Here is a 55598-nt window from a genome sequence, read left to right as displayed (position 1 = left end):
TAATCCACTGCTCGTCGTCGTCCTGGAACGAGAACACGCCCTCGTTCGGACGATCCTGGTCGGGCAGGAACTTGCCGAGCGCGTCGGTGTATTCCATCGCCGGCGTTTCCACCGGCTCGAACCCGTAGAGCTCGTAGACGGCGCGGATCTTCTCCACCATCTCGCGCGTCGCCCGGATCGCGGCGGGATCGCGATCCTCGAGCCCGCGCGGCAGGCGTGCCTTCAGTTTCTGCGGTTTTTTGGGTTTTTCGGCCTTGTCTTTCATGATCGGCGTTTACCAGCCGACGCGGGAAGCGGCAACCGTTCTTGCTCTCCCTACGGCTGCTCCATCCGGGCCCGGAGCGCGTCGGCGTCCGCCTTCGGCATGGATTTGAGCAGCGGCTTGATGGTTTCGCCGCCGACGATCTTGCCGTTGCGCATGAACATCCAGTCCGAGATGTCGGCGTCCTTGAACGCGGCGAGGTCTCCCAACCGCTTTCCTGGCAGATTGCGCGGCGTATCCCCAAACCGCGCTGCATATTCCCCGCCCGGAAGCTTCTTCACTTCACTCATCCAGATGTGCTCGTCGTTCCCGGTGCTCGGAAATCGAACCTTGAGAGTGTGCTCCGTCTCCGTTCGCTTTGGTGCTTCATAGGAAGCCCAGAAGACAGGCAGGGTAGCGCGTGCGCGAGCGATCGCGGCATTCATCTCGGCGTCCGTGTCGGCCACGCTGATGACCCGGTCCGCCACCTCGACCGCCGGCCCGGGACCCAATGTTAGAATGCCGAATAGAGCGACTGCCGTTACGACAGCGGATACGGCCCATTTGATTGGCTGGGAGAGAGGGGCAGGCATGTCGCGAGGTCTGAGAGGCTTGATGTCTCGTCATCCTCGCACAGTTGCAGTGATGGATTCAACAACTAAAGGTTAGCGCCGTTCGTGCAAACGCGGCGCACTTCCTTCGCAGGAAGGTGCGCTGCGGATCCGTTTCGCGAGCTTGGCCCCGCGCTCGGCCCAGGAGACGAGGTCTCAAATCACCTTTTTGATCCAGTTGTGCGGATCGTTGGTGCGGCCGTACTGAATGTCGACGAGCTGCTTGCGCAGGCCCATCGCAACAGGGCCGGCGGCGCCGCCGCTGATCTCGAAATCGCCGCTCACCGAGCGCACCGTGCCGATGGGCGAGATCACGGCGGCGGTGCCGCAGGCAAACGCCTCCTTCAGCTTGCCGCTTGCCGCATCCTTGCGCCATTGATCGAGTGAGTACGGCTCCTCGCGCACCGTCTTGCCGGCATCTTTGGCCAGCGCGATGATGGAATCGCGGGTGATGCCGGGCAGAATCGTGCCGAGTGGCGGCGTCGAGAGCGAGCCGTCGTCGAACACGAAGAACACGTTCATGCCGCCGAGCTCCTCGATATAGCGGCGCTCGATCGCATCGAGGAAGACGACCTGGTCGCAGCCGTGCTGGATCGCTTCGGCCTGCGCGCGCAGGCTCGCGGCATAGTTGCCGCCGCATTTGACGGCGCCGGTGCCGCCGACGGCCGCGCGCGTGTAATTCTCGGACACCCAGATCGAGACCGGCGCGGGGCCGCCCTTGAAGTAGGAGCCGACCGGCGAGGCGATCACCGCGAAGATGTATTCGGACGACGGCTTGACGCCGAGGAAGGTCTCGCTCGCGATCATGAAGGGGCGCAGGTAGAGGCTGCCCTCGCCGCCCGGCATCCAGGCGCTGTCGATGCGCACGATTTGCTCGACTGCCTCGATGAAGACGTCCTCGGGGAGTTGCGCCATCGCCATGCGGTCGGCCGAGTCCTTGAAGCGCCGCGCATTGGCGTCAGGGCGAAACAGGTTCACGCCGCCGTCGTCGCGCTTGTAGGCCTTGAGGCCTTCAAAAATTTCCTGGGCGTAGTGCAGGACGGCGCCGGCCGGATCGAGCTGGAAATTGGCGCGCGCCTCGACACGCGCCTCGTACCAGCCGCCCTTGGCCTGGTTGTAACGGACCATCGCCATGTGGTCGGTGAAGACCCGCCCGAAACCGGGGTCCACCAGCTTGGCGACCCGGTCCTTCTCGGGGGTCGGATTGGATGCGGGCTGGATGTCGAATTTCATGCTCATGTCCTTGCCTCCCGCTGCCGGTGGCGGCGCCGTTCTGGCACCCGCCTGCCCCGATTTGGGCCCGGCTGGCTCGATTGGTTTCTGGCCGGACCGCCGCCAGCCTTGTTACGGCCGGTTTCCGTGGCCAGCATGTCACCGAGGACATGCTTTTGCGGAAGACGGAAGTCCAGTATGTTTTGCCGAAATGCCGTTCGACAATCGCACGGTTGATCTGCTCCGGCCGTCGCCGCCTGTCCGGCCCTCTCTGGCCGCCTTGCTTCGATGCCCACCCGACGCGAAACGATCTAAAATTTCGTGCGGGTTGATCGTTTTGTAACATTGAAACCAAGATACGTCAATATGCCTGACATAAATTTCGCGACTCCTTCTCAAGACGCTGCCGGGCCGCGGCCGGCCGCAGACGACGGAGGCAATTTGCGCTGGGATATCATCGAACTGCTGTTCTTCGCCTATCGCGATTTCGTCGGCGATCCCGACCAGGAGCTGGAGGCATTCGGCTTCGGCCGGGCCCATCATCGCGTCATGCACTTCGTATATCGTTATCCCGGGCTCAAGGTCGCCGACCTCCTCGACGTCCTGCGTATCACCAAGCAGTCGCTCGGCCGGGTGCTCAAGCAGCTCCTGGACGAGGGCTATATCGTGCAGAAGACCGGCGACAATGATCGCCGCCAACGCCTGCTGTTTGCGACACCGAAGGGCGAGGCGCTGGTGCAGAAGCTCGCCGGGCTTCAGACCACGCGCATCACCAAGGCGCTTGCCGAGATGGCGCCGCAGGATGCCGAGACCGTCAAGCGCTTCCTGCGCGCGATGATCGACCGCGACGATCCGGACAAGGTGCTGGAGACGATCTTTGCCACCGTCAATCAAGACAAGGAGTGACCGTGCCGCTCGCTGCCACGCTCGCACGCCCGCCGGCACGTCCCGCCGACGATGCCCCGCATCTCCTCCTGGTCGACGACGACCGCCGTATCCGCGATCTGCTCTCGCGCTTCCTTGCCGGCGAAGGCTATCGCGTCTCGACCGCCGCCAGCGCCAGCGACGCCCGTTCCAAGCTTTTGGGCCTGAACTTCGATCTCTTGATCCTGGATGTCATGATGCCCGGCGAGACCGGCTTCGATCTCGCCCGTTTCATCCGGACCTCGTCCTCGGTGCCGATCGTGATGCTGACGGCGCGGCATGAAGCCGAAGCGCGCATCGAGGGCCTGCAGATCGGCGCCGACGATTACGTCGCAAAGCCGTTCGAGCCGCGCGAGCTTGCGCTGCGCATCAACAACATCCTCAAGCGCGCCGCGCCGCCGCCGCAGGCCGCTGCGGTGGAGAAGATCGCGTTTGGCCCGTACATTTATCACCTCGAGCGCGGTGAACTGCGCCAGGGCGAAGACGTCATTCACCTGACCGACCGCGAGCGCGAGATGCTGCGGATCCTGTCGGAGACACCGGGCGAGACCGTGCCGCGCAGCGCGCTGACCGGCAATGGCAGCGTCAACGAGCGCGCCGTCGACGTGCAGATCAACCGCCTGCGGCGCAAGATCGAGACCGATCCCGCCAATCCGCTGTTCCTCCAGGCCGTGCGCGGCATCGGCTACCGGCTGGTAGCCTCGCCATAAAGAGTGAAGCGCCACCGATGAGCACGATCGATACCGGCCTGACGCTTTTGAAGAGCGCTGCCGGCCGCGTCTCCGCCGCCAATGGCTGGATGGGCAATGCGTTCAAGGGCTGGATGCCGACCGGCCTTTATGCGCGTGCGCTGCTGATCATGATCGTGCCGATGGTGATCCTGCAATCGGTCGTCGCCTTCGTGTTCATGGAGCGGCACTGGAACACGGTGACACGGCGCCTGTCGGCCGCGGTGGTGCAGGACATCGCCGCGCTGATCGACGTCTACAAGGGCTATCCGCAGGACAAGGACCGCAACGAGATCCGCCGCATCGCGCAGCAGCGCCTCGGCCTCGTCGTCGATTTCCTCCCCGCCGGCGACATGCCGCCGCCGGGACCAAAGCCGTTCTTCTCGCTGCTCGATCAGACGCTGTCGGTGCAGCTCGGCCGCCAGATCGGGCGCTCCTTCTGGATCGACACGGTCGGCCGCTCCAACCTCGTCGAGATCCGGATCCAGCTCGACGACGCCGTGATGCGCGTGTTCGCGCAACGCAGCGCCGCCTATGCCTCGAACTCGGAGATCTTTCTGTTCTGGATGGTCGGCACGTCCTCGATCCTGCTGATCGTCGCGGTGCTATTCCTGCGCAACCAGATCAAGCCGATCCTGCGACTAGCAGACGCCGCCGAAAGTTTTGGCAAGGGCCGCGAGGCGCCGAATTTCCGCCCGCGCGGCGCGCGCGAGGTGCGGCGCGCGTCGGTCGCCTTCCTCGAAATGAAATCGCGCATCGAGCGGACGATGGAGCAGCGCACCGCGATGCTCGCCGGCGTCAGCCACGATCTGCGCACGATCCTGACGCGGTTCAAGCTCGAGCTGGCGTTGATCGGCGACAGCCCCGAAATGGAGGGTATGCGCAAGGACGTCGACGAGATGTCGATGATGCTCGAGGACTACCTCGCCTTTGCCCGCGGCGATTCCGGCGAGCAGTCCCAGCCGACCGACATGGCGCAGGCGCTCGAGGAGCTGCGCAGCGACGCCGAACGCCACGGCCACATTGCGACCGTCGCGTTCAACGGACTGCCCGTGGTCACGGTGAAGCCGGCCTCGTTCAAGCGCTGCCTCGCCAACCTCGTCACCAACGCCGCCCGCTACGGCAAGAGCATCGCCATCACCGGCCAGCGCGATCACCGTTATTTGACCGTGACGGTCGACGACGACGGGCCGGGCATCCCCGCCCATCTGCGCGAAGAGGTGTTCAAGCCGTTCCTGCGGCTCGACAACGCCCGCAACCAGGACGAAGGCGGCACGGGTCTTGGCCTCGCCATCGCCCGCGACATCGCCCGTTCGCACGGCGGCGACATCACTCTTGGCGACAGCCCGATGGGGGGATTAAGGGCGAGCGTGCGGATACCGGTGTAACTGCTCTTACCTCGCCCCGCTTGCGGGGAGAGGTCGGATCGCTCTTGCGATCCGGGTGACGGGGTGCAGGTCCGTCAGCGATCTCACTCGCGGAGAGAGGCCCCTCACCCCACCCCTCTCCCCGTAAGAACGGGGCGAGGAAGCGCACCGGCCGCGCGGCACCTATTTCGGCAACAGCGCCTTCAGCTTGTCCATGTCGCGCACGTTCATCTTGAAGCCGCCGGGCATCACGATGTCGCCGGGCTTCTGGTCCGGCTTGCACGCCCCCAGCCATTTCGCTTCGAGCTGCATGGTCGTGTCGCGGCCTGCCGTGCCGGCGGCGCCGCCTTGCGCGTGCGACGACGTCTTCACCGTATAGGCCGAATTGAAATCGCCAGTGATCTCAGCATGCGAAGTCGTGCTGATGCCGGCGACATTGCATTCGGAATCGCTGACATAGCCGTTTGCGGTCTTCTTGATGTCCTGCTTGGCGCAAATCTGCTTGGCCATCGGGGAGACGTTGTTGTTCATCTCCTTGTCGACGGTCTCGTCGGTGCAGTGCTGCATGGTCATCTCGGGCACCGGCGTGCCGGTCCTGACCATCTTCAATTCCCACAGGCCCGCCTTGCGCACCGGCAGGTCGTCAGCGCGGGCGCTGGCTGCCGACAAGACGAGACAAAGGGCGGAGCCGAGCAAAGCGAGTTTGCGCGTCATGAGGGAAGCTCCCGGCTGCGAGATAGCGGCGTTGCGAAAGCGCCTCAGTAGAGCGTGCGGATCGGCTGGTCGGCGGCGCCATAGGGCACCCAGCGGCAGGAGAACGAGATGTAGCCGCCCTCATAGGCCTGCATCGCCAGGAATTTGGCGACCTTGCCGTAGCGCGCGCAGTGATCGACCGCGACCTGCCGCGCATCGACCTGGGTTGCCATCGAATAGGCGATGATGCCGCCGGTGTCGTTGCCCTTGAACGGAGGCACCGGAAGGAGATCGGCGCGTGCCGACTGGCTCGCCATCATACCCAAGGCAAGTAGGCCCGCGGCCGCAATGATTCGCATTCCCGTCACTCCGATTGGTTGGCGGCAGTTTACGGTGCCGGCGCGACGGAGGAAAGAACCGAAGACCCCTCTAACGCAGCATTGCAGTCAACTCGTCGGCAAGTGTTGCCGCGCTGCACTTGACCTCCCCCGGCCTTCGCGGCACCGTCCGACCCTCGCAGATCATGCTGTCTGGATTGCCCATGCGCGCCTCGACCTTCCTGAAATCGCTCCGCTTTGCCGCCGTGCTCGGCCTCCTGTTCGGGGCGCTGTCGCTCGGCGAGGCCAGGGCCGCTAATCCGCTGGAGCTGAATTTCTGGCTGAGCGGGCCGCGCTATGACGGCAACGTCTCCGAATGCGACAGGGCGCTGCCGACGATCGCCACGCAGTTCTGGGAGAAGGAAAGCTCGTTCTGGAATTCCTCGTTGAAGATCACCGGCTTCGCCGCGGTTCACGAGACCGCGTTCCGGCCCTGGGCATCCGACAACATCCCTCGCCGCTATTGCACCGGCGAGGCCATGCTCACGGACGGCAAGATGCGCAAGGTGCATTTCTCGATCGTCGAGGATGGCGGCTTCGCCGGCTATGGCCAGGGCGTCGAATGGTGCGTGGTCGGGCTCGACCGCAACTGGGCCTACAACCCGGCCTGCCGCGCCGCCAAACAATAATTGAAAAAGTTCTGATCCGGACAAATCAGGCGGCCGAACGACGGTCGCCCGAATTTTGTTCTTGAAATGTTCTTATCGCCTGCTAGGCTCGTCTGCACAGTCTAGTTGAGGGGCGTCGCCATGTTTCATTCCAGATTGCATTCGTTCTCCCGCCTGATGATCTCGCTGACGCTTGCGGCCGGGCTGGCTGCGCTGGCCGGTGGCGCAAAGGCCCAGGACAAGCGGCAGAACACGCCCGGCGAATTCGATTTTTATGTGCTGTCGCTGTCGTGGTCGCCCTCCTTCTGCGAAGAGGCGGCGGAGCGCGGCGGCCGCTCGCAGATCCAGTGCAGCGGACGGCCCTACGCTTTCGTGGTGCATGGTCTGTGGCCGCAATATGAGAATGGTTTTCCGGAATATTGTCAGCGGCCGTCGCCGCGGCTGAACCGCAGCATCGTCTCCTCCATGCTCGATCTGATGCCGGCGCCGGGGCTGATCTTCAACGAATGGGACAAGCACGGCACCTGCTCGGGCCTGGCCGACCGCAACTATTTCGAAACGATCCGGAAGGCGCGCGCCGCAATCAAGATTCCGGCTGAATATCTCGATTTGTCGCAGGCCAAAACCGTGGCGCCAGCGGAGGTGGAGGAAGCCTTCATCAAGGCCAATCCGGGCCTCAGCAATGCCGCCGTCTCGATCACCTGCAACCGGACGCGGCTATCGGAAGTCCGCATCTGCCTCAGCAAGGACCTGCAATTCCGCGCCTGCGAGGAGATCGACCGCCGCGCCTGCCGCCGCGACCAGGTGGCGATGCCGCCGATCCGGGGTGGGTAGCCCAGGCGTCGTGCCTCTTTGCTCAGGCCGTCACGTGGCGTAGTGCTCTTGCATGAATTACCGCCACGCCTTCCATGCCGGCAACTTCGCCGATGTCATCAAGCACATCGTGCTGGCGCGCATCATCACCTATCTCCAGGACAAGCCGGGCGCGTTCCGCGTCATCGACACCCATGCCGGCGCCGGCCTCTACGATCTCGAAAGCGACGAGGCGCGCCGCGGCGGCGAGTGGCTGACGGGCATTGCCCGGCTGATGCAGGCGCGGCTGTCGAATGACGCCATGGCGCTGACCAAGCCCTATCTCGACATCGTCCGCGCTTTCAATCCGAAAGGTGAGCTCAAGGCCTATCCGGGCTCGCCGCTGATCGCGCGCGCCCTGCTGCGGCCGCAGGACCGCCTCGTCGCCTGCGAAATCGAGCCGAAGGCGCGGAAAGCGCTGATCGGCGTGCTGCGCCACGACGAACAGGCCCGCGTGGTCGACCTCGACGGCTGGATGGCATTGCCGGCTTTCGTGCCGCCGAAGGAACGGCGTGGGCTCGTGCTGATCGACCCGCCGTTCGAGGCAAAGGACGAGTTCGAAAAGCTCGGAGAGGCATTCTCGGCGGCTTTCGCGAAATGGCCGACCGGTATCTATGTAATCTGGTATCCTGCCAAGAGCCGACGTGCCACCGACACGCTGGTGCAATCAGTGGCGCGGCTCGCAGCCGCAGCAAAACCGCCGGGAAAATGCCTGCGCCTGGAATTCAGCGTGGCGCCGCAAGCCGACGGCGCAGCCCTCACGTCCAGCGGGCTCTTGATCGTCAATCCTCCTTACACGCTGCAGGGCGAGCTCAAGACGATCCTGCCGGAGCTGGAAATGCCGCTCGGCCAGGGTGGCGCTGCCAGATTCCGATTAGAGGTGCCGAGACCGTAACACTCCGGCATCTTGGGAAAAATATGCAGGAGCGGTGGTCAATCTGCAGAGAACCGTATTATGCTGTTGCGGTGACTGGCTTTACGTTCCGCTTCCGCGAATGGTTGCGGCGGAGTGAAGGCCTAAGAAAGATCCAGTCGGACCGAATGGTCTGCCCAAGGATGGCCAGCTCCCGGGCTTCGTAAGGCCCGGTCATGTCGTGACGTGCGTCTGCGTCACGACGGAGGAGCAATGAGGGGGAGTTTCCCGATGGCCATGACGGGAACGGTCAAGTTTTTCAACGGTGAGCGCGGCTACGGATTCATCAAACCGGACGACGGCGGCCGCGACGTCTTCGTGCATATTACTGCTGTGGAGCGGGCCGGACTGAAGGACCTCGCCGAAGGACAGCGTATTACTTTCGAAGTCGAACCGGACAAGAAGGGCAAGGGGCCGAAGGCGGTCGATTTGGTCATCCTTCCCTAGCGAGCCTGGCGCAAAAAAAATCCCGGCCGCAAGCGGCCGGGAGGTTGGTCCGGTATTTTCTTCTTTAGCTATCAGAAGTGATAGTTCACGCCTGCGCGCACAACGCTGGCGCTATAGCCGTTTGACACGCCCGTAATCGCGAACTGACTCGTCGACAGATCGATATAGAGATATTCGAGCTTGGCGCTCCAGTTCGGCGCGAACCCGACTTCCGCGCCGGCACCGATGGTCCAACCGGCGCTGGTGTGCGACTCGGTCCAGCCGAACGTCTGCGCGCGCAGCTCGCCGAAGGCGAGGCCCGCCGTGCCGTAGAGCAGCACGTTGCTGAAGGCATAGCCGGCGCGGCCGCGCAGGGTGCCGAACCACGGATTGGAGAACTTCCACGGCGCGAAGGTGTCGTCGGCACCGGCGGCCTGGATGTCGCCCTCGACACCGAACACCCATGGGCCGGTCTGGAAATTGTAGCCGGCCTGAACGCCGCCGACGAAGCCTGACGGCTTTGCGGGATTGTTGTTCACCGAACCCCATTCGTAGCCGAGATTGGCGCCGAGATACGGACCGGCCCAGCTATAGGCATTGAGCGGCTGATTGACGGTGTAGGGCGCACGCTGCCCGTAATTGAGATCGGCGGCCTCGGCCGAAGCCGTCCAGCCGACTGCAGCCAACGCGGCTGCGCCCACAACGAGCCCCTTCATCACACACTCCAACGCAACTGCCGTCACCGCTGCGATGCCTGCGCCGCCGCGCGAGGCAAAACCGCATGGTTACGGAACCACTTTTTCGCGTAAGATTTATCGAGAGTTTTAAGTTAAAGGCCTGTTAAGCCGGGTTACCGCGCTGTTAACAGGCTTAAGCAAGCGTTACCGGGAACTGCGGCGCCCTCCTGTGCGCGCCGCACGGCCGGAACTTCAAATCGGCACCCGCAGCGCCTAAATTCGCACCATGGTTCACGATTCCCCCGACAATCCGGACGACGCACGCATGCGTAAACCCGTGCGCGGCAACGCTCCCGACGTCCCGCCCCAGGAGACGCAAGTGGGGCCGCCCGACCTCGATCCCGCCACCGCGAACGGCGACGACGAGGACGATGCGCGGCTGCCGGACATCCTGGAAGAGAGCGGCACCGTCGGCGAGGAGCCGCTGGCGACCGGCCACGAGGCGATCGAACGCGCGGTGCGCCTCGCCCCCACCTCGCCCGGCGTCTATCGCATGCTCAATGCGAATGCCGACGTGCTCTACGTCGGCAAGGCCAAGAACGTCAAAAAGCGCCTGTCGAACTATGCGCGCCAGAGTGCGCCGCAGCCGGCGCGCATCCTGCGCATGATCGCCGCCACGGTGACCGTGGAAATCATCTCGACCCACACCGAGACCGAAGCGCTGCTGCTGGAGGCCAACCTTATCAAGCAGCTTCGGCCGCGCTTCAACGTGCAGCTGCGCGACGACAAGTCGTTTCCCTATATCCTGATCACGGGCGATCATTGGGCGCCGCAGATCCTGAAGCATCGCGGCGCGCAGACGCGGCCCGGTCGCTATTTCGGCCCGTTCGCCTCCGCCGGCGCCGTCAACCGCACCATCACCGCACTTCAGCGCGCGTTCCTGATCCGCTCCTGCACGGATTCCTTCTTCGAGAGCCGCTCGCGGCCCTGCTTGCTCTACCAGATCCGCCGTTGTGCCGGCCCCTGCACCCGCGAGATCGACTTCCCCGGCTACACGACCCTGGTGCGCGAGGCGAGCGACTTCCTGTCCGGCAGGAGCCATGCTGTGAAACAGGAGCTTGCCGCCGAGATGGAGAAGGCCTCCGGCGAGCTCGAATTCGAGAGCGCCGCGCTCTACCGCGACCGCCTTGCTGCGTTGTCCGCGATCCAGTCGCAGCAGGGCATCAATCCGCGCACGGTGGAAGAAGCCGACGTGTTCGCCATCCACCAGGAGGGCGGCTTCTCATGCGTCGAGGTGTTCTTCTTCCGCACCGGGCAGAACTGGGGCAACCGCGCCTATTTCCCGCGCGCGGAGAAAACGTACACGCCGGAAGAGGTGCTCGGCTCCTTCCTCGCCCAATTCTACGACGACAAGCCGCCGCCGAGGAATATCCTGCTCTCGCACGAGATCGAGGAGAGCGAGCTGCTCGGCAACGCGTTGTCGATCAAGGCCGGCCGCAAGGTCGAGGTGTCCACGCCGAAGCGCGGCGAGAAGAAGGAGCTCGTCACCCACGCGCTCACCAACGCGCGCGAGGCCCTGGGCCGCAAGCTCGCGGACACCGCGACGCAAAGCCGCCTGCTCGACGCCATGGCCACGACCCTGAGCCTGCCGCATGCGCCGAAGCGGATCGAGGTCTACGATAACAGCCACATCCAGGGCACCAACGCAGTCGGCGCCATGATCGTCGCCGGCCCGGACGGTTTTGTGAAAAACCAGTACCGCAAGTTCAACATCAAGTCGGAAGGGATCACGCCGGGCGACGACTTCGCCATGATGCGCGAAGTGCTGGAGCGCCGCTTCAAGCGCCTGATCAACCCGCCCGAAGAGGGCGCGGCCAAAACCAAGGACGACGACTTCCCGCAATGGCCCGATCTCGTCATCATCGACGGCGGCCGCGGCCAGCTCAACGCGGTCCGGGAAATCTTTGCAAAGCTCGGCCTGACCCAGGTGGCGCTGATGTCGGTGGCCAAGGGGCCGGACCGGGATGCCGGCCGCGAGACCCTGTTCATGCCGGAGCGCGAGGCGATCAAGCTGGAGCCGCGCGACCCCGTACTCTATTTCATCCAGCGGCTGCGGGACGAGGCGCACCGCTTCGTCATCGGTTCGCACCGCAAGCTGCGCAAGAAGGACATCCGCGAGGCCGGCTTGCAGGAGATTCCGGGCATCGGCCCGTCACGCAAACGTGCCTTGCTGCACCATTTCGGAACCCTGAAGGAGATCGAACGGGCCTCGATCACCGATCTCGGCAAGGTTCCGGGGGTGAGCGCCGAGAGCGCCCGCAGGATTTTCGAGTATTTCCATCCCCAGCCGGGGTGAAATAAAGGGGGGCCGCGGTCATATGGTCGTCGCATCCCGCACCCCATTTGGGGAGCGGAACGGTTGACCTTCAGGCTGCAGCGGTATTGGTAGGACGGATGAACATCGCCACGACACGAGGGACCACCAGCCGCGCGATGTCCCTCCCGAACATCCTGACCTACGGCCGGATCGCCGCGATCCCGGTCGTGGTCGGCTGCATCTACGCACAGTCGATCATGGACGGCCCGCTGTGGCTGCGCTGGGTCGCGGTCGCCATTTTCATCGCGGCTGCGGTCACCGATTACCTCGACGGCTATTACGCGCGAATCTGGAATCAGCAATCGGCGTTCGGCCGCATGCTCGATCCGATCGCCGACAAGCTTCTGGTCGCCTCGTGCCTGCTGATGCTGGCCGCCGACGGCATCATCCACGGCTGGTCGCTGTGGGCCGCCATCGTGATCCTGTGCCGCGAGATCCTGGTCTCGGGCCTGCGCGAATATCTCGCCGCCCTGCGCGTCAGCGTGCCCGTGACCAAGCTTGCGAAGTGGAAGACGACGGTTCAGCTCATCGCCATCGGCTTCCTGCTGGCTGGTCCGGCCGGCGATGAGGTCGTGCCCATGGTCTCGATGATCGGGCTGGCGCTGCTCTGGGCCTCGGCGATCCTCACCATGTACACCGGCTACGACTATTTCGGCGCCGGCATCCATCACCTCATCAAGGAGGATGAGGGATGAAGGTGAAGTACTTTGCCTGGGTGCGCGAGCGCGTCGGCAAGGCCGAGGAGACCATCGAGCCGCCGGCGACCGTGCGCACCGTGGAAGAGCTGATCGCCTGGCTGTCCGGCCAAAGCGAAGCCTACGCCTACGCGTTCGAGAAGCCGAAGGTGATCCGCACCGCAATCGATCATACCCACGTCAAGTCGGACACCGCGATCGCGGGCGCTCGCGAGATCGCGTTCTTCCCGCCGATGACCGGCGGCTAGACCATGCCCGTCGCCACCTGCCCCATCACCATCCGTATCCAGCAAGACGATTTCGACATCGCACGCGAGATCGCGGTCCTGACCGGGAACCGCACCGACATCGGTGCGGTCGTGAGCTTTTCCGGCATCTGCCGCGGCGACGAGGACAGCGCGAAGATCGCCGCGCTCTCGCTCGAACATTATCCTGGCATGGCGGAGGAAGAGATCAGGCGCCACGCCGACGAGGCCACCTCGCGCTGGCCTCTCAACGGCATCACGGTGATCCATCGCGTCGGCCGGTTCATGCCCGGCCAGAACATCGTGCTGGTGCTGACCGCCTCGCAGCACCGCCAGGCAGCGTTCCAGGCAGCCGAGTTCCTGATGGATTATCTCAAGACCAACGCGCCGTTCTGGAAGAAGGAAGAGAGCGCCACCGGCGCCGGCTGGGTCGAGGCACAGGCCCGCGACGACGAAGCCGCCGCACGCTGGACCCGATCCTGATGGCAACGACATCCAAAAAGACGGTGCGCGGCCGCGCCGCGCCAAAGCTCGCGAAAGTGGGCCGCGGCGAGCTTCTCACGCTGGTCGATTTCGTCCGGTATGCGGTGAGCCGCTTCAATGAGGCCAAGCTCACCTTTGCCCATGGCACGCCCGATCCAGTCGCGGAAGCGGCTTTCCTGGTCTGTGAAGCCCTGCATCTGCATCCCGAGCAGTTCGAGATCTTTGCCAACGCGCGCGTTACGGCAGCCGAGGGCAAGATCATCACCGATCTCATTCATCAGCGCGTCACCACACGCAAACCGGCGGCCTATCTCGTCAACAAGATCTACATGCGCGGCCTGCCGTTCTATGTCGACGAGCGCGTCATCGTTCCGCGCTCCTTCATCGGCGAGTTGCTGGAGTCGCATTTCGGCGGCGACGGCGAAGCCGGCTCGCTGATCGACGATCCCAGCGCCGTCGAGCGTGTGCTCGATCTCTGCACGGGGTCGGGATGCCTCGCGATCCTCGCCGCGCATCATTTTCCGAACGCCACGATCGATGCCGTCGATATCTCGAAGGGCGCGATCGACGTCGCCAGACGAAATGTCGGCGAATACGGGCTCGATGACCGGATCAGCCTGCATCGCGGCGACCTGTTCGCCCCGCTCGGTGACGCCAAATACGACCTGATCATCACCAACCCGCCTTATGTCGACGCCGAAGGCATGGCGGCGCTGCCGCCGGAATGCCGGGCCGAGCCGAAGCTCGCCTTCGACGGCGGCGCCGACGGTCTCGACGTGGTGCGCCGGATCCTGCGCGACGCGCCCGACCACCTGACGCCGGATGGCGGACTGATCTGCGAGATCGGACGGGGCCGCGAATTGGTCGACGAGGCCTTTCCTGAACTGCCGCTGCTCTGGCTCGACACCGAGGACTCCGAGGGCGAAGTGTTCTGGATCGCGGCAGCCGATCTCGGCTGATCCATCACGACGGGCCGACCTCGTCGGAACAAGTCAAATACCCCCACGTTCATCCCCCGACGAATTTTCTCGCACTCGGAGGATAACCGCATGCTTGCGCCATCGGGCGAATTGCTGCGCGCCGGCGTCGCGCTCAAGCTCAACCATCTCAAGCGCGCCGCCCAGTCCTATGCCCGCGACCGGAGCAATCAGGCCACGGGGCGCATGACGTCGTACGCGGCTGCGGCCGGACTGCTTGCGGGTGCGGGCTTGTTCGTCGTTGCAGCCTTCTTCGTCGGCCTGATCGCGCTGTACCGCTGGGTTGCAATCCATTACGGGCAATTTTGGGGGTTCGGCGCCGTCGGCGGCGTGCTCCTCGTCCTGGCCGCCGCCTGCGCCGGCGTGGCCATGGCTCAGATGAAGCGCAAGACCAAGCCGATCGTGCCGCTCGCCAGCCGCCTGCGGGTGGCTATCGCCACCCCGCGCATCCCGCGCGGAACGGTGAAGGAGGCGGTGAAGGAGGTCGCGACCACAATTCCCCTGGCGCCGCTCGCGCCGGGCGACCGAGGACATGAACCAAGACATGGCGGCAGCACGTGGCCGGCTCGGTCCAACCGGCCCGTGCAACTCGGGCTGATGCTCGCGGCCGTTGGGCTGGTCGGGCTCACGGCCGCGCGCCGGCGGCGTCACGGCCACCGAGCGGATGCCTAGAAATGCGTATGCGGCGCGCCGAGCAATTCGACAGCTGGCTGTTAGTGGCAGCCACGACCGTGTTCGTGCTCACCGCGGAACGGTATTTCCAGGATTCTGGCATGATCCGGCCGGGACCTCCGCAAGACCACCGCAACGGCGAGGCGAATTCGCCGGAAACCAGCCCGACGGGCGCAGCCTCGCAGCCCGGCCGCGGCCGCCGCGCGAAAAGCCCGTTCGCGATCCCGTGGGCAGGCTGGAAGGACATCCTCTGGCGCACCTATCAGCGCATCGACGAGGATCGCCTGCTCGCCACCGCCGGCGGCGTCGTCTTTTTCGGACTGCTCGCGATCTTTCCCGCCATCACGGCTCTGGTTTCATTCTATGGCCTGTTCGCCGATCCCTCGACGATCAGTTCCAACCTGCAATCGCTCGCGATGATGCTGCCCGAGGGTGCGTTCCAGATCGTCGAGGACCAGGTGGCGCGCGTCGTGTCGAACGGCGGTGCGACCCTTGGTGTCACTTTCCTGTTTGGCCTCGTGCTCGCGATCTGGAGCGCCAATGCCGGCGTCAAAGCCATCTTCGACGCCCTCAACGTCGCCTATGAGGAGCGTGAAAAGCGCAGCTTCGTCCGGCTGAACACGGTCTCGCTGGCCTTCACGGTCGGCGGCATCGTTGCCCTGCTGCTGATGGTCGGCGCCGTCGTCGCCTTCCCGCTCGCGCTCAACCACCTCGGCATGGCGCCCGAAAGCAAGCTGATCGTGGCGCTGGCGCGATGGCCGGTGCTGTTCGTCATTCTCCTTGCGGCGCTCGCCGTCCTCTACCGCTTCGCGCCCAGCCGCGATGCCCCGCGCTGGCAATGGCTGAGCCTCGGCTCGGTAACGGCCGCTATCCTCTGGATCGCCGGCTCGGCGCTGCTGTCCTGGTATCTCTCGGAATTCGCCAATTACAACGCGACCTACGGTTCGCTCGGCGCTGCGATTGGCTTGATGATGTGGATGTGGATGTCGGCCATCGTCATCATGTTCGGGGCCGAACTGAATTCGGAGATCGAACGGCAGACCCTGCGCGACACGACCACCGGGGCGCCCAAGCCGCTTGGGACCCGCCAGGCCGTCTCGGCCGACACGGTCGGCGCTGCGGCGCCATCCTGACGCGATGGTCAGGCCAAAGCCGGCCTGACCATGTCTTGACCACAATCAGCGCTTGGTGATCACCGCCTCCAGATATTCGCTGTGCACGACCACCGTGCCGTCATCGGCATGATTGAACTCACCGAGCAGGGTCATGAGATCGTGCCGCAGCGCGGCCTGGGCGGTCTCGTCGAGCGCCGCGAAGGCCTTCAGCATCGGGCCATAATAGGATTTGAAGACGTCGAGCCAGTGGTCGGGCGAGCGATAGCGGAACACGAACATGCGCGGCTCGGCTGCGATCTCCGAGGCCGCGCCGCCGAACATTTCCTCAAGTCGAGCCTGCGTGCCCCACAGCGCCGGCGACTTCACACCGGCCGGCGGAGGCAAATGCTTGCCGATGATCTTGAACAGTTGGCCGATGAAGCCCTGTGGAGTCCAGTTGGCAAGGCCGATCTTGCCGCCGGATTTGCAGACCCGCGCGAGCTCGGAGGCCGCCTGGTCCTGGTCGGGCGTGAACATCACTCCGAAGGTCGAGAGCACGACATCGTAGCTCGCATCGGCAAAGGGGAGCGCTTCGGCGTCCGCTTCGCGAAATTCGACCGTTAGATGGTCCGCCGCCGCCCGCTCCTGTCCACGCTCGAGCAGCGCTGGCACGTAATCGGTGGATGTAACGTCACACCAGCGTCGTGCGGCGGCCAGCGTCGCATTGCCATTGCCGGCGGCGACGTCCAGCACCTTGCTGCCAGCGCGTAAATCCAAGGCCTCACAAAGCTGCTCGCCGACGATCTGCAAGGTGGTGCCGACGATGGCATAGTCGCCGGACGACCACGCAACGTGCTGGCGCTGCTTCAGGGCAGCAAGGTCGGGTTGGGCGGCGGCCGGCTTGAGAGCTGTGGATGTCGACATGGCAATCTCCTGCGGTTGAAAACGCCGGGACGATAGGGCGCATGTGGCCTTCTGGCCTTGAGACCGGCGTTATTTTAGGCTGAGAGCACCTTGATTTCCGGGTGTGGACCGGGGCGCAGCGTGGCGCATCGATTTGAGGATTTCGTGCTCGATCCCGAGCGGCGCGAGCTGCGGCGGTCGGGTGCGCTCGTCTCCCTTGAGCCCCAGGTGTTCGACCTCCTGCTGTATCTGGTCCGCAACCGCGAACGCGTGGTGACGCGGGACAATCTGCTCGATGCGATTTGGAACGGCCGCGTCGTCTCGGAATCGACACTGACCAGCCGGATCAACGCTGCGCGGCGCGCGGTCAACGACACTGGCGAGCAGCAGCGGTTGATCCGCACCATTGCGCGCAAGGGCGTGCGGTTCGTCGGCGATGTGACTGAACTCACCGAGGCGACAAAGCCGGCTGCTGCGATCAAGCCGGCTGCTCCGACACCGGCGGGCTTGCCGCTGCCCGACCGTCCCGCGATCGCCGTCCTGCCCTTCACCAATATGAGCGGCGAGGCCGAGCAAGATTATTTTTCCGATGGCATCAGCGAGGACATTATCACTGCGCTGTCCAGGTTGCGTTGGTTCTTCGTCATCGCGCGCAACTCCTCCTTCATCTACAAGGGCCGTACGGTTCACCTGCGGCAGGTCGCTGAGGAGCTCGGCGTGCGTTATGTCGTGGAGGGCAGCGTTCGCAAGGAGGGCGACCGCGTCCGCATCACCGCGCAGCTCAACGACACCGCCACCGGCAGCCATCTCTGGGCCGAACGCTACGACCGCAAGCTCGCCGATGTCTTCGCCGTGCAGGACGAGATCACCGAACAGATCGTCGCCGCGATCGAGCCGCAGCTCTACGCTGCGGAAAATTTTCGCGCCCAGCGCAAGGCGCCCGAGAGCATGGATGCTTGGGATCTGCTGATGCGCGCGCTCTCCCACTATTGGCGCGTGACACGGCAGGACCACCTGGTCGCACAGGCCCTGCTCGAAAAGGCCATCGCACTCGACCCCAACTACGGCAAGGCGCTCGGACTGCTCGGCACCAGCTACATGTTCACGGCGCATATGGGCTGGATGGATATGACCGCGGCAATGCCGGCCGCCGAGCGTGCGGCGCGGGCCGCGATTCGCGCCGACGACGAGGATGCCTGGGCCCATAATGCGCTCGGCCATGTCGATCTGTTCGCGCGGCGATTCGACGATTCGCTTGCCGAATTCGAGACCGCGCTGCGGCTCAATCCAAACTTTGCGCTAGCGCAGGGCTATTATGGCCTGGCGCTGGGCTATTGCGGGCGCTGGCAGGATGCCGACGAGGCCGCGCGCCGCGCCATCCGTCTCAGTCCGCGCGACCCCTATGCCCCCGTCTATTTCGGCATCGCCGCCTATGCCCGTTTTCTTGGCGGCGACGACGAGGAGGCCATCCGGCTCGCCCAGGAGGCCTTGCGCCAGCGTAGCGACTTCGTCGGCGCGCACCGGGTACTGACTGCGGCCGCCGGCATGGCGGGTCACGGCGAGCTTGCCCGTGCGGCGCTGAAGGAACTCTGCCGCGCCCAGCCGAACGTCTCGCTCGCCTGGATCGCAGAGTTCATGCCGATCAAGCTCGCCCCCGACCGCGAGCGCTATCTGGAAGGTTTTCGCCGGGCTGGCCTGACTTGAGCCGCAAGAGAGCCGCTATCCCCTCGAATCAACAATGATGTTAAGCTTATGCCGCTTGGGGGAGCATGCGGCGTGACGGGTTCGAGACGCCGCCCGTATTTTCCCGGTCAGGCAGTCAGCTCTTGAGGCGTAACGCGCGGCATGATTCGTATCTCGACGATCTTCATCGCCATCTGCATGGTCCTGGTCGCCGCCTCGCTCGGGCTCGTGCTCTACGCGGTCGCCGGCATCAGCGGAACCGAATCCGCGATCGTGGCGCTGACGGCGCTGACCTTCCTGATCCTCTACAATGCAGTGTCGATGCGGTTGCGCGACCGCAACGACGTCGGCGGCCAGATCGCCGACCTTTCGCGCGGCACCGCAGATCTCGCCCGCCAGGTCGCCGAGTTCGGCCGCCGGCTTGCCACGATCGAAGCACGCATCGCCTCCTCCAATTCGACCAACTCAGACCGCATTCAATCGGTGATCGGCGAGATCAACGAGCTCGGCGGATTGGTGAGGCAGCTCGCCACCACCGTGTCGGCCCATGAGGATCTGATGGCCGGCAACGCGCCGGTGCCGGCCCCAGCTCCGGTCGCAAGGCAGGAGCCGGACGCGCCGCTCGACCTGATGGCCCCGTTCGAAGAGGAGCGGCCGGCTGCCCCTCCCCCGGCGCCCGCGCCGCCGCCGCGGCCGGCAACACCGGCGATCCAGACCCAGACCGCCACTCCGGTTCAGACGGCAAACGGCCGCAACCAGACCCAATTGCTGGCGACGCTCCGCAACGCGATCGACGAGAACCGCATCGACATCTTCCTCCAGCCGATGGTGACGCTGCCGCAGCGCAAGGTCCGCTTCTACGAGGCCGTGACGCGCCTGCGCGACGAGCGCGACCAACTGGTGGCGGCCGAGGAGTTCATCAGCATCGCGGAGGCCTCCGGCCTGATCGGGCGCATCGACAACATGGTGATGCTGCGCTGCGTGCAGGTGCTGCGACGCCTGATGGTACGCAACAAGGAGGTCGGCGTATTCTGCAACGTCGCAGCTTCCACGCTCGGGAATTCCACGACCTTCGCGCAATACCTCGATTTCCTCGAAGCCAATCGGGCGCTGGCGCCCTCGCTGGTGCTGGAATTCAAGCAATCGACCTTCCGCAATCTCGGTCCGGTCGAGACTGAGAATCTCGCCGCGCTCGCCCAGCGCGGCTTCCGTTTCTCGATCGACCATGTCACCGATTTGCGTATCGAACCGCGCGAGCTCGCCCATCGCGGCGTGCGCTTCATCAAGGTGCCTGCCTCGCTCCTGCTCGACCCCAGGCAGGCTTCGGCCTCGGACATCCACCCGTCCGACCTCTCCGACCTGCTCGGCCGCTTCGGCATCGACCTGATCGCCGAGCGCATCGAGGGCGAGCGCGCCGTGATCGACCTGCTCGACTATGACGTGCGGTTCGGCCAGGGGTTCCTGTTCGCGCCGCCCCGGCCATTGCGGCCAGAGGGGTCATCTGCTACCGCCGCGCCGAACCAGGCACAGGACACTCAGGGATCCAATGGCTCCGGCATACCCAGCTCAGGCGCGACGTCGGCTGCGTCTGCGCCACAGCGCGTCACCGGCAACGCCGCGCTCGCGCGCCGCATCTGATCGGCCGCACGCATCATGACCACGCTGCATTTCGCCGAAAGCCTGCGTGAACTCGTGGCGGGCGTGGACGTCGTGCTCAGCGACATCTGGGGCGTGGTCCATAACGGTCTCGAAGCCTTCCCCGAAGCCTGCGAGGCACTGCACACCTATCGCAGCCGCGGCGGTACGGTGATCCTGATCACCAACGCGCCGCGCCCGGCCGACTCCGTGCAGCGGCAGTTGCGCAAGCTAGGCGTCGCCGACGAGACCTATGACGCGATCGTGTCGTCAGGCGACCTGACGCGGCTCTATGTCGCCGACCATCCCGGCCGCAAGATGTTCTGGCTCGGCCCCGAGCGCGACAACTCGATCTATCGCGGCCTCGATGCGGTGACCGCGCCGCTGGAGGAGGCGGATTACATCGTCTGCACCGGCCTCTATGACGACGAGACCGAGACGGCGGAAGACTATCGCGGCATGATGCTGAAGGCGCGCGAGCGCAAGCTGACGCTGGTTTGTGCCAACCCCGACATCGTGGTGGAACGCGGCGACCGGCTGATCTATTGCGCCGGCGCGATCGCGGAGCTCTATCGCGAGCTCGGCGGCGAGGTGATCTTCTACGGCAAGCCGCACCGGCCGATCTATGAGCGCGCGATGGCGCTCGCCGGCGAACGCCAGGGCCACCAGATCGACCGTAAAAAGGTGCTCGCGATCGGCGATTCCGTCCGGACCGACCTCACCGGCGCGCGCGCGTTCGGCATCGATTGTCTGTTCGTGACCCGCGGCATCCATGCCGAGGAGTTCGAGGGTCTCGACCAGCTCGACCCGGCTTCGGTGCTGGAATTGTTCGGCCATCCCCCGAAGGCGCTGATGCGCGAACTGAAGTGGTAGCGAGTTGATCCTCATTCCCGGTTGATATGGGGCGTCGATTCCGGAACGTCGAACCCGACGCAGAAAGCCCGGGACAATCGCCCGGGCCTTCCGAATTCAACCGATGGCTTCGATCGCGCCTTACGCGCTCGCCATGTCCGGGAAGACCGCCTCGATCTTGGTCTTCAGCGTCGCCGCGTTGAACGGCTTGACGATGTAGTTGTTCACCCCGGCCTTCTTGGCCGCGATCACGTTCTCGGTCTTTGATTCGGCCGTGATCATGATGAAAGGCGTGGTGGCGAGGTTCGGATCCGCGCGCACTTCGCGCAGCAGGTCGTAACCCGTCATCGGCTCCATGTTCCAGTCGGAAATCACGAGCCCGTACTTCTTGCCGCGCATCTTGTTCAGCGCTGCCGAACCGTCGCTTGCATCATCGATATTCTCGAAGCCAAGCTGCTTCAGGAGGTTCCTGATGATACGGATCATGGTGCTGTAGTCGTCAACCACCAGAACCGACATCGACAAATCAACCGCCATCTCGACTCCCCCAACGCAAACCAGGAAATATTACGATCGGACCAGCCGGGCCGGAGCCCCGCGGTTCCATGCCCAAGGACTAGCACCAAGGCGTTAAACAGCGCGTTAACTGGCAACGCCCCCGGTGGACTGAAATCGCTTTCGATGCGGCCGCCCCCTCCCGCTTGACTTCATCCGGCCCGTCGCGCCACGGTCCCGGCCGGTCCCGCCGGTTCGAGATTCCCCTGATGGCTCCGCATTTTACCATTATCCGCGACACCACGCCGGACTCCGCCATTGCAAGGGGGGCCGTGGTCGCCATGGGCAATTTCGACGGCGTTCATCTCGGCCATCGCGCCGTGATCGCTGCAGCCCTGGAAATGGGCCGGCTACATGGCCGCCCTGCGCTGGCATTGACCTTCGAGCCGCATCCGCGCCGGTTTTTCAGCCCCAACACCCCGCAATTCCGCCTGACGGACGAGCGTGCCAAGCTGCGGCTTCTGGCCGGCACCGGACTTGACGGCGCCGTGGTCATGACCTTCGACAAGTCCCGCGCCGGGACCAGCGCGCAAGACTTCATTCACCACGACCTGATCGGGCGCCTGGGCATCGGCGGAATCGCCGTCGGCTACGACTTCCACTTCGGCAAGGGTCGGGTCGGCTCGCCGAGCCTCCTCGTCAGCGAGGCGCCCCGGCTCGGCATCGAGGTCGACGTGCAGCCGCATGTCGATATCGACGAGCGGCCGGTCTCGTCCAGCGCGATCCGGATCGCGCTCGCCGAAGGCCAACTCGACGAGGCCACGGCCATGCTCGGCGCGCCCTGGTTCATCACCGGCGAGGTCATCCACGGCGAGAAGCGCGGCCGCGACCTCGGTTATCCCACCGCCAATATCCGCCTAGATGCCAATTGCGGCCTCAAGCACGGCATCTACGCGGTGCGGGTCGGCCGCGGCGCGGAGCGGCTGGACGGGGTCGCAAGCTTCGGCCGCCGCCCGACGTTTGATAATGGTGCGCCGCTGCTGGAGATCTTCCTGTTCGACTTCAAAGGCGATCTTTACGGACAGACGCTCGACTGCGCCTTTATCGGCTTCATCCGCGAGGAGCTGAAATTCGACAGCCTGGAGGCCCTGATCCGCCAGATGGACGACGATTCCGCCCGCGCCCGCGCCATGCTCGCCGCCGCCCCGGACGCGTTTCCGAGGCTTGGTATCATCGATTGAGGTCGGAAACCGGCCCGCCGAACCTTTTGCGCTTCCCCCGCCCCCCTGCTATGGAGAGCCCATGTTTGCGCGGCGCATCATAGGGATTAGCGGCCCGGCTTCCGCCTGAGCCTTCGGCTCGGCGCAAGACCGGGATGTTGTCGTTTCACCCGCGATTCCGCATCGCCATCCGTTCCCGCGCCCTTCCGAGCCAGTCAGCCTCATGTCCGACAAGCCACAAAAGTCCCAAAAATCCGAAGCCAAAGACTATTCGAAAACCCTGTTCCTGCCACAGACCGAATTCCCGATGCGCGCCGGCCTGCCGCAGCGCGAGCCGGAGCTGCTGAAATACTGGAACGACATCGGCCTTTACGACAAGCTGCGCCAGGAAGCCAAGGGCCGCGCCAAATTCGTGCTGCATGACGGCCCGCCCTACGCCAATGGCAACATCCATATCGGCCACGCGCTGAACAAGATCCTCAAGGACGTCGTGACCAAGAGCCAGCAGATGCTCGGCTTCGACTCCAACTATGTGCCTGGCTGGGACTGCCACGGCCTGCCGATCGAATGGAAGATCGAGGAAGAGAACTACCGCTCCAAGGGCAAGCAGAAGCCCGACTTCCGCGACTCCGCTGCGATGGTGGCGTTCCGGAAAGAATGCCGCGCCTATGCGACACACTGGATCAACGTGCAGCGCGAGGAATTCAAGCGCCTCGGCATCATCGGCGACTGGGATCATCCCTACCAGACGATGAGCTATCCCGCCGAAGCGCAGATCGCCCGCGAGCTGATGAAGTTCGCCGCCAACGGGACGCTGTATCGCGGCTCCAAGCCGGTGATGTGGAGCGTGGTCGAGAAGACCGCGCTCGCCGAGGCCGAGGTCGAGTACGAGGACTACACCTCCGACATGGTGTGGGTGAAGTTTCCCGTCACGTCCCCGGCCCATGGTGCGCTCGCCAATGCTTCGGTCGTGATCTGGACCACCACGCCGTGGACACTGCCCGGCAACCGCGCGATCTCGTTCTCACCGAAGATCGCCTACGGCCTCTACAAGGTGACGGATGCGGCCGCGGACAATTGGGCGAAGACCGGCGATCTCCTGATCCTGGCCGACGCGCTTGCCACAGAGGTGTTCAAGCAGGCGCGCGTCACGGCCTATGAGAAGCTGCGCGACATTCCCGGCGACACCTTGGACGCCGTGGAGTGCGCCCATCCCTTGCGCGGCCTCGATGGCGGCTACGAGTTTATCGTGCCGCTGCTCGCCGGCGAGCATGTTACGGACGATACCGGCACCGGATTCGTGCACACCGCGCCGAGCCACGGCCGCGAAGACTTCGACGTCTGGATGGCCAATACCCGCGAGCTCGATGAGCGCTGCATCTCGACCGCTATCCCCTACACTGTCGACGAGAACGGCGCCTATACCGCGCAGGCCCCCGGCTTCACCGGCAAGCGCGTGCTCAACGACAAGGGTGAGAAGGGCGATGCCAATGAAGCCGTGATCAAGGCGTTGATCGAGGCCGGCAAGCTGCTCGCGCGCGGCCGCCTCAAGCACCAATATCCGCATTCCTGGCGCTCGAAGAAGCCGGTGATCTTCCGCAACACGCCGCAATGGTTCATCGCGATGGACAAGGACATCAGCGAGAACGGCCATGCCAACAAGGGCGATACACTGCGGGCCCGCGCGCTGCATGCGATCTCGGTCACACAATGGGTGCCGCCGTCGGGTGAGAACCGCATCAACGGCATGATCGCCAACCGTCCGGACTGGGTGATCTCGCGCCAGCGCGCCTGGGGCGTTCCGATCGCCGTGTTCGTGCGCGAGAAGAGCGACGGCTCGGCCGAGATCTTGCAGGACGAGATCGTCAATCAGCGCATCACTGAAGCCTTCATGGAGGAAGGCGCCGACGCCTGGTACATGGAAGGCGCCCGCGAGCGCTTCCTTGGATCGCGCGCGAAGGAAGACTGGAAGAAGATCGACGACATCTGCGACGTCTGGTTCGATTCCGGCTCCACACATGCCTTCGTGCTCGAGGATCGCCAGAACTTCCCGCAGCTCGGCAATATCGTCCGCAAGGTCGATGGCGGCGACGACACCGTGATGTATCTGGAAGGCAGCGACCAGCATCGCGGCTGGTTTCATTCCTCGCTGCTGGAAAGCGCGGGCACGCGCGGCCGCGCGCCCTACGACATCGTGCTCACCCACGGCTTCACGCTCGACGAGAACGGCCGCAAGATGTCGAAGTCGATCGGCAACACCGTCGAGCCGCAGAAGGTGATCAAGGATTCGGGCGCGGATATCCTGCGCCTGTGGGTCTGCGCCACCGACTATGCCGACGACCAGCGCATCGGCCCGGAGATCCTGAAGAACACGATCGAGACCTATCGCAAGCTGCGCAACACCGTGCGCTGGATGCTGGGAACGCTGGATCACTACAAGCCGGCCGACGCAGTCGCGCCCGCCGACATGCCCGAGCTCGAACGGCTGATGCTGCACGAGCTCGCGGTCCGTGCTGCCGTCGTCCGCAAGGCCTATCAGGAGTTCGACTACAAGACCGTGGTCGCAACCTTGTCCGCCTTCCTGAACAGTGAGCTCTCCGCGTTCTATTTCGACATCCGCAAGGACACGCTGTATTGCGATCCGCCGTCCTCGCCGACGCGCAAGGCGGCGCTGACCACGATCGATCTGTTGTGCAGCTCGATCCTGAAATGGCTGGCGCCGATCCTCAGCTTCACCGCGGAGGAAGCCTGGCGCATGTACAGGCCCAACGCCGAGCCCTCGGTTCATCTGACGCAGTTTCCCGACGACCTCGAAAGCTTTCGCGACGACACGCTCGCCGCGAACTGGGAAGCGATCCGCAACGTCCGCCGCGTCGTCACCGGTGCGCTGGAGCTCGAACGCGCCGCCAAGAACATCGGCTCGTCGCTGGAGGCCTCGCCGGTCATCTATGTCGCCGACCGCGACATGCTTGCAACCCTGTTCGACACCGACCTCGCCGAGATCTGCATCACTTCGAACTACGAGGTGCGCGAGGGCGAGGCGCCGGCTTCCGCATTCCGTCTCGATGCCGTGCCAGGCGTCGCAGTCGTGGTGGAGAAGGCGGTCGGCACCAAGTGCGCCCGCTCCTGGAAGATTTCGCCGGCGGTGGGTGAAGACCCCGAATACCCCGACGTCACCCCGCGCGACGCCAAGGCGCTGCGTGAATGGAAGGCCCTGGGGGTCAGCGTTTAACTCTGCGTCGTCCCGGCGAAGGCCGGGACCCATAACCACGACCGCCAATTGCAGCGAAGGCCGATGACCACGAGTCCCTCAAACAACTTCCGCCTCGGAGTATGGGTCCCGGCCTTCGCCGGGACGACGGCGGTGTTTGTGGTGGCGACAGAGATCTCCCCTGCATGACCCCGCTCCGCGCCGGCATCCTCGCGGCCCTGGTCACGCTCGTGGCCGACCAGGCCTCAAAGCTCTGGCTGCTGAACGTGTTCGACCTCGCCCGTCGCGGCGCGGTCGAGGTGACGCCGTTCTTCGACCTGGTGCTGGCCTGGAACATCGGCATCAGCTTCGGCTGGCTCCAGAACGACGGCCAGGCTGCGCAAATGGCGCTGATGGCCGTCAAGGTCCTCGCCGTGGTCGCGCTGGCGATCTGGATGGCCCGCTCGCACACCCTGCTGGCAACCATCGCCCTCGGCCTGATCATCGGCGGCGCCATCGGAAATGGCATCGACCGCCTGGCCTACGGCGCGGTGGTCGATTTCGCCCTGTTTCACGTCGAGATCGGCGGAAAAACCTATAATTGGTACGTGTTCAACCTCGCGGACGTCGCCATCGTTGCTGGCGTGGCGGCGCTATTGTATGATTCCTTCCTGGGGGTACCCGCCGCAAAAGCGCCCTGATCCCGGCCGATACGGACCGGCAGGCGGAACCTTGCTTTTGCGAGGGATTATGCTGCGCGAGAGCGGCAAACTGCCACAATTTGGAACAGGTACAGTGATGCGCAGCTCGAAGACCAGCAGTTCGATGGTTGGAGACCCCCGGCAGGGGTTCTGGCGGGCGTTGAAATTGTCCGCTGTCGCGCTCGGCATCGGTCTCGTCATGTCGGCTGGCGCCGCTCGCGCCGGCGACGACGGCGAGGACGATGACGACATGACCTTCGAAGAGAAGCTCATCGACAATCTGATGTCCGGCATCGGCGCCAAGAGCATGGAGAAGAAGGGTATCGAATACCGCGAGCGGTCGCCGCTGGTGGTACCACCCAAGCTCGACCTGCCGCCACCCGCCGGCGTTGAAGCCAAGAACGCACCGAACTGGCCGAAGGACCCTGACGAGAGGCGCCGCAAGGAGGCCATCGCGCAGCGGAAGAAGGCCGTCAAGGCCACGGAGAGCTGGCAGGCAGGCCGGGCGTTGTCGCCCGCCGAGATGGAGGTCGGCAGGACAGCCGCACCCGAGCGCACGAGCAATGATCCTATTCAGCCGGGCACCAACGGCAATCCGTCGCTCAGCCCGGCCCAGCTCGGTTTCACCGGCGGCCTGTGGGGCATGATGTCGAACAACAAAGGCGAGGCCAAGCAATTCACGACCGAGCCGCCGCGCCAGTCACTGGTCGAGCCGCCGCCGGGCTACCAGACGCCGTCGCCGAGCTACGCCTATGGCGCCGGAGAGGACAAGACGAGGCGGACCTATTTCGACATCATGTCCGGCAAGGACAAGGAACAATAGCCTCCTGTCCCTTTGCGACATCCCGACAGACCCGGTCCCGCGCCGGCGGCTCGTGCGCGCCGGACGCGGTCTTTAATTGCTTATCAGTAACTTGCGCCCGAGTTGAGTTCTCTGCTTCGTGACGCGAAGCGTTTGCCGCACGGTGTACCATGCCGTGCCTCCGAGCCGGACATCCGGGCTCGGCCTTTCAGAAGGATCATGATGTCCTCTTACCGATCGGCTGCCCGCCTCCTTGCCGCGCTGCTTTCGACGAGTGTTCTGACGGCCGGCGCATCCCTTGCGCAGACCACGGTGACATCGGCTCCGCCCGCCAGCTTCACGCTTGCTAATGGCATGCAGGTCGTGGTGATTCCCGACCACCGCACGCCCGTCGTCACGGAAATGATCTGGTACAAGGTCGGCTCGGCGGACGAGACGCCGGGCAAGTCCGGGCTCGCGCACTTCCTCGAGCACCTGATGTTCAAGGGCACATCGAAGCATCCGGTCGGCGAATTCTCCCAGACCGTGCTCCGCGTCGGCGGCAACGAGAACGCCTCGACCTCGGTCGACTACACCAACTACTACCAGCGGGTGCCGAAAGAGCAGCTGCCGAAGATGATGGAGTTCGAGGCCGACCGCATGACCGGCCTGATCCTCAAGGACGAGAACGTGCTGCCGGAGCGTGACGTCGTGCTCGAAGAGTACAACATGCGCGTCGCCAACAATCCGGACGCGCGGCTAAACGAGCAGATCATGGCCGCGCTCTATCTCAACCATCCCTACGGCCGGCCGGTGATCGGCTGGCACCAGGAGATCGAGAAGCTCGATCGCGAGGATGCGCTAGCCTTCTACCGCCGCTTCTATGCGCCGAACAACGCGACCCTCGTGATCGCCGGCGACGTCGAGCCCGCCGACATCCGCCCGCTGGTCGAGCGCAATTTCGGGTCCATCCCGGCCCAACCGGCGATCCCGGCGCGCCGCGTCCGCCCGCAGGAGCCGGAGCCCGCGGCGCCGCGCACCGTGACCCTGGCCGATCCGCGCGTCGAGCAACCCGGTTTGCGGCGCTATTACCTGGTGCCCTCGGCGACCACGGCTGCAGCCGGCGAAAGCGCGGCCCTCGACGTGCTGGCGCAGCTGATGGGCAGCGGCAACAATTCCTATCTCTACCGCGCGCTCGTGGTCGACAAGCCGCTCGCGGTCTCCGCCAGCGCCAGCTATTCGAGCATCTCGCTCGACCCGACCCAGTTCGCGATCTCGGCTTCCCCCAAATCCGGCGTCAGCTTCGCCGAGGTCGAGCAGGTGATCGACGGCGTCATTGCCGACATCGCGCAAAATCCGATCCGTGCCGAGGATCTCGAGCGGGTCAAGACCCAGCTCATCGCCGAGGCCATCTACGCCCAGGACAACCAAGCGGTGCTGGCACGCTGGTATGGCGGTGCATTGACCACAGGCCTGTCGATCGAAGACATCCGGAGCTGGCCCGATCGCATCCGCGCCGTCACCGCCGAGCAGGTCCGCACCGTCGCGCAGAAATGGCTCGAGAAGAAGCGCTCGGTGACGGGCTATCTGATCAAGGACACCGGCGCCGCCAAGCGCGAGGAGAAGCGTTCGTGACCTATCCCTTCCTTCGACGTGTTGCATTCTCCTTTGCCACCGGCGCGGCACTCGCGCTTGCTACCGTCTCTCCGTCGCAGGCGGCTGCAAAGATCCAGCACTTGACCTCGCCGGGCGGCATCGAAGCCTGGTTCGTGCAGGATGCGACCGTGCCGCTGATCGCCATGGAATATTCCTTTGCCGGCGGCTCGGCCCAGGATCCCAAGGACAAGTCGGGCGTCGCCAATCTGGTCGGCGATCTCCTCGACGAAGGCTCCGGCGATCTCGATTCCAAGACCTTCCATGAGCGGCTCGATCGCCGCGCCATCGAGCTCTCTTTCAGCGCCACCCGCGACACGTTCCGCGGCAGCCTGCGCATGCTGCGCGACAACAAAGACGAGGCCTTCGACCTGCTGCGAAGCGCGCTGACCTCGCCGCATTTCGAAACCGCCGACGTCGAACGCATTCGCTCGCAGGTAATCTCGGGCCTGCGCCGCGAGACCACCAACCCGACCTCGCTGGCGAGCCGCAAATTCCTGGAGGTTGCCTTCGGCGATCATCCCTATAGCCGGCAGTCCAACGGCAACCTCGACAGCGTTCCAACCATCACGGTTGCCGACATGAAGGATTATGTCGCCCGCGTGCTCGCCAAGGACACGCTCAGGATCGCGGTGGTTGGCGACGTGGATCCCGATTCGCTCGGAAAGCTTCTCGACCACACGTTTGGCAGCCTGCCCGCCAAGGCTAACCTCGTGCCGGTCCCCGACGTCGAGGCCGCCAAGCCGCCGCAACGCGCCTTCGTGGCGCTCGACGTGCCCCAGACCGTGATCACCTTCGGCGGCCCCGGGGTGAAACGCAGCGATCCGAACTTCATGGCAGCCTATGTCGTCAACCACATCCTCGGCGGCGGCGGGTTGTCCTCGCGGCTCTATCGCGAGGTGCGCGAGAAGCGCGGGCTGGCCTATTCGGTGTTCGAATCGCTGCTCTGGATGGAGCATTCGGCGGTCTTCATTGGCAATACCGGCACCCGCGCCGACCGCGCCGGCGACACTATCGACGCGATCGACAAGGAAGTGCGCCGGATCGCCGAGGAAGGCCCGACGCAGAAGGAGCTCGACGAGGCCAAGTCCTACCTCAAGGGCTCGCAGATGCTGGCGCTCGACACCTCCTCGAAGCTCGCGCAGGCGCTGCTGCAATATCAGCAGGACAAGCTGCCGATCGACTATATCGAGAAGCGCAACGCCGTCGTCGATGCGGTCACCATGGACGACGCCAAGGCGGCCGCAAGGCGCCTCTGGGGCCAGGGCCTGCTGACCGTCGTCGTCGGCCGCGCTCCGCAGGCCGCGGCGCAACCGGCAGCCGCACCGGCGACGAAGTCGAACTGACGTCTTTCTTACGCTTCCTGAAATGGCCGGGCTCGCCCGGCCATTTGCATTTCGGGGCGCCATTGCCGAACTTGGGCGTCCGGGATATGTCCGGGCATCACGAATGGTGCCACCATGCTGCGGATATCCCGCGATCTCGTCATCGACGAGGACGACATCGAGATCGGCTTTGTCCGCGCCTCCGGCCCGGGCGGGCAGAACGTCAACAAGGTCGCGACCTCGGCGCAATTGCGCTTCGACACCCGGAAGCTGACGCTGCCGGAGGATGCCGCGTTGCGCCTCGCCCGGCTCGCAGGGCAGCGCATGACCAAGGACGGCGTGATCGTGATCCAGGCCCAACGCTTCCGCACGCAGGAGCGCAACCGCCAGGACGCCATCGACCGCCTTACCGAGATGCTCGGCGAAGCCATGGTCCGGCCGAAGCCGCGACGCGCGACAAAGCCGACCTTTGGCTCCAAGCAGCGCCGGCTCGAGGGCAAGAAGCGCCGCAGCGACATCAAGTCGAAGCGCGGCGGGCATTTCGACGACTAGCAGAGACTGCAAAAGAACTCCGGCCGCACGGCGACCGGAGTTCTGCCGTCTCACTCCATTGGCTAGTAGCGCTTGCCCGTGGCTGCACCGCCTGTCGCGGACTCGTCGGCCGTCCCTTTGTGTGCAGCACTGCCCGTGGTGCCAACCGTGCCCCTGGTGCCCTTCGTCGGCTTCATGCCCGTCGTCTCGCCTCCCGCGCCCGGCTGGGCGCTCATCTCCTCGTCGCCGCTGCCCATCGTGCCTTGCATGGGTTTGCTTTGCACCGTGCCGCTAGACTTGGCGCCAGACGACGTACCTTGCGCGAGAGCCGGTGTCACAATGAGGGCCGAGACGGCGCATGCGATTGCGGAGGTCTTCACCAACTTCATCCATTTCTCCTGGATTTTCGCGATGATCGGTTCGGCGGCTTGATGCGCCGTCCGCCCGAGCCGAACCAATCCATCGCGTTGAGCTCGAACGGCGCGACCGCGATGCAATCTGCCTCGTGTGGTGATCGTTTAGGGATTTGACGGCGGTTTCGCGGAATTGTCCTCCGCATATGCGGCAGCGCGGAACAACGCTGCCCGCGCGCATCTCCGCACGCAGCGAAACAGCCCGCTACTACCACGGCTTGTTTTGCCGCGCCTAGAATTTGCGCACGCTGAATTGACGTGGATGGGCGGACTTTTGACGATGCGCGCGATCGTGCTGGGGTTGTGCACCGCGATGGTGCTGGCGATGCGGGTGGCCGAGGCGCAAATGCCCTTGCCGGCTGCAAAGCCGCCGGATGGCGCGACACTGTTCAAGCAGCAATGCGCGGTGTGCCACACCATGAACCTGTCAGAACCGGTGCGGCAGGGTCCGCCGCTGGTCAGGATCGTCGGGCGGCCCGCCGGCAAGGTCGAAGGCTTTCACTATTCAGAGCCCCTCGCACAAGCAGCCTTCGCCTGGGACGAGACGAAGCTAGACGCCTGGCTGACCGATCCGCAAACCGTGATTCCCGGCGTGGTCATGGTCTACCGGCAGGCGAAGCCGGAGACGCGCGCCGCCATCATCGCCTTTCTTAAGGAGCAGAACTGAATGGCAAAGCCGGTCCATTCCATGATCCGCGCACTCGACGAGGCGCGCTCGCTCGACTTCTACCAGCGGGCCTTTGGCCTGGAAGTCACCGACCGTCTGAAGTTCGCAGACTTTGCCCTGATCTATCTGCGTCATCCCTCCTCATCCTTCGAGTTGGAGCTGACGGTCAATTTCGATCGCAAGGAGCCGTATGCGCTCGGCGACGGCTACGGACATCTCGCCGTGGTGGTCGAGGATCTCGATGCCGAGCATGCCCGCTTCGGGCGCCAGAAGCTCGCACCGGGCCCGCTGCGCGACTTCAAGCACGACGGCAAAACGCTCGCGCGCTTCTTCTTCGTCAGCGACCCCGACGGCTACAAGATAGAGGTGATCCAGCGCGGCGGACGTTTCAACTAACCAAATCAAAAATCAAGATCAACGGAGGAATGCCATGAGAGAAGTCGATCGACGAAGCAAGCACAGCCGCCGCGTCTTTCTCAAGGGCGCCGCGACCGCCGTGCCGGTCGCGGCAGTCGCGGCCAGCGTCGCCGTCAGCGTCGAGGGCGCATGGGCCGACGAGACCAGTGCGCTTTCGCCCACAACGATGAAGACGCTGCTGAAGGTCGCGCGCGACATTTATCCGCACGACGTCCTCGGCGACAGCTACTACATCACCGCGATCAAGCCGTGGGACGGCAAGGCGGCGAAGGACGCGTCCGTCAAGTCGCTGATCAGCGACGGCATCACACGGCTCGATCAGAATGCGCGTGATCGCCACAAGGTGGCTTACGCCGAAGTGCCCTGGGAAGCCGACCGCGTGGTGCTCCTGAAGGAGATCGAGCAGAGCGAGTTCTTCCAGAAGGTGCGCGGCGATCTCATCGTCTCTCTCTACAACCAAAAAGAGGTCTGGCCGCGGTTCGGCTACGAGGGCTCCTCGGCCGAGCACGGCGGCTACATCAACCGCGGCTTCGCCGACATCGACTGGCTGCCGAAGGCTTAACGTCCACCCCAACGGTTCAGGAGAACGCATATGGCAAAATTCGATCTGAACGACTCCGGCGTTGTGGTGATCGTCGGCTCCGGTGCCGGCGGCGGCACACTGGGCAACGAACTCGCACAGAAGGGCATCAAGGTCGTCATTCTCGAAGCAGGTCCCCGCATCGAAAATCAGGACTTCGTCAATGACGAGTGGGAGAGTTTCTCCCAACTCGCGTGGACCGATGCCCGCACCACATCGGGAACATGGCGCGTCGCAAAAGACTTCTCGGGTCTTCCCGCCTGGATCGTCAAAGCGGTCGGCGGCTCGACCACACACTGGGCCGGCGCATCGCTGCGGTTCGAGGAGCACGAGTTCAAGGTGAAGAGCACCTACGGCAACCTTCCCGGCGCCAACCTGCTGGACTGGCCGGTCACGCTCGCCGAGATGGAGCCGTGGTACGCCAAGGCCGAGAACAAGATGGGCGTGACCCGCACCAACGGCATTCCCGGACTTCCCGGCAACAATAACTTCAGGGTGATGGAGGCCGGCGCGAAAAAACTCGGATACAAAACCGTGCATACCGGCAACATGGCGATCAACAGCCAACCGCGCGATGGCCGCGGCGCCTGTCAGCAGATCGGCTTCTGCTTCCAGGGCTGCAAATCAGGCGCGAAATGGTCGACGCTCTACACCGAGATCCCCAAGGGCGAGGCGACCGGCAATCTTGAGGTCCGCCCCGCGAGCATGGCGGTCAAGATCGAGCATGACGCGGGCGGCAAGGTCACCGGCGTGGTGTACGCCGACGAGACTGGCGCGATGCAGCGCCAGAAGGCCCGCATCGTTGCGGTGGCCGGCAATTCGATCGAAAGCCCGCGGCTGCTGTTGAACAGCGCATCCACGATGTTTCCGGACGGCCTCGGCAATTCATCAGGCCAGGTCGGCCGCAACTACATGCGCCACATGACCGGCAGCGTCTACGCCGTGTTCGAGAAATCGGTGCACATGTATCGCGGCACCACCATGGCCGGCATCATCCGCGACGAGGCCGCAAATAATCCGAAGCGCGGCTTCGTCGGCGGGTACGAGATGGAGACATTGTCGATCGGCCTGCCCTTCATGGCGGCGTTCCTCAACCCCGGCGCCTGGGGACGCCCGTTCACCGCAGCGCTCGACGGCTATCCCCGGATGGCCGGTATGTGGCTCGTCGGCGAGGACATGGCGCAGGAAACCAACCGCATCACGCTCGATCCGACCGTGAAGGACAAGTTTGGCCAGCCGGTCGCAAGCGTGCACTTCGACGATCATCCCAACGATCTCGCGATGCGCGCTCACGCGTACAAGCAGGGTGCGGCGGTCTACGACGCCGTCGGCGCCACCGTGAGCTATCCGACACCGCCCTATCCGAGCACGCACAATCTCGGCACCAACCGGATGAGCGAGAAGCCGCGAGACGGCGTGGTCAACAAGTTCGGCCAGAGCCACGACGTCAAGAACCTGTTCGTCTCCGACGGCAGCCAGTTCACCAGCGGCGCAGCCTGCAATCCGACGCTGACCATCGTCTCGCTCGCGATCCGGCAGGCGGATTACATTGCGGGTGCGATGCAGAAGAAGGAGATTTGATCCAATCTCGTTCGTCGTCCTGGCGAAAGCCAGGACCCGTTGCCCCGGGAAGGAGTTCGGCGAAGGCTCGTTGTTCGGGACTCATACCGCCCATCGCTGATGGATTCCGCGGTATGGGTCCTGGCCTTCACCAGGACGACATCAGGGCTATTCCGCTGCATCGAGGATGGGCGCAACCGTCGTCTTGAACGCCTGCACCGGCGCTGCCGTCTTGGAGCGGTAGATCAGGCAGGAGCAGCGCAGCAACGAAGCGAAATTGTTGACCTCGCCGTGATGGTCGAGCACCTCGGTGTAGAGCGTCGTCAGGAACTTGCCGACGCTCATGTTCTCCTTGGCCGCGATCTCCTCCAGCGTGTCCCAGAATGCCATTTCCAGCCGGATCGAGGTGCAATGCCCACCGATCCGCAACGAGCGGGTCTGGGATTCGTAGTCGCCTTGGGGCTGATGCGCGAAGAGATGGCACATGGCGTCCTCCCGTCCTGTTGCCTTTTTTCGCGATGCTACACCGCAGCCCGGCACCCCACAATCGGGACGGCAGCCGGGTATTGATCCATCCAGTTGCGCGATTTTCTCGAACGTCCAATCCCTTCAATGCGATAGACGGCCCTTTTCCCCAACCCGCCATGTTCCTGTTGCCCAACACATGCTTTTGACGCAACACGGCCTAGAATATCGCTGTCAGCGAATCCAGGTCGAAGCCCAGTTTCATGCCCGTCCGCCAATTGCCAGAACAGGTCGTCAACCGCATCGCCGCCGGCGAGGTGGTGGAACGGCCTGCGAGCGTGGTCAAAGAACTGGTCGAGAACGCCATCGATGCCGGCGCGAGCCGGATCGACGTCTTTACCGATGGCGGCGGGCGTCGGCGGATCGGCATCACCGACGACGGCGGCGGCATGACCGCCAGGGACCTGTCGCTGGCGGTCGAGCGTCACGCCACCTCCAAGCTCGACGACGAGGACCTGCTCCAGATCCGCACGCTCGGATTCCGCGGCGAGGCGCTGCCCTCGATCGGCTCCGTGGCGCGGCTCGCCATCACCACGCGGCACGCCGGCGAGCCGCATGCCTGGGCGCTCAATGTCGAGGGCGGCGAGAAATCCGAGATCATGCCGGCCGCGCTCGCGCATGGCACGCGGGTCGAGGTCAACGACCTCTTCTACGCGACGCCCGCGCGGCTGAAGTTCTTGAAGACCGACCGGACCGAGGCTGAAGCTATCCGCGAGGTGGTGCGGCGCCTCGCGATGGCGCGGCCCGAAATCGCCTTCACGCTCGCGGGCGAAGAGCGCGCCCCGGTGACCTGGGCTGCGGCACTGCCCGGCGTCGCCGGTCGCCTGACGCGTCTCGGCGACATCCTGGGGGCGGAGTTCCGCAGCCATGCCATCGAGGTCCACGCCGAGCGCGAGGGCGTGGTGGTCGCCGGCTATGCCGCGGCGCCGGCGCTGACCAAGGCCAACGCGCTCGGGCAATATCTCTTCGTCAACGGCCGCCCGGTGCGCGACAAGCTGATCCTAGGGGCGGTACGCGGGGCCTATGCCGACTATCTGCCGCGCGACCGTCATCCGGTGCTGGCGCTGTTCGTCACGCTCGATCCGCGCGAGGTCGACGCCAACGTGCATCCGGCCAAGACCGAGGTGCGGTTTCGCAACGCCGGCCTGGTACGCGCGCTGATCGTGCACGGATTGAAGGACGGGCTTGCGCGGGAGGGCCGGCGCACCGCCGCCAACAGCGGCGGAAGCGCGCTGTCGTCGTTCCGCCCCGCATTCACGCAGCGCCCGGCAAGCTGGGACTGGCGGGCGTCGCCAGCCGCTCCGGTCGCGCCGATGCCGTCATTCGACGGCTCCGCCGTGCCGGCATTTACCGAACGCGCGCAAGCGGCCTTCGATGTCGGCGCACCCAGCGCGGACGTGCGGGTCGAATCCCAGCCGGTCAGTGACTTGGTCGATCGCCCGCTCGGCGCTGCGCGCACCCAGATCCACGAGACCTATATCGTCTCGCAGACCCGCGACGGCCTGATCATCGTCGACCAGCACGCCGCGCATGAACGCATCGTCTACGAGCGGCTGAAAGCCTCGCTGGCTGCCAACGGCGTGCAGCGGCAGATCCTGCTGATCCCCGAGATCGTCGAGATGGACGAGGCCACGGTGGAGCGCCTGCTCGAGCGCAGCGAGGAGCTGGCGTCGTTTGGGCTTGCGATCGAATCCTTCGGCCCCGGCGCGGTCGCGGTGCGCGAGACGCCGTCGCTGCTGGGCAAGGCCAATGCGGGCGGGCTGTTGCGCGATCTTTCCGAGCACATGGCCGAGTGGGACGAGGCGCTGCCGCTGGAGCGCCGGCTGATGCACGTCGCCGCCACCATGGCCTGCCATGGCTCGGTGCGCGCCGGCCGCAGGCTGCGGCCGGAGGAGATGAACGCCCTGCTCCGCGAGATGGAGGACACCCCGAACTCCGGCCAGTGCAATCACGGCCGCCCGACCTATGTCGAGCTGAAGCTGTCGGATGTCGAGAAGCTGTTCGGGCGAAGGTGACCTTCGAAGTTACGGCCGCTTCAAAAACACGAACTCCGTGTCGTCATAAGCGCGCCGCTCCAATTCCTCGAAGCCCTCCGGCGTGACGAACTGCGCCGCCTTCGCCTCTTCCACGACGAGCAGCGCGCCCGGCGTGAGCCAGCCGCCGTCGCGCAAGCTCGCAAGCGCCTTCTCCGCAAACCCGTTGCCATAGGGCGGATCGAGGAACACCAGCGAGAACGGCTCGACCGGATGCGCAGGCCCGAGATCGGTCGCGTCTCGACGATAGACTTTTGTCACGCCACCCAAGCCCAGCGTCTCGACATTGTTCCGCAGCAGGGCGCGCGCTTCCGCGCCGTTGTCGACGAACAGCGTGAACTTCGCGCCGCGTGACGAGGCCTCGATGCCCAGCGCGCCGGTGCCGGCGAAGAGATCGAGCACGCGCGCATCCGCAATCGGATCGTCATAGGCGTGCACGAGGATGTTGAACACGGACTCGCGCAGGCGGTCCGCCGTGGGGCGGATGTCGCGCGAGGACGGTGAGGCCAGATTGCGCCCCTTCAATCGACCGCCGACGACGCGCAACCTCAGTCCTCCTTCGGCGCCAGGTCGCGCTTGCCGTGATAGCCGCGCTTGGGACGGCGCGGCGGACCGTAGCCGCTCGCCTCAGCCTCGTTACGCTCGCGCGCTTCCTCGCTGCCGGTGCGCTGCACCAGTACGCGACGGCCCTTGCGGTCATTGATCACGCCGCGCTTGCTCGCCGGCTTCTTCTCGCGCGGCGCGTCGTCCCCCTCATGCGAGGCGGATTTCTGCGGCACGTCGAACTGCGCGCCCGATTTCTCGATGATCTTTTCGCCGAGCTGGTCGCGCAGCACGCGGGACTTGATCTCCTCGACCTGGCCTTCCGGGACCTCGCCGAGCTGGAACGGGCCGTAGGAGACCCGGATCAACCGGTTCACCTCGAGTCCGAGATGAGCGCAGACGTTGCGCACTTCGCGGTTCTTGCCCTCGCGGATCGCGAACACCAGCCAGACATTGGCGCCCTGGTCACGCTCCAGCGTGGCGTCGATCGGACCATATTTGACGCCCTCGATCTCGATGCCGTTCTTCAGTTCGTCGAGCTGCGCCTGCGTGACGTCGCCATGGGCGCGGACACGGTAGCGGCGTAGCCAGCCGGTGTCGGGCAGCTCGAGGGTGCGCGCGAGCCCGCCATCATTGGTGAGCAGCAGCAGGCCCTCGGTGTTGAAGTCGAGCCGGCCGATCGAGATCAGCCGCGGCAGACCTTCCGGCAGATTGTCGAACACGGTCGGACGTCCCTCGGGGTCGTCATGCGTCGTCATCAGGCCGCGCGGCTTGTGATAGAGGAACAGCCGCGTGCGCTCACGCTCCGGCAACGGCTTGCCGTCGATGGTGACGACATCGTTCGAGGTGATGTCGAGCGCCGGCGAGTTGATCACGCGCCCGTTGACGCTGACGCGGCCCTGCGTGACCATCTCCTCGGCATCGCGGCGCGAGGCGAGGCCCGCACGCGACAGCACCTTGGCGATACGCTCGCCGGCCTTCTTCGGCTTGGCCTCTTCCTCGCGGCGCGGCCGCCGCTCGGAATCACGATCGCGCTCGCGATAGGCGCCGCGGCCACCGAAGGCCGGACGCTTCTCGAAGATCCTGCTCTCGTCCTCGTTTTCGCGGCGTGGACGATCACCGGAGCGAGCTTCGCTGCGGGGATGCTCGTGCCAGTCGGAGCGGCCCTCGGAGCGCTCGCGCGGACGATCGAATTTCGGGCGGTCGCCGCCGCGATCGAACCTCGGACGATCATCGCGTGGACGATCGAACTTGGGACGATCGAATTTGGGCCGCTCGCGGAACGGACGATCACCCGATGGACGATCGTCGCGCGAACGCGAAAAGCGCGGACGGTCGTCGCCGCCGCCTTGCCGATCGTCGCGCTTCTGCCAGGGCTTGTCCTGACCGCGGTCGCTGCCGCCAAAATCCTTGCGCGGACCCTTGCTGAAGTCCTTGCGCGGCGGCCGGTCGCCGCGCGGAGCCGCATCGCGCTTCTGCCAGGGTTTTGAATCGCTGCGCTCGGTCCGATTGCGGTCCGGTGCGCCGCGCGAAAACTTCCGCTCGCCGTCGAACTTGCGTTCCGGACGGTCGCCACGCGGCGCGTAAGGTCGCTTGTCGCCAAACTTCGCGTCACCGGTTCGGCCGGCCGGACGGGACTCGTCGCGATCCCTGCGCGGCGGACGGTCATCACGCCCATAGGACGGGCGATCACCGCGCGGCTTGAATGGCCGCTTGTCGCCATCACGCGAGGGGCGATCCGAAAATGGGCGGTCGCCACGGGGCTTGAACGGGCGCTTCTCGCCGTCGCGCGACGGACGATCGGAAAACGGACGGTCTTCACGCGGCTTGAAGGGCCGATCGCCACGCGGCTTGAAGCTGCGCTCGCCACGATCCTCGCCGCGCGGCCGGTCTTCGCGCGGCCGGTCTTGGCGATTGAACTTCGGGCGGTCGGCGAAATCGCGGCGGGGCGCATCACCGTCCTCGCGGCGGCGGACCGGACGGCTGTCACGGTCGCCGCGGGGCGGGCGGCTGTCGCCCTTGCCCTCGAAGCCGCGCTTGGCGAACTTCTTGTCGGGCCCGCGGGGCTTGCCGGAACGGCCGCCCTTGGCCGGGCCGCGATCACGCCGGCCGCGGGAATCGTTGTCTTTGTCGCTGTCGCGAGGCATGAATAATCTCACTCAGGGGGTGGCCAGAAAGCATTGTGCGCGCTCGTCTCGAGCCGCATGCTCAGGCAAAATCGGTCAAGCACTTCTGCTGAAGGCGCAGCTACTAGCAGGTTTCTCGCGATGATACGAGGCTTGAAAGCCCCCTCTTTCATGGATTTGGCGCTCAAAACGGCCGAAAACGCCGGAAAGGCGGGCGAAGTTCCGATCGGTTGCGTCGTGGTCCGCAATTACGAGGTCATCGCCACCGCGGCGAACCGGACGCTGACCGACTACGACCCCACGGCTCATGCCGAGATCGTTGCGCTGCGCGAGGCGGCCAAAAAGATCGGCAGCGAGCGCCTGGTCGACTGCGACCTCTACGTGACGCTGGAGCCCTGCACCATGTGTGCGGGCGCGATCTCGTTTGCAAGGGTGAGGCGCCTGTATTACGGCGCCGCCGATCCCAAGGGCGGCGCGGTTGAATCAGGCGTGCGGTTCTTCACCTCGCCGACCTGCCATCACGTCCCGGATGTCTATTCCGGGGTCGGCGAAAGCGAAGCGGCGCGGCTGCTCAAGGACTTCTTTCGGGAGCGGCGCTAAGGCGCGGCAAAGAACTCGCGCAGCGCCTTTGCGGTGACGTCGGGGTTCTCCTCGGTGAGGAAGTGGCCGGAATCCACCGGCATGCCTTCCACGTTGGTGGCCCATTGCTTCCAGATGTCGAGCGGGGTGGCGGCGGCTTGCGCCACGCCTGCGTTGCCCCACAGCGCCAGCATCGGAATGGTGATCTTCTTGCCGGCCTCGAAATCAGCCTTGTCGAGATCGTAGTCGAAATAGGCGCCGGCGCGATAATCCTCGCACATCGCGTGGACGCGGGCGGGATCGCGGAACGGGGCGATGTAGTGTTCGAGCGCGCGCGCGTCGATGGCATCCAGCGTCTTCGATTTGGTCTGGCTCGCCATCTTGAAGCGCAGGAAAAACTCGCCATTGCTCGAAATCAGCGTTTCCGGCAACGGGGCCGGCTGCGCCAGAAAAGTCCAGTGATAGATCTTCAGCGCGTAGGCGCGGTTCATCCGCTCCCAGTAATTATAGGTCGGCAGGATATCGAGCACCGCAAGCTTCGACAGCCGGCCCGGATGATCGAGCGCCAGCCGATACGAGACGCGGCCGCCGCGATCGTGGCCGGCGAGCGCGAAGTGCACGTGGCCGAGTTGCTCCATCGCCTCGACCATGGCCTTGGCCATCGCCCGCTTGCTGTAGGGGATGTGCAGCGCGTCGCTCTCGGGCATGTCGGACCAGCCGTAGCCGGGCAGATCGGCGATGATCAGCGTGAACTGGTCGGCCAGCTGCGGCGCGACGCGGTGCCACATCACGTTGGTCTCGGAGAAGCCGTGCAGCAGCAGCAGCGGCGGTCCCTTGCCGCCGATGCGGGCGAAGATGCGGCCGAAGGAGGTGTTGATCCATTCGGAGGCGAAGCCGGGATAGAGGTCGGCGAGGTCGGACATGGTTCCTCCTCTCAAACGTCGAAACAACCCCATGCACAGTAGGGATGCCTTTGATTTTCTTATATAATTTTTATGTCAGCCCCTGGCCTTCTCGGCGTCCACCGCCTGCCAGCCGATGTCGCGGCGGCAGAAACCTTCCGGCCAGTTGATGCGGTCGACGGCCTGGTAGGCGCGCGCTTGCGCTTCCGTCACGGACTTGCCGAGCGCGCAGACATTGAGCACGCGGCCGCCATTGGCGAGGATGGCGCCGTCCTTCTCGACCGTGCCGGCATGGAAGATCTCGGCGGTCTCGACCTCTGAGGCGTCATCGAGCCCCTCGATCCGCGTGCCTTTCTGATAGTCGCCGGGATAGCCCTTCGCCGCCATCACCACCGTGAGCGCGGCCTCCGGATGCCAGCGCAGGTCGAAGTTCTTCAACTGCCCGTCGCAGGCGGCGAGGAAGGCCGGCACGATGTCCGACATCATCCGCAGCATCAGCACCTGGCACTCGGGATCGCCGAAGCGCACGTTGAACTCGAACAGTTTTGGGCCCTGCGTCGTCAGCATGATGCCGGCGTAGAGGATGCCGCGAAACGGCGTGCCGCGCTGCTTCATGCCTGATACCGTAGGCCTGATGATCTTGGCCATGATCGCGTCATGGATCGCGGGCGTGACCAGCGGCGTCGGCGAATAGGCGCCCATGCCGCCGGTGTTCGGACCGACGTCATGGTCGAACACGCGCTTGTGGTCCTGGGCGGATGCCAGCGGAATGGCGGTCTCGCCGTCGCACAGCGCGAAGAAGCTGATCTCGCGGCCTGCGAGAAACTCCTCGATCACGACCTCGGCGCCGGCCTCGCCAAAGGTGCCGTCGAACATCATGGCGATGGCGTCCTCCGCCTCGCGCACCGACTTGGCGACGACGACGCCCTTGCCGGCGGCGAGACCGTCGGCCTTGACCACGATCGGCGCGCCCTGGCTCTGGACGTAAGCACGCGCATCGGCGGCGTTGGTGAAGCGCTTGTAGGCGCCGGTCGGAATGCCGAACTCGGTGCACAGCGCCTTGGTGAAGCCCTTCGAGCTTTCGAGCTGGGCTGGGATCCTGTCCGGCCCGAACGCCTTGATGCCGGCGGCGGTGAGGTCATCGACGATCCCGGCCGCCAGCGGCGTCTCCGGCCCGACCACCACGAGCTCGACCGCATTCGCCTTGCAGAAGTCGATCACCGCGGCATGGTCGGCGACATCAAGCGCCACGCATTCCGCCTCGCGCGCGATCCCGGCATTGCCCGGCGCGCACCAGAATTTGGTCACCAGGGGAGAGGCTGCGATCTTCCACGCCAGAGCATGTTCGCGGCCGCCGGAACCGAGCAGGAGAATGTGCATCGAAGGCTCAGAATGAGGGGTTTGGCTGAGGGTGGAGTTCGCATGAATCGGGGTGGGTGTGAAGGGGGGCATGGCCCGAGCCCTTGGGCGCATGTAGTTGCATTCGTCCGTTCCAACCTGTGGCGCCGTGGAAATTCTACGTGATGTCTTGATGACTCTGATCGACCATCACAAGGCCCATGCCATTGAACCGTATTGCAATTTTGAGAGATAGATACAGCCGGAGCAGAGGATCAACGCTTTCCTAGGAATTTGAGCGATCCATTTCGGCATAGGTCCAGCGATCCACGCAGCGAATGGTCGAGTTGAAGGCCTGAGCTCACTAGTTCAGTTTTGGCTAAGGAGTGGTGTGCATCCAAGTGCTCCTGAAGAAGCCGGACAGATGCTTGGCTCGACGACCGCCAAGCCACGTTTCTGGCCCAAGCTAACGGCCATCCCTGCCCCAAATGGACAGCGTCCAATTCGTCTTCATTTGAAGCCGTAGGACCAATGATCGGTTTCGAATATGAGGTCGCGATGCTCGGTGAGGTACGCCTCTTCGCTCAATTCGAGTAAATGGAGGTACTTTGAAATTAGGTTTGGCACAAAGCTCTCAGCCAGTGTCCGCGAAGGCAGAAACGTTAGAGACCTTGGGAGGTCCTCCCATTCACCTTCCGCAGAAAAGCTGAGCGCAATGGGATGGGATGGGTAAAGCGCTTCATGCCATGCCTCATACATCCCACCGGGGTTCACGACATTTGTTGCGGCAACCGCAAACCAATTCCGAATGGCGACTAAGCAGGCCTTCTCAATCGCGTCCTCTGAGCCAGAGAACAGCGCTCCTCCATACCACAAGATTAATTCGACCCCTTTTTCCCAGCGCGCCTGCCTTGCGGCAATCAGGGTTCGGCGCTCGAAAGCTTTCACCTTACGCTTATGCTGAAGCGCGCTGAGCTTGGAATCTTCAGTTGCAATCAGCGACATTGCATCGGCCTCTTCCTCGAAACGCAATTCGAATGGTTGCGACGCCCGCGCTTTCATATTCGCACGTGCAGCCCGTACGGCACGTAAGATCCCGGCTGTCGTTCCGCTTACCCCTGCTTCCCCGCAATGATCTCCTGCAGCGTCGCGACGTGCCTTGCAAACGCGCCGCGGCCCGCCGCCGTCGCGGTGACCGTGGTCTGCGGCTTCTTGCCGACGAAGGCTTTGTCCACTGACACGTAGCCCGCCTTGGCCAGCGTCTCGATATGCGCGCCGAGATTGCCGTCGGTGGCGCCGGTGAGCTTTTTCAGCCGGGAAAACTCCAAACCACCGGTGGCCGGCAGCGCGTTCAGCGCCGCCATGATCTTCAGGCGCAACGGCTGGTGGATGATGTCGTCGAGCTCGGCCATCAGATCCGCCGCATCCAGAGGCCGCCGAGGATCAGGCCTCCGCCGTTGACGAAGGCCATCCAGAGCGGAAACGCCTCGCCGATGTAGAAATAACCGATCAGTGTCAGCGCGGAGATGCCGAGACCGATCGCGATGAAGGCATAGCCGAACCAGAGACCCGCCAGCGAATAGAACAGCATGAAGTAGAGCGGCCAGAACGTGCCCAGCTGGCGCGGACCGAAATGACCGAGCACATTGGTGCAGAGATAGCCGAAGGCGAAGAACAGCACGAACACCAGAAGCAGTCTGACGTTGAAGGCCGCGCCATGGGACTGATGCGGCGGATTGAAAATGCGCAGCGCCACCAGACCGCCGGCGCCCAGCGCGTCCGCGGCAACCCAGGCGTAGACCGCATAGACCGGCCAAAGCCAGGTCACGAGATTGGCCGCGAACACCAGGACGCCCCACCAGACGGCAGCAAAGCTCGCCAGCTCATAGAGCTGCGATTGCTTCACGCGCTGGACGATGTCGTCGATATCGGCCAGCGCCGCGGAGGCTTCCTTGCTGTCGATCATGACTGCCCTGCCCCGCGCGTCGCCACATCGTCGGCGATGACCGAGATCGCCTTCGGGTTGGTGACGATGCCCATATGGTTGATGCCGTCGATGACCTTGACGTCGACCGACGGTTTGATGGCCTGCACGGTCTCCGCATACTTGTCCGAGATCATCATCTCGTCCTCGGCGCCCCCGAAGATCGTGACCGGACGTGTGGTCGCCGGAAGATCAATGCGATAGCCGCGCGTCGCGAAATTGCGCGTCAGGCGATCGGAATAGGTGGCGACGAGGTATTTTGCGGAAGTCGCGGGCACGGCGAGAGCGAGCACCGGAAGCTGCGAACAGCAGTCGATGCCGAGCTTGCGCAGCGTGGCGAGCGCGAAGAAGCGCGGCAGGTCGACATTGGCCCAGCCGCCGGCATGCGGCTTGTTGGTCGGCGCGTCATAGCCGAGATAAGGCGCGAGCAGCACGGTGCGCACGAACATGTCCTGCATGATCGGCGTCGCGGCGACGCGCAGCGAGAAGCCGGCGCCGGCGGAATGGCCGATCAAGGTGAGCGGCAGCTCCGGCGCGGTCTTGCGCACCTCGGCGACGAAATCGACGAGGTCGTCCTCGAGCTGGCCGACATAGCCGATGTCGCCGCGCGTGCCGGAGCCGCCATGGCCGCGGATGTCGAGCGCCCAGGTCTCCACGCCGCGCGAGGCGATGGCATGGGTCAGGGCATGATTGACGGTGCCGCTGGAGCCGGACGAGCCGTGGATGAAGATCGCGCCCCGGCCGGTTGCAGGACCGGAGCCATTTCCGTTCCGATGGGATCGGAACGGGGCTCCGGATTCTTGTTTTGACGCGTTTTCTTCACGCGAACCGGCTTCCACTTCGCTTGAAAACGCTTTGGCAGCGTAGTGGCGGAAGCCGATCCAGGTGCCGTCGCGGGCCTGGAAGCGCTCCAGGGGCGGGAGGGTGGTCCAGTCGATGCCCTTGGCGGAGTCGGAGACCGATCGCATCTCCGGCGGCCGCTCCAGCGGCGTTGCGATCATCACGGCCAGGATCAGCGCCACGCCGCCGACCGCACACAGGGCCCATTTCAGCCCGCTCAAGACGCCGCGCAGCAATCGAATTGCCATGATCCACTCCCCTCAAACTAATCAACTATAGAGAACTCTATATTACAGAGTACTCTCTCGGTCAATCCCCGGATTGGCGCGGCGCTGCAAAAATCCTTAACGTCGGGTCTGATCCCCACATGCCGAATCGTTTGCCGATGCCTTCAGCGGAACCCCTGCTCAACACTCCCGAATTCACCGTTTCCGAGCTCTCGCAGTCCCTGAAGCGGACGGTCGAGGACACCTATGGCCATGTGCGGGTCCGCGGCGAGATCTCCGGCTTCCGCGGGGCGCATTCCTCCGGCCATTGCTATTTCGCGCTCAAGGACGAGAGCGCCAAGATCGAGGCGGTGATCTGGAAGGGCGTGCACGGCCGCATGCGCTTCAAGCCCCAGGAGGGGCTCGAGGTCATCGCCACCGGCAAGCTCACGACCTATCCGGGCTCCTCGAAATACCAGATCGTGATCGAGGCGCTGGAGCCGGCCGGCATCGGCGCGCTGATGGCGCTGATGGAGGAGCGCAAGCGGAAGCTCGCCGCCGAGGGCCTGTTCGACGAGGCGCGCAAGCAGCTTCTGCCCTGGCTGCCGGGGGTGATCGGCGTGGTGACCTCGCCGACCGGCGCCGTGATCCGCGACATCCTGCATCGGCTGGAGGACCGCTTTCCCCGCCACGTGCTGGTGTGGCCGGTGAAAGTTCAGGGCGAAGGCTCGGCCGAGCAGGTCGCGGCCGCGATCCGCGGCTTCAATGCGCTGCCGGAGGGCGGCAAGATCCCGCGCCCGGACGTGCTGATCGTCGCGCGCGGCGGCGGCTCGCTGGAGGACCTCTGGTCGTTCAACGAGGAGATCGTGGTCCGTGCCGCGGCCGAGAGCATGATCCCGCTGATCTCGGCCGTGGGGCACGAGACCGACATCACGCTGATCGATTTCGTCGCCGACAAGCGCGCGCCGACGCCGACGGCGGCGGCCGAGATGGCCGTGCCGGTGCGCAGCGATCTCTTTGTCGAGGTCGGCGATCTCGGGCGACGCACCCGCGCCTGTTGGCTGCGCAGCCAGGAGAGCCGTCGCAACGAACTGCGTGCGGCCGCGCGTGCGCTGCCGGCCGCCGGAGATTTGCTGGCGATCCCGCGGCAGCGGCTGGATTCGGCGGGTGCGTCCCTGCCCCGCTGCCTCAAGGCCAACACCCATGCGCATTTCCGCAGGTTCACCGCCGCAGGCGCCAAGCTGACGCTGCGGGTGCTGCACGGCCAGATCGCGCAGGCCGATCATCGCCTCACCGTGTGCGGCGAACGGCTCGGACTGTCCACGCGCTCACTGCTGCGACGGCGGCGCGACCGCTTTGCCGGGCTGGAGGTGCGCTTGCGCGCCTCAAAGCTCTCCAATGCGCAGGCGCAGCGCAACGCGATTGCGCGCCAGCGCGAGCGCACGCATCGCCTTGCCGAGCGCGCGGGCCGCGCGCTGGTCACGCTGTTGCAGCGGCTCGATGCCCGCGTCGAGAACAGCGGCAAGCTGCTCTCCGCGTTGTCCTATCGCGGCGTGCTCGCGCGCGGCTTTGCGCTCGTGCGCGACGAGGCCGGCCATCCCCTGCATGCGGCGGATGCGATCGGGCCTGGTGCACGGGTCGAGATCGAATTTGCGGATGGCCGCGTGGGTGCGACCGCGGATGCGGATCGTGCAACACCGACGGCAAAGCGCGCGCCTTCGCAAGCGAAGACGCCGCAGGAGGCCAAGCAAGCTCCGAAGCGCGTGGGCAAGCCGGTGGATCAGGGGAATTTGTTTTAGAGGCGACAGCGGCGCAACATTCTCGCCGTCGTCCTGGCGAAAGCCAGGACCCATACCGCGAGGTCTATCGGGTACGCGTGGTGTCAGTCCCGAACGACCAATCTTCGCCAAACACCTCCCTGGGGTAATGGGTCCTGGCTTTCGCCAGGACGACGCTGGGAGAGGTCCCAACCTCGTCATTGCGAGCGCAGCCCATTCAGACCCGTCATCCTGAGGTGCGAACCATGCGACGCAACGCGTCGCGTGGTGAGCCTCGAAGGATGAGCGGCCGCGATGGAGCCGGGCCGTCGCCCTTCGAGGGCCGCTGAAGAAGCGGCCACCTCAGGGTGACGGTGATGGATTGGCGCCGCCCTACCGGCAGGACAAGCCCGCGTCGATCGTGGTCCAGAAGCCGCAATGTTCCGGCGCGAGTTGCGGCGCGCCGGCATGGGCTTCGAACAGATGGGCTTCGAACAGGAAGACCGCGACCGTGAAGACGATCAGGGCGGAGGTGAACAGGACGAGGCGGTTGCGCATGGGATTGCGTTTAATCGACATCGTGGTCGAATGATGGCGTCGTCACGGGCTTCCGGGCTACGAGACCCCCTCTACCGCGCCAGCCACTCCACGACTTCCTTCTGCGACTCCGCGCGCGCGGCCGCATCGGTGCCGAGATGGCCGTGCTCGGGCGCGGCGGCATCAAGGCTGCCGCTCGCTGCATGCAGCGGCGTGTTGGCGCGGTCGAAATCGTGATAGGCGCCGGGATAGACCACGATGCGCGCGAGCGCGCTGCGGCCATGCGCACCATCGACCATCTGGCGGCAGGCCGGCGGCGACGAGACGTCGTCATTGCCGCCGATCAGCACCAGCGTCGGCACCCGTGTGCTCCAGCCCAGGCCTGCGGAAATCCTGCAGTCCGGGTAGAACGCGATCGCGGCGCGGAAATCCGGGCCCATTTCGCGCGCAAGGTTTTGCGGACGCACGGCCCAGAGCAGCGCGCTGGCGCCATTGGCCCAGCCCATCAGGCTGACGCGGTCGCGCGCAACCCAACTCTGCCGCATCAACCAGGCGCGCGACGCCGCGATGTCGGTGACGCGTTCGCGCCGCGCCTTGACGTGCATCTCCTTGACGCGGCATTGCGGCCCGAGCTCGCGCGAGCCGTAGCTGTCAGGAAGCAGGACGGCATTGCCGGATCTGAGCAGCCGCTCGGCCCAGTCGCGATAGCGCGGCAGCACGGAATCGGAATGGCCACCGAGACCGCCGCAGCCGTGGAGCGCGATCACGGTCGGAAACGGCCCGGTGCCCTCGGGCTTGTAGAGCTGCGCATGCAGCACGCCGGACGCCAGCGGTATCTCGACCGGCTGCGGCGCCGGCGAGCCGTGCGCGGCCGAGATCAGGAAGGTCAGGAACAGGGCGCTGAACGGAAGGCGCATCGAACTTTGCCGTTGGATCCTTCGCTCAAGCACTATCATGCGGAAACGGCGCCAAAACATCACAAACCGGTGGGTTTACCGGGCGGACAAGCCACCCTATCTATGCTACATCCCGTCCAACACATCGTGCCCTCCATGTGATCCCGGAGCGGCCTTCCACGGAGACTTTCGACCGTGCTGAACAAGTTCGGCCCCTCGGGCCATGGCGAAGCGCAGGTGCAGTATCTCGACGGCGATTTCCGCGTGATCTCGCCGGGGACCTTCGTGCGTTGCGCGATCACCGATACGCGCATCCCGCTCGACGAGTTGAAATACTGGAGCGTGGATTTGCAGGAAGCCTACGCCACGCCCGCCGCCGTGCTCGAGCGGCATTACCCGGGCGCGCCCAAGCCGCAAGCGTGAGGCGGGGGGCGGTTGTTTCATTGAAGTCTCCTGATCGTGTGAGATCGATAGGAGCCCCGCGATGAATGTCGCGTGAATGTCCTCGTCGCCCTGGCGAAAGCCAGGGCCCATTACCCCGCCCGCGCATGTGAGGCACAGGCGGAGCCACAGTGAATCGCAAAACTAAATTCGGTGGCAATGGGTCCTGGCTTTCGCCAGGACGACAACGGGTTTCAACGCCTTGAAAACCGCCGCTCGCGCGCCTTGTAGAGCTGATCGCTGATCAATTGCCGGAGCGCAGCCGGGTCGTCGAACTCGAGCTCGACGGCGAAAGCCACGATGCCATCGGGCACGCCTTCGCGGCCGTGCAGACGCGCGAGATCCTTTTCCGTCGTGACCAGTGTTTGCTGCTCGCGCCGCGCCTCTGCGGCGAGGGCTGCGATCTCGTCGTTCGAAAACATGTGATGGTCGGCAAAGGAGCGCGTGCGCGCGAGCTCGATACCGCCGGCACGCAAACTGCGGAAGAACCGTTCGGGATCGCCGATGCCGGCGAACGCGAACACCGGCTTGCCCAGCAGTCTTGCGACCGATCCGGCGTCGGGTTTCAGCCGCGCGCGCAGCACCGGCTTGTTGCGCCTGGCAAGCTCGGCGGCGACATCGTCGGCGGCGCGGCCGCCGCCGATCACGACCAGCGCGTCGGTGCGCGCGAGCTGCGCCTTCAGCGGCGCACGCAGGGGGCCGGCCGGAAACACCCTGCCGTTGCCGAGGCCGCGCTCGCTGTCGATCACGATCAGCGAGGTGTCCTTGAGGAGACGCGGGTTCTGGAAACCGTCGTCCATCAGGATCACGGTGGCGCCTTGCGATTTGGCCAGCACGACGCCGTCGAGGCGGTCGCGCGCAACCGTGACAGGAACGTCGCGCGCCATCATCAGCGGCTCGTCGCCGATTTCGGACGCGGCGTGACGCATCCGGTCGACCATCACCGGGCCCTTGAGGCTGCCGCCATAGCCGCGGCTGAGCACCACCGGCGTCTCGCCGAGCTCGCGCAAGAGCTTCGTCAGCGCCAGCACGGTCGGCGTCTTGCCGGCGCCGCCGACATGATAGTTGCCGACGCAGATCACGGGGATGCCGGCGTCGACGCCCTCGCGCAGCATCCGCCGTTCCGTGATCGCGCCATAGAGCGCACCCAGCGGCCCCAATGCGTACGATTCGAGCGAACGTGGCCGGTACCAGAAGGCCGGCTCACGCATTGGCGGCCCCCATCTCGATCCGCAACTGCAGAAGATAAGGCTCGAGCGCAGTCATGGTGCGGTTGAGAGCGCCGCCGAGATCCTCGACCACGCCGGCGCCCGACTGCTGGATCTTCTGGCGCAGGGCAGGATCGGCGAGCAGCTGACCGAGTTGCTTGATCAGCAGTTCCTGCGTGTCGGCCTGGCGCGCGCCGCCGCTGTGATCGAGCGCCTCGTAGACGTCGGCGAAATTGAAGACGTGCGGACCATGGACGATGGCCGCGCCGAGCTTGATCGCTTCGATCGGATTCTGGCCGCCGTGGTGGATCAGCGATCCGCCCATGAACACGATGTCCGAGAGGCGGTAGAACAGGCCGAGCTCGCCCATGGTGTCGGCGATGTAAACGTCGGTGGCCGCCGTCGGCAGCTCGTCGCGCGAGCGCAGGCCCGGCTTCAGGCCGGACGCCGTGATCAGGCCTGCGATCGAGGAGCCGCGATCCGGATGGCGCGGCACGATCACGGTCAGGAGCTGCGGGAAGAAACCGCTGAGGCTGCGATGCGCCGCCACCAGCATCTCCTCCTCGCCCGGATGGGTCGAGGCCGCGACGATGATCGGACGCCCGCGCGTCATCGCCGTCAGCCGTTCGAGCTTGGCGGGATCGGCCGGCGGCGCCGGAACGTCGAGCTTGAGATTGCCCGTGGTGACGACGTCGCGGCCGCCGAGCGCCGCGAAGCGCTGGGCATCGGTCTTCGACTGCGCCAGACAAATGTCGAACCGCGACAGCAGCGCCGAGATGGTGCCTTGCATGCGGCGCCAGCGCGGGAAGGAGCGCGGCGACATCCGCCCGTTGATCAGCACCATCGGCACGCGGCGCGCGGCGCCCGCCAGGATCAGGTTCGGCCACAGATCGGATTCGATGAACAACGCCAGCGACGGCTTCCAATGGTCGAGGAAGCGCGCGACATAACGCGGGGAATCATACGGCACGTATTGATGGATGACGTCGGGCGGAAAACGCTTTGCGACAATGGCAGCCGACGTGACGGTGCCCGAGGTGAGCAGAATGCGCAGGTTCAGATCGCGCAGGCGCTCGATCAGTGCCGCCGCGGCGAGGACCTCACCGACGCTGGCGCCGTGAATCCAGACCAGCGGACCATGCGGCCGCACGTCCCGGGACAGGCCCCGCCGTTCGCCGACGCGCGCGGGATCTTCCTTGCCCTGCTTCAGGCGCCGCTTGATCAGCACAGGCGCGAGCGGCACCAGGCCGCGCGCCAGGCGCCGGTACATCCGCAGCGTCAACGGCAGCGAGCCGGGCAGCGATTTAGGCATCTGCAGGTCCCGGCCGGCCGAGTTGCGCATAGGCGCGGCGGGTCGCCTCGTTCAAGGTCTCCTCCAGCTCGAGCCGCAGCGCTTCCATGGTGGCGGCGTTCGCGTCCGGCGGAACGTGGATTTCCTTGATGCCGACCAATGCGCCCCGCCCGAACGGCAGGTTGATGGTGGTGCGATCCCAGTTCTTGAGCCGGACGAAGCGGCTGGTCGCCATCGCAAAAGGCATGATCGGCCGCCCCGATTCCCGTGCCAGCATGATGATGCCGAGCCCGGCCACGCGCGAGCGCTTGGGGACGTCGGCGGTCAGCGCGACATTACAACCGTCCTGGAGCGTCCGCACCATTTCCTTGAAGGCGCCGACCCCGCCCTTCCGATGAAACGCGCCGCCATGGTCGCCGGACCCGCGGATGGTGCCGATGCCGAGCCGCTCGGCGGCAATCGCGTTGAACTCGCCGTCGCGGTGACGGGAGATCAGGACCCTGGCCTTGTACCAGTCCTTGTTCTTGATGAAGGGGGTGAGGAAATGCTGGCCGTGCCAGAACGCGAAGATCGCCGGGATCTGCGGCTCGACACGGTCATAGACGTCGGGCGGATCGAACGTGAATTTGTTCGTCCGCCAGACCAGACGCAGATATTCCGCCGCCAGGATTCCGACGGCGCGCTGAACGAAGCTGCTCCTCAGCGTATTGCGAAGCAGCTTTTTCAACGCGCCGGTTCTTGATTCGGGTCGAGCAGCCGGTGGAGATGGACGATGAAATAGCGCATCTGCGCGTTGTCGACCGTGCTCTGCGCCTTGGCGCGCCAGGCGGCGTGCGCGGTCGCATAGTTCGGATAGAGGCCGACGATCTCGACGTCGTCGAGGTTCTTGAAGGTGTTGTGCTCGAGATCGACGAGCTCGCCGCCGACGACGAGGTGGAGCAGTTGTTGCGGGGCACTATCTGGCATCGGTTCTGTTCCTAACGGGCTGCCCGGCAAAGCAGTGTTCGACAAGCACGAGAAAGCGCTTCACGGCAAGGGGCGGTTTCGAAAATGCGAAACAATGTTCGCATGACGATCGCGACCCGCTGCCACCAGCACCCCATGCGTGACTTGCCGGCGGTTATAGAGGATGGGATCTCCGGAGAGATCGCTCATCCTACCATCGGCTTCCTGCACGATCAAATCGGCCGCGGCAAGGTCCCAATCATGACTGTTGCCGCCCGCAAAAGCCGCATCGAGCGCGCCATGGGCGACCCGGCACAGACGCAGCGCGAGCGAACCGATTCGCGGATGCAGCTTGATCTCGCCCAGTGAGGGCTTCAGGCGCTCGACCAGGGGCTTCGGACCCGCGACCCGCGAGAAGTCGAGCTCGGATCCCGCCGTCGCCCGCACCGGCACCTGGTTGAGGGTCGTGCCCTGGCCGCGGGCGGCGAAGAAGAACTCATCGCTCGTCGGTGCGAACACCGCAGCAAGCACCGGCGAGGCATCCTCGACCAGCGCGACGCTGACGCACCATTCGTCGTGACCATTGAGGTAGTTGCGGGTGCCGTCGATGGGATCGACGATCCAGGTCAGCCGCCGCGACAGCCGCACCTCGTCGTCGGCGCTCTCCTCCGACAGCCAACCATAGTCGGGCGTCGCCGCGCGCAGGCGCGATTCCAGGAGATCGTTGACGGCAATGTCGGCTTCCGAGACCGGCGAGGACGCGCCCTTGGTCCACTTCTTCAGCTCGGTGCGGAACATCGACTGCGCCAGTGCGCCCGCCTCCCGCACCGTATCTTGCAGCAGCGCCGCGTCGCGCGTCAGGATGGCTTCACCTGTTGCGTTCGCGTCAACGTCCGCCAAGCGTCAAACCCTCGATGCGCACGGTCGGCGCATTGACGCCGTAGCGGAACTCGAGATTGTTCGCCGGCTGCATCGACTTGAAGATCTCGAACAGATGGCCGGCGATCGTCACCTCGCTCACGGGATAGGTGAGTTCGCCGTTCTCGATCCAGAAGCCGGAGGCGCCGCGGCTGTAATCGCCGGTCACGCCGTTGACGCCCGAGCCGATCAGATCGGTGACGTAGAACCCCTGCTTGATGTCGGAGATCAGTTCGGCCGGCGTGGGCGTGCCGGGTTCAAGATGCAGATTATACGGCCCGGGCGACGGCGAGGAGGAGACGCCGCGATGGGCGTGACCGGTGGTGGTGAGACCGAGCTCACGCGCGGTGGCGCAATCGAGCAGCCAGGTCGTCAGCACGCCTTCGTCGATCAGCGCGATCTTCTTCACGGCGACGCCTTCGGCGTCGAACGTCTGCGAGCGCAGGCCGCGTTTGCGCAGGGGATCGTCGATGATGCGGATGTTCTTGGCGAACAGCTGCTGGCCGAGCTTGTCCTTCAGAAAGCTGGTCTTGCGCGCGATCGAAGCGCCATTGATGGCGCCGACGACGTGACCGACCAGCGAGCCCGCGACGCGCGGATCGAACACCACGGGCACCTTGCAAGTCTCGACCTTGCGCGGATTGGCGCGGGCCACGGTGCGCTCGCCCGCGGAACGGCCGACGATCTCCGGTGACAAGAGGTCTGCACCATGCGGCGCCGAGGTGAAATCGTAGTCGCGCTCCATGCCGGTCCCGTCGCCGACAATGGCGGTGGCGGAGATGCCCTGGCTGGACCGCAGATAAGAGCCGTGGAAGCCGGTGCTGGTGACGAGCACCATGCCGCCCATGCCGGCGGAAGCCGAGGCGCCGCCGGATTTGGTCACGCCCTTCACAGCGAGCGCCGCGGCCTCGGCTTCGAGCGCGCGGCGCTCGAGTTCCGAGGTGGCGGGCACATCAGGGTCGAGCAGATCGAGATCGGGGAAGTCGCGCGCGAGCAGTGCCGGATCGGCAAGGCCGACATATTTGTCGTCGGGCGCGACGCGCGCCATCGCAACCGCTCGCTCGGCAAGCTTGGTCACGGCATCGCCGCTGGCGTCGTTGGTCGAGACCACCGCCTGGCGCCGGCCGACCAGCACGCGCAAGCCGACATCGTCGCCCTCGGAACGTTCGGATTCCTCGACCCGGCCGTCGCGCACCTCGACGCCTTGCGAGACGCCACGCACGGCGACCGCATCGGCCGCATCCGCGCCGGCGCGCCGGGCAGCCTCCACCAGCCGCTGCGCGAGATCGGAGAGCGCAGACTGGTCGAACAGGTCGCGGCTGGCTGTGGACGAATCCTTGGGCGAAAGCGTCGAGCTTGGTGAAGGGTTCACAAACGAAATCCTGTTGGGGCGGGCTGCGGGACCGGAACCCACAGATGTGCCCTGATCGCGCGGACTTCAAGCATTTTCAGCGCACCAAAAGCTCAGATTCGCACCTTGCGCGCAACGTCTCGTCAATCATGCGCGCCAAGGTCTTGTCAATCATGCGCGGCGGTGAGGTTGGATTAACCAGCCTTTTTAAGCGGTTTCGGAAAGGCGCGCGCTAAGGTCCTCGCATCGACCGGGAACATAATCCCGGCGGGGAGAACTAAAGCCGTGAGGCGTCAAACAGCAACAAGCGGGATCGCTCCCGCCGGGGGGGGGGGGGGGGGGGGGGGGGGGGGGGGGGGGGGGGGGGGGGGGGGGGGGGGCGGGGGGGGGGGGGGGGGGG

Annotated in this window: 58 protein-coding genes (1 of these 58 running past the window's edge); 32 read left to right on the top strand and 26 right to left on the bottom strand. The window is 65.1% G+C overall.

The window, feature by feature from the left end; genetic code table 11:
* From hisS to AC0L21_RS14755, 3 genes are all read right to left on the bottom strand, one after another.
* Positions 1-265, bottom strand: the beginning of a protein-coding gene (hisS, locus tag AC0L21_RS14765; RefSeq protein WP_473262587.1) for a histidine--tRNA ligase. The gene continues 1265 nt to the left of window position 1, outside the view; only the first 265 of its 1530 coding nucleotides appear in the window; its start codon is at positions 263-265; its stop codon lies beyond the left edge, outside the window.
* A gap of 50 nt (positions 266-315) precedes the next feature.
* The gene (locus AC0L21_RS14760) at positions 316-729 is read right to left on the bottom strand and encodes a YegJ family protein (RefSeq protein ID WP_473262586.1); all 414 of its coding nucleotides are present in this window, start codon (positions 727-729) and stop codon (positions 316-318) included.
* Positions 730-1008: 279 nt separating this feature from the next.
* Positions 1009-2091 carry a branched-chain amino acid aminotransferase gene (locus tag AC0L21_RS14755; protein ID WP_473262584.1) on the bottom strand — a complete coding sequence of 361 codons (1083 nt, stop codon included), beginning with the start codon at positions 2089-2091 and terminating at the stop codon, positions 1009-1011.
* Positions 2092-2430: 339 nt separating this feature from the next.
* Between AC0L21_RS14755 and AC0L21_RS14750 the strand changes: the two genes are divergently transcribed.
* The 3 genes from AC0L21_RS14750 to AC0L21_RS14740 are packed head-to-tail and all read left to right on the top strand — an operon-like array spanning position 2431 to position 5104.
* Positions 2431-2970, top strand: coding sequence for a MarR family winged helix-turn-helix transcriptional regulator (locus AC0L21_RS14750; protein ID WP_007596846.1), 540 nt, complete (start codon positions 2431-2433; stop codon positions 2968-2970).
* Positions 2967-3698 carry a response regulator gene (locus AC0L21_RS14745; protein ID WP_035974455.1) on the top strand — a complete coding sequence of 244 codons (732 nt, stop codon included), beginning with the start codon at positions 2967-2969 and terminating at the stop codon, positions 3696-3698. The genes AC0L21_RS14750 and AC0L21_RS14745 overlap by 4 nt, the downstream gene beginning before the upstream one ends.
* A gap of 17 nt (positions 3699-3715) precedes the next feature.
* Positions 3716-5104 (top strand): ATP-binding protein, encoded by a 1389-nt coding sequence (locus tag AC0L21_RS14740; protein WP_473262583.1) that lies wholly within the window; start codon positions 3716-3718, stop codon positions 5102-5104.
* A gap of 162 nt (positions 5105-5266) precedes the next feature.
* On the opposite strand, the gene AC0L21_RS14735 is transcribed toward AC0L21_RS14740, so the two are convergent.
* Both AC0L21_RS14735 and AC0L21_RS14730 read right to left on the bottom strand, forming a co-directional pair.
* Positions 5267-5797: a DUF3617 domain-containing protein gene (locus AC0L21_RS14735; protein ID WP_473262582.1), complete on the bottom strand. Its 531-nt coding sequence runs from the start codon at positions 5795-5797 to the stop codon at positions 5267-5269.
* A gap of 44 nt (positions 5798-5841) precedes the next feature.
* Positions 5842-6135 (bottom strand): hypothetical protein, encoded by a 294-nt coding sequence (locus tag AC0L21_RS14730; RefSeq protein ID WP_007596852.1) that lies wholly within the window; start codon positions 6133-6135, stop codon positions 5842-5844.
* A 182-nt stretch (positions 6136-6317) separates the two neighbouring features.
* Here AC0L21_RS14730 and AC0L21_RS14725 point away from each other — a divergent pair, with 182 nt between their 5' ends.
* The 4 genes from AC0L21_RS14725 to AC0L21_RS14710 all read left to right on the top strand — a co-directional run bounded on the left by AC0L21_RS14725 (position 6318) and on the right by AC0L21_RS14710 (position 8973).
* Positions 6318-6782, top strand: coding sequence for a hypothetical protein (locus AC0L21_RS14725; RefSeq protein WP_473262581.1), 465 nt, complete (start codon positions 6318-6320; stop codon positions 6780-6782).
* Positions 6783-6902: 120 nt separating this feature from the next.
* Positions 6903-7595: a ribonuclease T2 family protein gene (locus AC0L21_RS14720; protein ID WP_473262580.1), complete on the top strand. Its 693-nt coding sequence runs from the start codon at positions 6903-6905 to the stop codon at positions 7593-7595.
* A 52-nt stretch (positions 7596-7647) separates the two neighbouring features.
* Positions 7648-8508 carry a 23S rRNA (adenine(2030)-N(6))-methyltransferase RlmJ gene (locus AC0L21_RS14715; RefSeq protein ID WP_473262579.1) on the top strand — a complete coding sequence of 287 codons (861 nt, stop codon included), beginning with the start codon at positions 7648-7650 and terminating at the stop codon, positions 8506-8508.
* 249 nt (positions 8509-8757) lie between these two features.
* The gene (locus AC0L21_RS14710) at positions 8758-8973 is read left to right on the top strand and encodes a cold-shock protein (protein ID WP_007614865.1); all 216 of its coding nucleotides are present in this window, start codon (positions 8758-8760) and stop codon (positions 8971-8973) included.
* Positions 8974-9044: 71 nt separating this feature from the next.
* Here the strand turns inward: AC0L21_RS14710 and AC0L21_RS14705 are convergent, their stop codons facing one another.
* Positions 9045-9668, bottom strand: coding sequence for an outer membrane protein (locus tag AC0L21_RS14705; RefSeq protein ID WP_473262578.1), 624 nt, complete (start codon positions 9666-9668; stop codon positions 9045-9047).
* A 247-nt stretch (positions 9669-9915) separates the two neighbouring features.
* Between AC0L21_RS14705 and uvrC the strand changes: the two genes are divergently transcribed.
* The 7 genes from uvrC to AC0L21_RS14670 all read left to right on the top strand — a co-directional run bounded on the left by uvrC (position 9916) and on the right by AC0L21_RS14670 (position 16211).
* Positions 9916-11985: an excinuclease ABC subunit UvrC gene (gene uvrC, locus AC0L21_RS14700; RefSeq protein ID WP_473262577.1), complete on the top strand. Its 2070-nt coding sequence runs from the start codon at positions 9916-9918 to the stop codon at positions 11983-11985.
* 98 nt (positions 11986-12083) lie between these two features.
* Entirely contained in the window at positions 12084-12701 is a 618-nt protein-coding gene (gene pgsA / locus AC0L21_RS14695) for a CDP-diacylglycerol--glycerol-3-phosphate 3-phosphatidyltransferase (RefSeq protein WP_007596859.1), read from the top strand.
* Positions 12698-12949 carry a molybdopterin converting factor subunit 1 gene (moaD, locus tag AC0L21_RS14690; RefSeq protein WP_473262576.1) on the top strand — a complete coding sequence of 84 codons (252 nt, stop codon included), beginning with the start codon at positions 12698-12700 and terminating at the stop codon, positions 12947-12949. Before pgsA ends, moaD begins: the two co-directional genes overlap by 4 nt.
* Positions 12950-12952: 3 nt before the next feature.
* Entirely contained in the window at positions 12953-13429 is a 477-nt protein-coding gene (locus tag AC0L21_RS14685; RefSeq protein ID WP_473262575.1) for a molybdenum cofactor biosynthesis protein MoaE, read from the top strand.
* Positions 13429-14388 (top strand): 50S ribosomal protein L3 N(5)-glutamine methyltransferase, encoded by a 960-nt coding sequence (gene prmB, locus AC0L21_RS14680; protein WP_473262574.1) that lies wholly within the window; start codon positions 13429-13431, stop codon positions 14386-14388. The genes AC0L21_RS14685 and prmB overlap by 1 nt, the downstream gene beginning before the upstream one ends.
* A gap of 90 nt (positions 14389-14478) precedes the next feature.
* Entirely contained in the window at positions 14479-15078 is a 600-nt protein-coding gene (locus AC0L21_RS14675; RefSeq protein WP_473262573.1) for a phage holin family protein, read from the top strand.
* A gap of 2 nt (positions 15079-15080) precedes the next feature.
* Positions 15081-16211, top strand: coding sequence for a YihY/virulence factor BrkB family protein (locus AC0L21_RS14670; RefSeq protein ID WP_473262571.1), 1131 nt, complete (start codon positions 15081-15083; stop codon positions 16209-16211).
* A 45-nt stretch (positions 16212-16256) separates the two neighbouring features.
* Here the strand turns inward: AC0L21_RS14670 and AC0L21_RS14665 are convergent, their stop codons facing one another.
* Complete coding sequence (locus tag AC0L21_RS14665; RefSeq protein ID WP_473262570.1) at positions 16257-17096, bottom strand: class I SAM-dependent methyltransferase; 840 nt, start codon at positions 17094-17096, stop codon at positions 16257-16259.
* Positions 17097-17216: 120 nt separating this feature from the next.
* On the opposite strand from AC0L21_RS14665, the gene AC0L21_RS14660 reads away from it, so the two are divergent.
* From AC0L21_RS14660 to AC0L21_RS14650, 3 genes are all read left to right on the top strand, one after another.
* Positions 17217-18779 (top strand): winged helix-turn-helix domain-containing protein, encoded by a 1563-nt coding sequence (locus AC0L21_RS14660; protein ID WP_473262569.1) that lies wholly within the window; start codon positions 17217-17219, stop codon positions 18777-18779.
* Between the two features lie 141 nt (positions 18780-18920).
* Positions 18921-20396, top strand: coding sequence for an EAL domain-containing protein (locus tag AC0L21_RS14655; RefSeq protein WP_473262568.1), 1476 nt, complete (start codon positions 18921-18923; stop codon positions 20394-20396).
* A gap of 15 nt (positions 20397-20411) precedes the next feature.
* Complete coding sequence (locus AC0L21_RS14650) at positions 20412-21266, top strand: TIGR01459 family HAD-type hydrolase (protein ID WP_473262567.1); 855 nt, start codon at positions 20412-20414, stop codon at positions 21264-21266.
* Positions 21267-21386: 120 nt separating this feature from the next.
* Here the strand turns inward: AC0L21_RS14650 and AC0L21_RS14645 are convergent, their stop codons facing one another.
* Positions 21387-21782, bottom strand: coding sequence for a response regulator (locus tag AC0L21_RS14645; RefSeq protein WP_007596883.1), 396 nt, complete (start codon positions 21780-21782; stop codon positions 21387-21389).
* A 227-nt stretch (positions 21783-22009) separates the two neighbouring features.
* Between AC0L21_RS14645 and AC0L21_RS14640 the strand changes: the two genes are divergently transcribed.
* The 7 genes from AC0L21_RS14640 to arfB all read left to right on the top strand — a co-directional run bounded on the left by AC0L21_RS14640 (position 22010) and on the right by arfB (position 31162).
* Positions 22010-22981 (top strand): bifunctional riboflavin kinase/FAD synthetase, encoded by a 972-nt coding sequence (locus AC0L21_RS14640; RefSeq protein ID WP_473262566.1) that lies wholly within the window; start codon positions 22010-22012, stop codon positions 22979-22981.
* A gap of 202 nt (positions 22982-23183) precedes the next feature.
* Complete coding sequence (gene ileS / locus AC0L21_RS14635) at positions 23184-26192, top strand: isoleucine--tRNA ligase (RefSeq protein WP_473262564.1); 3009 nt, start codon at positions 23184-23186, stop codon at positions 26190-26192.
* 164 nt (positions 26193-26356) lie between these two features.
* Positions 26357-26851, top strand: a complete 495-nt coding sequence (gene lspA, locus AC0L21_RS14630) for a signal peptidase II (RefSeq protein WP_473262562.1) — start codon at positions 26357-26359, stop codon at positions 26849-26851.
* A 97-nt stretch (positions 26852-26948) separates the two neighbouring features.
* On the top strand, positions 26949-27674 hold the full coding sequence (locus AC0L21_RS14625) for a hypothetical protein (protein WP_473262720.1): 726 nt from the start codon (positions 26949-26951) through the stop codon (positions 27672-27674).
* 198 nt (positions 27675-27872) lie between these two features.
* Positions 27873-29267: a M16 family metallopeptidase gene (locus AC0L21_RS14620; protein WP_473262561.1), complete on the top strand. Its 1395-nt coding sequence runs from the start codon at positions 27873-27875 to the stop codon at positions 29265-29267.
* Positions 29264-30631, top strand: a complete 1368-nt coding sequence (locus tag AC0L21_RS14615) for a M16 family metallopeptidase (protein ID WP_473262560.1) — start codon at positions 29264-29266, stop codon at positions 30629-30631. Before AC0L21_RS14620 ends, AC0L21_RS14615 begins: the two co-directional genes overlap by 4 nt.
* A gap of 114 nt (positions 30632-30745) precedes the next feature.
* Entirely contained in the window at positions 30746-31162 is a 417-nt protein-coding gene (gene arfB / locus AC0L21_RS14610; protein ID WP_247352946.1) for an alternative ribosome rescue aminoacyl-tRNA hydrolase ArfB, read from the top strand.
* A gap of 62 nt (positions 31163-31224) precedes the next feature.
* Here arfB and AC0L21_RS14605 read toward each other — a convergent pair whose 3' ends face one another.
* Positions 31225-31530 (bottom strand): hypothetical protein, encoded by a 306-nt coding sequence (locus AC0L21_RS14605; RefSeq protein WP_473262559.1) that lies wholly within the window; start codon positions 31528-31530, stop codon positions 31225-31227.
* 304 nt (positions 31531-31834) lie between these two features.
* Between AC0L21_RS14605 and AC0L21_RS14600 the strand changes: the two genes are divergently transcribed.
* The 4 genes from AC0L21_RS14600 to AC0L21_RS14585 are packed head-to-tail and all read left to right on the top strand — an operon-like array spanning position 31835 to position 34799.
* On the top strand, positions 31835-32221 hold the full coding sequence (locus tag AC0L21_RS14600; RefSeq protein WP_473262558.1) for a c-type cytochrome: 387 nt from the start codon (positions 31835-31837) through the stop codon (positions 32219-32221).
* Entirely contained in the window at positions 32222-32617 is a 396-nt protein-coding gene (locus tag AC0L21_RS14595) for a VOC family protein (RefSeq protein ID WP_473262557.1), read from the top strand.
* Between the two features lie 34 nt (positions 32618-32651).
* On the top strand, positions 32652-33200 hold the full coding sequence (locus tag AC0L21_RS14590) for a gluconate 2-dehydrogenase subunit 3 family protein (RefSeq protein ID WP_354061512.1): 549 nt from the start codon (positions 32652-32654) through the stop codon (positions 33198-33200).
* Between the two features lie 30 nt (positions 33201-33230).
* A complete protein-coding gene (locus tag AC0L21_RS14585) occupies positions 33231-34799 on the top strand; it encodes a GMC family oxidoreductase (protein ID WP_473262556.1) in 1569 nt (522 codons plus the stop codon).
* Positions 34800-34946: 147 nt separating this feature from the next.
* Here the strand turns inward: AC0L21_RS14585 and AC0L21_RS14580 are convergent, their stop codons facing one another.
* Positions 34947-35264 carry a ribbon-helix-helix domain-containing protein gene (locus tag AC0L21_RS14580; RefSeq protein WP_018453472.1) on the bottom strand — a complete coding sequence of 106 codons (318 nt, stop codon included), beginning with the start codon at positions 35262-35264 and terminating at the stop codon, positions 34947-34949.
* Between the two features lie 242 nt (positions 35265-35506).
* Between AC0L21_RS14580 and mutL the strand changes: the two genes are divergently transcribed.
* The gene (gene mutL / locus AC0L21_RS14575) at positions 35507-37318 is read left to right on the top strand and encodes a DNA mismatch repair endonuclease MutL (RefSeq protein WP_473262555.1); all 1812 of its coding nucleotides are present in this window, start codon (positions 35507-35509) and stop codon (positions 37316-37318) included.
* A 9-nt stretch (positions 37319-37327) separates the two neighbouring features.
* On the opposite strand, the gene rsmD is transcribed toward mutL, so the two are convergent.
* Both rsmD and AC0L21_RS14565 read right to left on the bottom strand, forming a co-directional pair.
* Positions 37328-37882, bottom strand: a complete 555-nt coding sequence (gene rsmD / locus AC0L21_RS14570; protein ID WP_473262554.1) for a 16S rRNA (guanine(966)-N(2))-methyltransferase RsmD — start codon at positions 37880-37882, stop codon at positions 37328-37330.
* Between the two features lie 2 nt (positions 37883-37884).
* Positions 37885-40026 carry a pseudouridine synthase gene (locus tag AC0L21_RS14565; protein WP_473262553.1) on the bottom strand — a complete coding sequence of 714 codons (2142 nt, stop codon included), beginning with the start codon at positions 40024-40026 and terminating at the stop codon, positions 37885-37887.
* A 120-nt stretch (positions 40027-40146) separates the two neighbouring features.
* Here AC0L21_RS14565 and AC0L21_RS14560 point away from each other — a divergent pair, with 120 nt between their 5' ends.
* Positions 40147-40605 (top strand): nucleoside deaminase, encoded by a 459-nt coding sequence (locus AC0L21_RS14560; protein WP_007596901.1) that lies wholly within the window; start codon positions 40147-40149, stop codon positions 40603-40605.
* On the opposite strand, the gene AC0L21_RS14555 is transcribed toward AC0L21_RS14560, so the two are convergent.
* The 6 genes from AC0L21_RS14555 to AC0L21_RS14530 all read right to left on the bottom strand — a co-directional run bounded on the left by AC0L21_RS14555 (position 40602) and on the right by AC0L21_RS14530 (position 45896).
* Positions 40602-41507: an alpha/beta fold hydrolase gene (locus AC0L21_RS14555; RefSeq protein WP_473262552.1), complete on the bottom strand. Its 906-nt coding sequence runs from the start codon at positions 41505-41507 to the stop codon at positions 40602-40604. The genes AC0L21_RS14560 and AC0L21_RS14555 overlap by 4 nt on opposite strands.
* 75 nt (positions 41508-41582) lie before the next feature.
* A complete protein-coding gene (gene purD, locus AC0L21_RS14550; RefSeq protein ID WP_473262551.1) occupies positions 41583-42866 on the bottom strand; it encodes a phosphoribosylamine--glycine ligase in 1284 nt (427 codons plus the stop codon).
* 468 nt (positions 42867-43334) lie between these two features.
* The gene (locus AC0L21_RS14545) at positions 43335-43886 is read right to left on the bottom strand and encodes a hypothetical protein (RefSeq protein ID WP_473262549.1); all 552 of its coding nucleotides are present in this window, start codon (positions 43884-43886) and stop codon (positions 43335-43337) included.
* A 50-nt stretch (positions 43887-43936) separates the two neighbouring features.
* Positions 43937-44236 (bottom strand): winged helix-turn-helix domain-containing protein, encoded by a 300-nt coding sequence (locus tag AC0L21_RS14540; protein ID WP_473262548.1) that lies wholly within the window; start codon positions 44234-44236, stop codon positions 43937-43939.
* Positions 44236-44790 (bottom strand): hypothetical protein, encoded by a 555-nt coding sequence (locus AC0L21_RS14535; protein ID WP_473262547.1) that lies wholly within the window; start codon positions 44788-44790, stop codon positions 44236-44238. The genes AC0L21_RS14540 and AC0L21_RS14535 overlap by 1 nt, the downstream gene beginning before the upstream one ends.
* A complete protein-coding gene (locus AC0L21_RS14530; RefSeq protein WP_473262546.1) occupies positions 44787-45896 on the bottom strand; it encodes an alpha/beta hydrolase in 1110 nt (369 codons plus the stop codon). The genes AC0L21_RS14535 and AC0L21_RS14530 overlap by 4 nt, the downstream gene beginning before the upstream one ends.
* Before the next feature lie 137 nt (positions 45897-46033).
* Here AC0L21_RS14530 and xseA point away from each other — a divergent pair, with 137 nt between their 5' ends.
* Positions 46034-47653 carry an exodeoxyribonuclease VII large subunit gene (gene xseA, locus AC0L21_RS14525; RefSeq protein ID WP_473262545.1) on the top strand — a complete coding sequence of 540 codons (1620 nt, stop codon included), beginning with the start codon at positions 46034-46036 and terminating at the stop codon, positions 47651-47653.
* A gap of 351 nt (positions 47654-48004) precedes the next feature.
* On the opposite strand, the gene AC0L21_RS14520 is transcribed toward xseA, so the two are convergent.
* Together AC0L21_RS14520 and AC0L21_RS14515 are read right to left on the bottom strand one after the other, a co-directional pair.
* Entirely contained in the window at positions 48005-48169 is a 165-nt protein-coding gene (locus tag AC0L21_RS14520) for a hypothetical protein (protein WP_473262544.1), read from the bottom strand.
* Between the two features lie 71 nt (positions 48170-48240).
* On the bottom strand, positions 48241-49065 hold the full coding sequence (locus tag AC0L21_RS14515) for a dienelactone hydrolase family protein (protein WP_473262543.1): 825 nt from the start codon (positions 49063-49065) through the stop codon (positions 48241-48243).
* Positions 49066-49239: 174 nt separating this feature from the next.
* Here AC0L21_RS14515 and AC0L21_RS14510 point away from each other — a divergent pair, with 174 nt between their 5' ends.
* Entirely contained in the window at positions 49240-49467 is a 228-nt protein-coding gene (locus AC0L21_RS14510; RefSeq protein ID WP_007596922.1) for a DUF2093 domain-containing protein, read from the top strand.
* A gap of 212 nt (positions 49468-49679) precedes the next feature.
* Here AC0L21_RS14510 and lpxK read toward each other — a convergent pair whose 3' ends face one another.
* Genes lpxK through AC0L21_RS14480 form a run of 6 tightly spaced genes read right to left on the bottom strand, consistent with a single transcriptional unit; the run spans position 49680 to position 55219 of the window.
* Positions 49680-50696 (bottom strand): tetraacyldisaccharide 4'-kinase, encoded by a 1017-nt coding sequence (lpxK, locus tag AC0L21_RS14505; RefSeq protein WP_473262542.1) that lies wholly within the window; start codon positions 50694-50696, stop codon positions 49680-49682.
* Positions 50689-52035 carry a 3-deoxy-D-manno-octulosonic acid transferase gene (locus tag AC0L21_RS14500; RefSeq protein WP_473262541.1) on the bottom strand — a complete coding sequence of 449 codons (1347 nt, stop codon included), beginning with the start codon at positions 52033-52035 and terminating at the stop codon, positions 50689-50691. The genes lpxK and AC0L21_RS14500 overlap by 8 nt, the downstream gene beginning before the upstream one ends.
* A complete protein-coding gene (locus tag AC0L21_RS14495; RefSeq protein WP_027520420.1) occupies positions 51998-52711 on the bottom strand; it encodes a lysophospholipid acyltransferase family protein in 714 nt (237 codons plus the stop codon). The genes AC0L21_RS14500 and AC0L21_RS14495 overlap by 38 nt, the downstream gene beginning before the upstream one ends.
* Positions 52708-52950: a DUF4170 domain-containing protein gene (locus AC0L21_RS14490; RefSeq protein ID WP_007596929.1), complete on the bottom strand. Its 243-nt coding sequence runs from the start codon at positions 52948-52950 to the stop codon at positions 52708-52710. Before AC0L21_RS14490 ends, AC0L21_RS14495 begins: the two co-directional genes overlap by 4 nt.
* 60 nt (positions 52951-53010) lie before the next feature.
* Complete coding sequence (locus tag AC0L21_RS14485) at positions 53011-53829, bottom strand: inositol monophosphatase family protein (protein WP_473262540.1); 819 nt, start codon at positions 53827-53829, stop codon at positions 53011-53013.
* Positions 53816-55219: a TldD/PmbA family protein gene (locus tag AC0L21_RS14480; protein ID WP_473262539.1), complete on the bottom strand. Its 1404-nt coding sequence runs from the start codon at positions 55217-55219 to the stop codon at positions 53816-53818. The genes AC0L21_RS14485 and AC0L21_RS14480 overlap by 14 nt, the downstream gene beginning before the upstream one ends.
* Positions 55220-55598 lie beyond the last annotated feature (379 nt).

The organism is Bradyrhizobium sp. WSM4873, from assembly GCF_055811355.1.
Note: the sequence above shows the minus strand (reverse complement) of the source record. Positions and strands in the feature narration are given on the sequence as shown.

Coding starts and splice junctions, on each gene's coding strand:
- AC0L21_RS14540 (WP_473262548.1), bottom strand. CDS start 44,236: ATGGCCGAGCTCGACGACATCATCCACCAGCCGTTGCGCCTGAAGATC.
- AC0L21_RS14620 (WP_473262561.1), top strand. CDS start 27,873: ATGATGTCCTCTTACCGATCGGCTGCCCGCCTCCTTGCCGCGCTGCTT.
- AC0L21_RS14710 (WP_007614865.1), top strand. CDS start 8,758: ATGGCCATGACGGGAACGGTCAAGTTTTTCAACGGTGAGCGCGGCTAC.
- AC0L21_RS14645 (WP_007596883.1), bottom strand. CDS start 21,782: ATGGCGGTTGATTTGTCGATGTCGGTTCTGGTGGTTGACGACTACAGC.
- AC0L21_RS14595 (WP_473262557.1), top strand. CDS start 32,222: ATGGCAAAGCCGGTCCATTCCATGATCCGCGCACTCGACGAGGCGCGC.
- AC0L21_RS14560 (WP_007596901.1), top strand. CDS start 40,147: ATGATACGAGGCTTGAAAGCCCCCTCTTTCATGGATTTGGCGCTCAAA.
- AC0L21_RS14520 (WP_473262544.1), bottom strand. CDS start 48,169: ATGCGCAACCGCCTCGTCCTGTTCACCTCCGCCCTGATCGTCTTCACG.
- ileS (WP_473262564.1), top strand. CDS start 23,184: ATGTCCGACAAGCCACAAAAGTCCCAAAAATCCGAAGCCAAAGACTAT.
- AC0L21_RS14650 (WP_473262567.1), top strand. CDS start 20,412: ATGACCACGCTGCATTTCGCCGAAAGCCTGCGTGAACTCGTGGCGGGC.
- AC0L21_RS14750 (WP_007596846.1), top strand. CDS start 2,431: ATGCCTGACATAAATTTCGCGACTCCTTCTCAAGACGCTGCCGGGCCG.
- AC0L21_RS14640 (WP_473262566.1), top strand. CDS start 22,010: ATGGCTCCGCATTTTACCATTATCCGCGACACCACGCCGGACTCCGCC.
- AC0L21_RS14675 (WP_473262573.1), top strand. CDS start 14,479: ATGCTTGCGCCATCGGGCGAATTGCTGCGCGCCGGCGTCGCGCTCAAG.
- mutL (WP_473262555.1), top strand. CDS start 35,507: ATGCCCGTCCGCCAATTGCCAGAACAGGTCGTCAACCGCATCGCCGCC.
- AC0L21_RS14545 (WP_473262549.1), bottom strand. CDS start 43,886: ATGAAAGCGCGGGCGTCGCAACCATTCGAATTGCGTTTCGAGGAAGAG.
- purD (WP_473262551.1), bottom strand. CDS start 42,866: ATGCACATTCTCCTGCTCGGTTCCGGCGGCCGCGAACATGCTCTGGCG.
- AC0L21_RS14730 (WP_007596852.1), bottom strand. CDS start 6,135: ATGCGAATCATTGCGGCCGCGGGCCTACTTGCCTTGGGTATGATGGCG.
- AC0L21_RS14665 (WP_473262570.1), bottom strand. CDS start 17,096: ATGTCGACATCCACAGCTCTCAAGCCGGCCGCCGCCCAACCCGACCTT.
- AC0L21_RS14755 (WP_473262584.1), bottom strand. CDS start 2,091: ATGAGCATGAAATTCGACATCCAGCCCGCATCCAATCCGACCCCCGAG.
- AC0L21_RS14655 (WP_473262568.1), top strand. CDS start 18,921: ATGATTCGTATCTCGACGATCTTCATCGCCATCTGCATGGTCCTGGTC.
- AC0L21_RS14625 (WP_473262720.1), top strand. CDS start 26,949: ATGCGCAGCTCGAAGACCAGCAGTTCGATGGTTGGAGACCCCCGGCAG.
- AC0L21_RS14565 (WP_473262553.1), bottom strand. CDS start 40,026: ATGCCTCGCGACAGCGACAAAGACAACGATTCCCGCGGCCGGCGTGAT.
- AC0L21_RS14585 (WP_473262556.1), top strand. CDS start 33,231: ATGGCAAAATTCGATCTGAACGACTCCGGCGTTGTGGTGATCGTCGGC.
- prmB (WP_473262574.1), top strand. CDS start 13,429: ATGGCAACGACATCCAAAAAGACGGTGCGCGGCCGCGCCGCGCCAAAG.
- arfB (WP_247352946.1), top strand. CDS start 30,746: ATGCTGCGGATATCCCGCGATCTCGTCATCGACGAGGACGACATCGAG.
- AC0L21_RS14580 (WP_018453472.1), bottom strand. CDS start 35,264: ATGTGCCATCTCTTCGCGCATCAGCCCCAAGGCGACTACGAATCCCAG.
- AC0L21_RS14735 (WP_473262582.1), bottom strand. CDS start 5,797: ATGACGCGCAAACTCGCTTTGCTCGGCTCCGCCCTTTGTCTCGTCTTG.
- AC0L21_RS14600 (WP_473262558.1), top strand. CDS start 31,835: ATGCGCGCGATCGTGCTGGGGTTGTGCACCGCGATGGTGCTGGCGATG.
- AC0L21_RS14740 (WP_473262583.1), top strand. CDS start 3,716: ATGAGCACGATCGATACCGGCCTGACGCTTTTGAAGAGCGCTGCCGGC.
- AC0L21_RS14685 (WP_473262575.1), top strand. CDS start 12,953: ATGCCCGTCGCCACCTGCCCCATCACCATCCGTATCCAGCAAGACGAT.
- AC0L21_RS14530 (WP_473262546.1), bottom strand. CDS start 45,896: ATGGCAATTCGATTGCTGCGCGGCGTCTTGAGCGGGCTGAAATGGGCC.
- xseA (WP_473262545.1), top strand. CDS start 46,034: ATGCCTTCAGCGGAACCCCTGCTCAACACTCCCGAATTCACCGTTTCC.
- pgsA (WP_007596859.1), top strand. CDS start 12,084: ATGAACATCGCCACGACACGAGGGACCACCAGCCGCGCGATGTCCCTC.
- AC0L21_RS14500 (WP_473262541.1), bottom strand. CDS start 52,035: ATGCGCAACTCGGCCGGCCGGGACCTGCAGATGCCTAAATCGCTGCCC.
- AC0L21_RS14715 (WP_473262579.1), top strand. CDS start 7,648: ATGAATTACCGCCACGCCTTCCATGCCGGCAACTTCGCCGATGTCATC.
- uvrC (WP_473262577.1), top strand. CDS start 9,916: ATGGTTCACGATTCCCCCGACAATCCGGACGACGCACGCATGCGTAAA.
- AC0L21_RS14705 (WP_473262578.1), bottom strand. CDS start 9,668: ATGAAGGGGCTCGTTGTGGGCGCAGCCGCGTTGGCTGCAGTCGGCTGG.
- AC0L21_RS14605 (WP_473262559.1), bottom strand. CDS start 31,530: ATGAAGTTGGTGAAGACCTCCGCAATCGCATGCGCCGTCTCGGCCCTC.
- AC0L21_RS14590 (WP_354061512.1), top strand. CDS start 32,652: ATGAGAGAAGTCGATCGACGAAGCAAGCACAGCCGCCGCGTCTTTCTC.
- AC0L21_RS14490 (WP_007596929.1), bottom strand. CDS start 52,950: ATGCCAGATAGTGCCCCGCAACAACTGCTCCACCTCGTCGTCGGCGGC.
- lspA (WP_473262562.1), top strand. CDS start 26,357: ATGACCCCGCTCCGCGCCGGCATCCTCGCGGCCCTGGTCACGCTCGTG.
- AC0L21_RS14555 (WP_473262552.1), bottom strand. CDS start 41,507: ATGTCCGACCTCGCCGACCTCTATCCCGGCTTCGCCTCCGAATGGATC.
- lpxK (WP_473262542.1), bottom strand. CDS start 50,696: ATGCGTGAGCCGGCCTTCTGGTACCGGCCACGTTCGCTCGAATCGTAC.
- AC0L21_RS14535 (WP_473262547.1), bottom strand. CDS start 44,790: ATGATCGACAGCAAGGAAGCCTCCGCGGCGCTGGCCGATATCGACGAC.
- AC0L21_RS14720 (WP_473262580.1), top strand. CDS start 6,903: ATGTTTCATTCCAGATTGCATTCGTTCTCCCGCCTGATGATCTCGCTG.
- AC0L21_RS14725 (WP_473262581.1), top strand. CDS start 6,318: ATGCGCGCCTCGACCTTCCTGAAATCGCTCCGCTTTGCCGCCGTGCTC.
- AC0L21_RS14670 (WP_473262571.1), top strand. CDS start 15,081: ATGCGTATGCGGCGCGCCGAGCAATTCGACAGCTGGCTGTTAGTGGCA.
- moaD (WP_473262576.1), top strand. CDS start 12,698: ATGAAGGTGAAGTACTTTGCCTGGGTGCGCGAGCGCGTCGGCAAGGCC.
- AC0L21_RS14515 (WP_473262543.1), bottom strand. CDS start 49,065: ATGCGCCTTCCGTTCAGCGCCCTGTTCCTGACCTTCCTGATCTCGGCC.